This is a genomic window from Lysinibacillus sp. UGB7 (genome assembly GCF_049058285.1).
Classification (GTDB): domain Bacteria; phylum Bacillota; class Bacilli; order Bacillales_A; family Planococcaceae; genus Lysinibacillus; species Lysinibacillus sphaericus_B.
This window is the reverse complement of the sequence record NZ_JBMGUV010000010.1, coordinates 1-57,671: the sequence shown is the minus strand read 5'-3', so window position 1 is coordinate 57,671 and position 57,671 is coordinate 1. Positions and strand designations below refer to the sequence as shown.

Sequence of the window (57,671 nt, the reverse complement as noted above, 5' to 3'; positions counted from 1 at the left end):
ATCTTCGTAGCTAATATTTAGTTCATCTAATAGTTGCATAATCTCTCGACGTAAGTTATTGCCTCCGTGATCAGAAGAAATTGCTATTCTCACTGGGTTCCCTCATTTCGAATTATAGTCAACACTAGTTTACCACTTCTCTCTCAATAATAACACGATTTTTCTTGCATTTTTATGCTGATTTTTCCTGAAAGACGAACATTTCTTGTACACCAACAGAAAAACGTTCATTTTTAAGTGTATTTAAATGTGGATAATGTGAATATCCTGTTAATAAATTCGGTTTATGGTCTTTTGTTGTAATATTCCATCTTCTGAAGTTTTTCTACTTTTTCTATTACCACGGACATACTATTTCAATATTTTTTACAAAAGACTATAAAATACTGCGTGAACTTCGTAACGACAGCAAAAAACATCGAATTCACTAGTTAATCTAATGAATTCGATGCTGAGCTATGCCTGTCTATCAAATTGTTGGATCATTTTATGAAGCTCTTCGGATTGCTTTTTCAACCCCTGTGCAAGTTGCTCAACCTGTTCCATAGCATAAGCTTGTTCCTCTGCTGCGCTGTAAACTTCCTGAGCACCTGCGGATGTTTCTTGAGCGATTGCCGCTACTTCCTGCGATTGTCTAGCAGTCGTTTCAATATTGTGCATTTGTTGTTCGATTAATGAAGAAATCTCCACAATTGACGTTGCCATCTCGTGTACACTTGAGGACATCCCCTCAACAGCGGTCGTTGTTTCAGAGACGCGAGCAGCCTCTTTTGTTGCAAAGGTTACCTGTTGGTTCATTTGTTTTACGACAACTTCAACATTTTGTTGCATTGTTTGAATCAATGACGTTATTCCCTGCACAGCTTTTGCGCTTTCATCAGCCAACCCACGAACTTCTTCAGCGACAACTGCAAAGCCTTTCCCATGCTCCCCAGCACGCGCTGCTTCAATGGAGGCATTTAACGCTAGTAAATTTGTTTGAGAAGCAATGTCGCCAACTAAGCTAATAATACGTTCCACTTGCACTGCATTATCTTCTAGCGCACGAATGCTTACTAATGCCTCATTATTACCGGCTGCAATTTGTTGAATACTATTGACCAATGTTTCAATCGCATTTGTTGTTGTCGTTAAATTATGTAGAATCTCTTTTGTTTGCGTTGCTGACTGTACTGCTCTGCTATTCACTTCAGTCGCAAGTGCTCGGACATCTTCAATTGCCTCGGCTGTATCTTGTACCGCCGTAGCTGATGCCTCTGCTCCAGAGGAAATATGCTTCACTGTAGATGCAATTCCTTCCGCTTTTTTTGTGGCAATCCCAGCTTCGTCGGATAACTGGATAATCGATTGGTTCGTTTGTTGGAAGTTTTGATCGATACTTTCCACCATTTGTCGTAAATTTAACACCATCTGTTGGAAAGCCTCTGCCACTGAGTGAATCTCGTCATTCGTTTTTGGCATTTTTACATCCTGTCCAATTTTTCCTTGTGCTACGCGAGAAGCCGAATATTCAAGTTGTTGTAATGGTTTGATTAAGATAACACTGAATATTGCTGCTAGGATTCCTGACCAAGTAATCCCTAATATATAAGTAAATACTTCAAACAGTCTACGATTGATTTCTGGGAAGAAGGTAGGTTGTACAAATTCAATGAATATAAAACTGATACTATATGTGATTAGGGCAAGAATGCTGACAAATAATACTAGTTTAAGTCGTAAACCAAACTGTTTTTTCATAGCGCTCCTCAATTCTTTTCAAGTTTTTTTACTAAAAAATCTACCAATTCCTTTAACTCTGTGAATGTTTCCTCATAGATTGCTTTACTGCCACCATAGGGATCTACAACATTTTCTAAACTATTTACACTCGTAAATTCTTTAAGTGTAAAGACCTTTCCTTCTGCATAAGGAAAATTAGCAATGATTGTATCTCTATGAGCTGTTGTCATTGTTAAAATTAAATCTGCCCAGTCCATTTCAGTTTCTGATAATTGTGTCGCTAAATGCTGATGGGGCATATTCGCTTCATCTAATATTTGTTGCGCATGTGCTGACATTTCTGCATTAGGCATGGCATAAATACCTGCCGAACGAACCTCAACATTATTAATTTGTTTATGCTTTAAAATTGCCTCTGCCATTGGACTGCGACAAGTATTGCCTGTACATACAAATAGTATATTCACACTTATCACCCTCCCACTAGTTAATTTATTGCTGGATAGCTAGAATACTCATCATAATAAAAATAACCCCCGCAATAATTTGAATATTCTTTCCAAAAAACACCTGACTCCTCTGTGCAATGACTAAAGCCCCATATGAACAAATAAGAGCACTCATTCCTGCACTAATGATAAAGATCGTTTTCTCTAAATTGAGCATACCAAAAGATACACTTACTGAAAAGGTGTCTAGGCTAGCCGTCACAGCTAAAAGGACCGGTGAAATCGTTATTTTTTCATTTTTATGTGAGGATAATAGTAAATGCAGGCCAATACAAAACAATAAAATACTTGAAATCCATTGCCCCCATTCTAACAAGAAACGTACTAAATAATTTCCTAATTCAAATCCTAACAACGGGAAAAGCATATGCAATGCAGCCGTCCACACAGACAATAATAATCGATATCTGATATTTGGTATCAATACATATAAACCAATTACATCAACAGACGTTAAAACACCTGCAAGAATTCCCTGCAAGAACGCACTCCCTCGCTACCTAATATTTTATCATTTTATGCTAGAAAATACAGTATTATCATTAGTTTTTCTCATACATTTATAAAATCTATTAGTAACGAAAAAACCCACCTATTTTATTATTGTAAAATAGATGAGTTAATTATTTTATGTTGTATACCATTTTCCACCAGCAGCTTTTTCAAGTCTATTCATAATGGCTGCACCAACACCTTCAGTAGATGTTGTCGTTGCTAATATCACTGTGGCTTGGGTTTTGTCACAAGCACGTAAAGCGTGGTACAACGCCGCACCCATTTCTTCTTTAATAGCAGCTTCACCAGTCGAGAAATAATAATCTGCTTTGCTATCCACAAAACTTGCTGGCGCTAGTAACGCAACTTTATGCCCTTGTAATTGAAGGTGCTGTATGGCCTGTTCCACTTTCTTGTTATCACACTGAATTAAATATACAGGTGCATTTGGAGCATAATGAGTATATTTCATGCCTGGAGCTTTCGGTGTAGACTCCATCTTTTGTTCTATTGTTGTCGGCTGAATAACCGGACCAATTGCTTCCTCAAGCATTTCCTTTGTAATACCACCAGGACGTAGAATGACTGGTGGCTCATGCGTAACATCAAGAACAGTTGATTCGAGACCAATACCTGTAGAACCTCCGTCTAAGATATAAGGTATACAGCCCTGTAAATCGTCATTCACATGAATGGCTTCAGTTGGACTTGGCTTTCCACTACGATTTGCACTTGGCGCAGCGAGTGGTTTTTTAATATGTTGGAGCAATGCTAATGCAACGGGATGATTTGGCATGCGAATGCCAACTGTGTTCAATCCTGCAGTCACGCTTTTCGCCAGTACATTTGGCTTTACTGGCATAACAAGTGTAAGAGGACCCGGCCAAAATAAATCCATGCATTTTATTGCAACTTCTGTAATATCTTCTATATAAAGCTCAACTTCTTCTTTTGTACCAATGTGGACAATGAGTGGGTTATCTGAAGGGCGACCTTTTGCCTCAAATATTTTTTTTACTGCACAATCATTTGTAGCAACAGCGCCTAAACCATAAACCGTTTCAGTGGGAAATGCTACAACCTCACCTGCATTTAAGATATCCACAGCCTGTGCATAATTTGACTGACTATTCACATTAATGTCCACAATCTTACAAACGGTTTTCATCACGAATACCTTCTTTCAATTGTTCGTATTTACTGAATTTATCCACATTTTGTTTATAACTTACTAATAATTGTGTATAAGTTGTCTGAATTTGTGCACAATTTATTCGAATAAGCCTTTAATCCATTCCCAAATAAAGAATGTTGTCTGTTCCTGTTCTTCTTCCACTACATCCTCTTTTTCGGGTTCACAAATGGATGGAAATATGCTACACCACCAGTTATCGCCACGTCCATCACCTATTTTCACGACGATGGAATGGTACACATTCTGTGGATAAAACCTAGCATCTTGTCTCTTTGGTGGAAATAAGTTATCCCCAAGTACAACCTGTGTACGCACTTGTGGATAATTTTCTTTTAATTCTTCTTCGATCTGCTGTTTTAATGTTACAAATTGCTCGCTATCCACAGCATTAGTAGCAGCTACTTGCTTAAAATAAGGTTTCAACTCTTTGACAAGTTGTTCTTTTGCTAATTGATCACTAGCTGTATTACTATTGGCAATCACTCTTATACGAAAATCGTTTTCTTGCTCACTATTCGTAGTTTCCTGTGCAGCACCTATTAATGATGGAATATATAAAATACATAATTCTAAAACTATTGCTATTAATACTAGTCTCCCAAGAGCTAGTAAGATATTCTGTTTAGGTAATCTAATAATCTTGTATTCGTTTAACATAAAAATCCCTCCTTGCTCAACATTGTTGTCAAGAAGGAGATTCTTTATACATGAATTTCACAAAAAATCATTCTAGGTTTTCCATTAATATCTTTTTCCACAGTCACAGTAGCCTGTGGAAAACTATCCTTAAAAAACTTCGCCACTTGTTCCCCTTGTGTATAACCAATTTCAAGTCCAATCAGGGATGGCTTGTTCATAAGTGCTGGTAATTGCTCAGCCAATTTACGGTACAATATCAGCCCATCTTCTTCAGCAAAGAGTGCACTATGCGGTTCATGCTCCAACACTACAGTAGACATTTCCTGTGCTTCGTCAAATGCTATATATGGAGGATTCGATAGCACAATATCAAATTTCTCCTCTGCAAGTGGTGCCGTTAAATCTCCAAGTCTAAAATCAACATCTGCCGCTAGTAAGCGCGCATTTTTTTTTGCTGTTAATAGTGCTTCCTCCGATAAATCTGTTGCTACTACTACTAGCCCAGGACATTCTAGCTTCATAGTAATAGCTATTGCACCACTACCAGTACCGATATCCGCGAGTTTCAACGCTTTATCATGAAATAATTTACCAATACGATTGACAGTGCCAAGTACTAACTCTTCTGTTTCAGGTCTAGGAATAAGCACCGATTCATCCACTAAAAACGTACGGCCATAAAATTCTTCACTACCGACACAATATTGCACAGGACGCCCATTGGCATGCTCCTCAATTAGTGCTACAAACTGTTCACTTTGTTCAGCACTTATCATATCCTGCAAGTGTAGCATGACACCTGCATATGTAGTGCCTAAAATGTGCTGCATGACAATGCGTGCTGCCGTCTCTTCACGACCGTTATCCACTAAAAAAGAAGAAGCCCAATCAAGGGCCTCCATCACATTTTTATAGATCATCGTTTAAGCGCTCAAGCTTTGATGCCTGCTCTTCTAAAATAAGCGCATCAATGATTTCGTCCAATCTACCCTCGACGATTTGATCAAGCTTTTGAATCGTTAAACCAATGCGGTGGTCTGTCACGCGGTTTTGTGGATAATTGTATGTGCGTATACGCTCGGAGCGGTCTCCAGAACCAACTGCTGATTTACGTGTTGCATCGATTTCTTTTTGTGCTTCTTGCAAATACATATCAGCTACACGTGCACGAAGAATTTTCATTGCTTTTTCACGGTTTTTAATTTGAGAACGTTCATCCTGCATCGATACGACAACACCTGTTGGTAAGTGCGTCATACGAACAGCTGACATCGTCGTATTTACTGACTGCCCACCCGCACCAGAAGATGCAAATGTATCAACACGGATATCTTTTTCATGAATTTCAACGTCTACTTCTTCTACCTCAGGTAAGCACGCAACTGTCGCTGTTGACGTATGAATACGACCTTGTGATTCAGTTGCTGGCACACGTTGTACGCGGTGTGCACCATTTTCAAATTTGAATTTTGAATACGCACCTTGTCCGTTAATCATAAAAATAACTTCTTTATAGCCACCCATTGGGTTTGGCGTCGCTTCCATAATGTCGATTTTCCAGCCCTGTGTCTCTGCATAACGAGAATACATGCGGAATAAATCCCCTGCGAAAATATTAGCCTCGTCACCACCAGCTGCTCCTCGAATTTCCATAATAACGTTTTTGTTGTCATTCGGATCTTTCGGGATTAATAACACACGCAAGCGTTCTTCTAGTTCTTCTTGCTGTTCTTTTAATGCATTGAACTCTTCTTTTACCATCTCGTGCATGTCAGGATCTTTTTCGCTGTCTAACATTTCACGTGCATCTGCTAATTGCTCTTTTACCTCTTTATATTCACGATAAGCATCTACTGTTTCCTGAATATCCGACTGTTCTTTAGAATATTCACGTAATTTTTTACTGTCATTGACGATATCGGGGTCACTTAAAAGCTCATTCAGTCTTTCATAGCGATCCTCTACGGCTTGCAGTCGATCAAACATGGATTTCACCTCTATTTAGTTATTTAACTTTATTTAGCAGTAGTCTTCCAACTCTGGTGACATGAATACTGCATTTCAAACTCTATTTAGTGGACAGCCAAACATTACCTGAATCCAGGAGACTCAGACTATATGTCCACGTCTTGTGACATGACCGAAGTGACTAACACCCCTAAGCACTGTCATAATAGGAGACAACTACAGCCTAACATGTTCATTAATTCCACTACTTAGTATAAGGAAAATTTCACATGGATGCTACTTTTTCTTATACGGCTAAAGCGTTACTCCTGTTAAGTCGCTGCAACAAATAAATATGAATTTAGCCCGCTACGCTTTGCGATAGGCAACTGTTACTATAGGGACGCGACGTACGAAAGAATTGGCATTTTAGCACTTTCTTTATAGTGGTGGATGCGCGTGACATTTGCGACATACAGGAAAGTAGGAATCATTACCGCCAATTTGAATTTGGTCCCCTGTATAGACAGGATATCCATTTTCATCAACCCGTAAATTCATTGTCGCTTTTTTATGACAGAACCAACAAATTGTTTTCATTTCTTCAATTTTATCTGCATATGTAAGCATATACTGACTGCCTTCAAAAAGCTCATTTTGAAAATCATTTTTTAAGCCAAAGCCCATTACTGGAATACCAAGCATGTCCACAATATTCGCTAATTGCAGCACGTGTGCTTTTTTTAAAAATTGTACTTCATCGACGAGTACACAGTAAGGCTTCACGTCATTATTTTCCACAAGTTCGTAAATATTTGTATCTTCGTATACAGGGATGGCTTGTTGTCGCAAACCCACTCGACTTGAGACATATCCAACCTCATCTCGCGTATCAAGCCCTGATGTAAATATCATCACTGGCTTTTGTTGTTCCTCATAGTTATGCGCAACTTTTAATATTTCGATTGATTTACCACTATTCATCGCGCCATGCTTAAAGTATAACTGTGCCATTTTGTCTTCTCCCTTTCCTCTATCCATCATGAATTGTCACTTTTTCAGTAGCGTTATCCCATGATGGTGAGCGGCTATGCTTCATTGACCTACATCGGTAAAATGCAACGTCCTTTGACATTATTAAAAAGACCGACATAGTGTCGTCTCTCATAGATGCCTAAGCACGCTTCAAAATCCGAACGCCAAATGTTTTGTGTGAAAGCGAAGCGTCAGCGCTAATTACGCTGAGACGTAATTGACCAAGCTGACCGTACACAATCACTATATACTGAAAAAAATACCTGCCAAGCACATGCTTGGCAGGTATTAAACTAACATTAGTTTTTAAGACCGTATTTTTTGTTGAAACGATCCACGCGACCATCAGCAGACGCGAATTTTTGACGGCCAGTGTAGAATGGGTGACAGTCGTTGCAGAACTCGACAACGATGTTTTCTTTCACTGAACCAGTTTTGAAAGTGTTACCACAAGAGCAAGTTACTGTTGCTTCTTTGTAGTCTGGATGAATTCCTTGTTTCATATTCGTTTTCTCCTCTCGCCCTGAACCATCTGGAACAGAGTATTATCGAACTGTACCTTACATAGCCCGAATATGTCGGCTACATATGTACACGTTACATACTTTAGAATTATAACATAAATAATTTATTTTTATCAAGAAAGAAAATTGCTAAGTTTTAATCTCAATCTAGTACTTACCCGCGAACTTCGCGATAATCATGATCTTCTAAACCAATTTTTTTATTACGGTCCTTAAAACGAATATTGTGCGACGAAACATACGCTACTTTCGGTGCATCCGGCTCTAGATAAAGTTTTGCACTATTTAATGCTAATACACCATCAGTAAATGCCCCAGCTATTAATCTTACTTTACTAGGATGATCTATAAAGTCGCCCGCTCCGTATAGGCCTTCAATATTCGTTTCACGCTTTTCGTTTACAATGGCAACTCCGTCCTGTATGTTTATGCCCCATTTTTCTAGTGCTCCATAATCACATTTTAATCCATGATTAACAATAACTGCATCGATTTTAATACGTTCCGTTTCGCCCGTTTCTTTATGCTGTATCGAGACGTATTTGATTAAATCTTCATCACCATGTAACTGGACCACTTCATATGGTGTTCTTACATTTACTGTAGATTCACGCATTCTTAGAACATTCTTTTCATGACCACCAAATTCATCACGACGATGGACAATTGTTACACTCGCCGCTATTTGCTCTAGCTCGTTTGCCCAATCAACAGCTGAATTGCCACCACCAGAAATGAGGACATGTTTGTTACGGAAAACCTCTAACTCCTGCACAGTATAATGTAAATTCGTGACTTCATAACGATCTGCGCCTTCAATCTCTAATTTTTGCATAGCAAGAACGCCATAACCAACTGCTAGAATGACTGTCTTTGAATAATGTTTTTCTCCTGTCGATGACGTCAAGATAAATGTACCATTCGCTTGCTTTTCTAAGTTTTCAACCTTTTGGTTCAACACAATTGTTGGATCAAATGTTTTGGCCTGTTGCACTAATTGCTCGATTAATTGTCCACCTAATATAGGCGTTACACCACCTACATCCCAAATCATTTTTTCGGGATATATTAACATTCGGCCACCTAATTGTGAGCTATATTCAATAATTTTTGTTTTCAGATCACGCATGCCACTATAAAAAGCAGTATAAAGCCCCGCTGGCCCACCGCCGACAATTGTTACATCATACAGTTCTTCTGACATACTAAATACCTCATTTCATTTATGTTATTTATTAGCAGATTTTTGTGCTTACCTCCGCTTCTTATTTTTCACTTGTTTTCTTTTCGATCAACATATTTGCCACTTCTTCTACTTGTGCAAGAACAGCAATCGGATCATATGGCCAAAATCTATCTGGAGCTAAATAGAAGACATTGTTATTTTTCATCGCATCTATCGATAACCATAAAGAATCTTTTTTGTTTAACTCGGCACCTTTTGATTCATCTAGGAAAATATAGTCTCCTGCATACTCAGGTAACACTTCATATGACACTTGTTTATACGTTTCACCTGCATCAATTAATTCCTTTTTAATTCGTTCTGGTGCTTGCAATTGCAATTTTTTATAAATTGCTTGCCCACCACGATAAATACCGTCACCGTATAAGTAAAAGTCTTTGCCGAATGCTCCAAAAATAGAAACTGTTTCGTTTTCATCCATAACAGATGCTAATCTCTCTTTATGCTCATTTACTTTTTCTTCAAACATTTTTAACCAAGCTTCTCCCTCAGCTTGTTTTCCAAAAATCTCAGCAAGCCCCGCCACTTCTTCTTCAACCGAGCGATATGTTTCGTATGGAATCACAATCGTTGGAGCAATTTTCGAAAATTTTTCGTAATCTTCTGGTTCACCAGATGCTGTTAGTATTAAATCTGGTTTCAACGCTAAAATTGCTTCAACACTATTTTCTCCTATACTTGCAATGCCCCCTATCTGATTTTGAATATGGACATTTTCTAAGTCTCGTTGTGTTGCACCAACTGGCTTAACTCCTAGTAACAATGATGTTGGTAAATACGCATCTACAACTAGACGCTCAACTTTAGTAGGGATTTCAATTTCTCCGTTAATTGTTTGTACCTTTTTTGTTGTAGCTGCGATTTCTTCTTTAGCATTGCTATCTCCATTGCTTTCCTTAGTAGTGTTATCTTTGCTGCCACAACCTACAAGCATAAGTGCAAATATAAGTAGAAATCCTAGGAAAAATATATTTCGTTTTTTCATTTTCAACTTCCCCTTCGTATGATAATAATATTCATTCTCAATGAAAAATTGCTAAAAAATACTGCTTCCTTATTCCTTTATACGTGCCAACAAATATAAGAAGTATGGTGCTCCTAGGACAGCAACTACGATACCTGCTGGAATTTCAGAGGGTTCTAAAATCGAACGACCAATTGTATCAGCTAATAAGACGAGTAATCCCCCCACTAATGCTGATACTGGCAGTAAGAATTGATGTTTAGCCCCAACAAGCTGACGTGCCAAATGGGGTGCAATTAAACCAACGAAGCCAATACCGCCACTTACTGAAACGCTTGCACCAGCTAAACCAACTGATGCCGCTAATAGCCAACGTCTTTCCTTTTCAATGGAAGCACCTAAACCAACGGCCGTTAAATCCCCTAAATTCAAGATATTTAATACCCGTGATTTAGCATAAACGAATGGGAATAATATCAATATCCACGGCAGCAAAGATAAAACGAATTTCCAATTCGAACCCCAAATACTACCCGCTAACCAAGTAGCAACAAATTGATAATTTTCAGGTGTCAAACGAAGCGTCAACACAATCATTGCTGAACTTATACCTGCTGCTACAGCAATTCCTGTTAATAACAGGCGCATTGGAGTAATCCCTTCATGACGTTTATAGGAAAGTGTATATATAACTATGGCTGTCAATCCTGCCCCTATAAAAGCTAACACAGGAAGTAAGTATACTGGAGCCGCTGTTGTTGCTGGAAAGAATGAGATAAACAACATTACCGCTAAACCAGCACCTGCATTTATCCCTAAAATACCAGGATCAGCTAATGCATTTTTCGAAATACCTTGTAAAATGGCGCCTGAAATAGCTAAACCCATCCCAACCAATACAGCGATAATAATACGTGGAAGTCTAAATTCATATAAAATTAGTTGCTGCTGTGCATCCCCCTGACCAAATAGAGTACGTATGACCTCCATTGGTGTCAGTTTAATAACACCTGTATTCATACTAATCACAAACGTAATAACAATTAACACTGCTAATATGCTTAAAATGAAGATATTTTTCTTTCTAGCCTTTTGTTGACTGGCTGTTAAAAAACTATTATTACTCACAATTCTTTTCCTCCTTTACGCGCTAGGTATAGGAAGAATGGAACACCGATAAAGGCAATAATTGCTCCAATCGGTGCTTCGTAAGGAGGATTTATGGTGCGAGCAGTAAGATCCGCTAACACAACAAGTAAAGCTCCATACACTAACGAACAAGAAATAATCCAACGGTAATCATGACCTACTATGTATCTCGTTAAATGTGGAATAATTAATCCAACAAAGCCAACTGCTCCTACTACAGATACAGCTGCTCCTGCTAAAATTAGCACTACAATCATACCCCAAACTTTAATAACGCCTGTGCGCTGTCCTAGCCCAATTGCAATTTCCTCACCTAGGCTAAGGAGCGTAATGGAACGTGACAATATAAGCGCACCAATCATAGCGACAAGTATCCAAGGTGACAATATTTGAAGGTGATACCATTTCGTCCCAGACACACCACCGGCATACCAAAATGCTAAATCTTGTCCAATACGATAATAGAGTGCAATACCTTCTCCCAATGCGCCTAGAAGCGCACTAACAGCTGCCCCCGCAAGTACTAATCGCATAGGAGTTAGACCACCTTTTGCCAACGAACCTATACCATAAACGATGGCTACACCTAACCCTGCTCCAACAAATGACCATAAAATTAAAAACATGTATGGTAAACCAGGGAAAAAAGCAAAACAAACTGCAAGCATAAATGCCGCTCCCGAGTTTAAACCTAATAAACCTGAGTCTGCTAACGGGTTACGTGTCATTCCTTGCATAATAGCGCCTGCCACCGCAAAGCATCCACCTACCAACGCTGCACCAAGTACACGTGGTAATCGAATTTCTCGTATAATTTGATGTGCCGTTAAATCTGGTGAAAAATGAAAAACGGCTGTCCAAACAGTGCCTAATGAAATATCAGCCGCTCCAAATGAAATGGACAAACCAATAGCAAATACTAATCCAATAAGACCTATAATTAGTGCCACGACAGCACGTACTGGATGAGAACGTCTTTGTAGCTCTTCTAATTTTCCGAGCCCTTCTACTGCTTCTGCTGACGTAGTCATGCTTTTCCTCCTTTATATCTATCCGATTAAAAATTCATCCCACATTTGACGGGCTATAAAACTACCACCACAGCATTTGAGTGAAATCAACATTTTTGAAGAGCGTTTCACTTCCTGTAAAAGCTCGATTTGTTAAGGTCAACCTGGTATGGCGGTCTTAGCTTAGTTGCTCTTTCTTCTTAAGAGAATTAAGAGCTCTCCAATGGTGGGAAATTTACTTTAACTACTCAGCATTACTTATTTTTTTCATATAATTGGTAAGATAAGCAAATTGGATTATTGCTATACGGACAAAGGGCCATCGTCGCATCAATATTAAATACTTCTTGTAAGTTTTCCTTTGTCATTACTTCATCTGGTTTACCACTTACTTTCAATTGCCCGCTTCTCATCGCAATCATAAATTGAGAAAAACGAGAGGCATGATTTAAATCGTGCAATACCATAACAATCGTGCGGCCCTCTTCTTCATTTAACTTTTGCAATAATAAAAGAATATCTAGCTGATGCGCTAAATCCAAATAGGTTGTTGGTTCATCCAGTATAAGAATATCTGTACCTTGAGCTAACGCCATAGCAATCCATACTCGTTGACGCTGACCGCCCGATAATGCCTCAATTGGACGATCACTAAATTCCCTTAGTCCTGTGACATCAATAGCCCAATGAATATATTCAAAATCCTCCTTACGCAACGTACCAAAGCCTGTTTGATGTGGAAATCGACCGTAGGATACTAATTCAAAAACTGTCAATCCACCTGGAGCTGTTGCTGTTTGTGGCAGAATTGCCATTCTCTTAGCAACCTCTTTTGTTTTCAACTGATGAATTGCTTTTCCATCCAAGTATACAGCACCATCTTGTGTTCTAAGTACACGTGCCACAGCCTTTAATAATGTAGATTTCCCACATCCATTGGGACCGATAATTGTAGAAATTTGCCCTTTTGGAATCGCTACACTTAAATCTTCCACAATTAATGTAGATGAGTAGCCTATGGCAACATGTTCTATTTCAAGGACTGACATATTAAACTTCCTTTCCCTTTTAGGAATAAATTTATTGTTAGATAAAGGTGTAGAAATGATAAAGCAAAACTACCATTTCTACACTATGATTGAACGCTCTTTATAAGGATAATTTAAATTTGCAAACCAAATTGCGCTGTATAAAGGCCATAATAAGCATTTTGGATATTCATTAATTCATCATGTGTGCCTTCCTCAATAATGCCTTTTTTTGACACAACAACGATGCGATCAGCGTCTTTAATGGTTGCTAAACGGTGAGCAATAACTAATGTAGTACGTCCAATGGATAGTTCATTTAATGCCTGTTGGATTGCCTTCTCTGTTTCTGTATCTAATGCAGAGGTTGCCTCATCCAAAATTAATATTCTTGGGTTTTTCAGGAAAATACGTGCTATGGACAATCGTTGTTTTTGCCCTCCTGATAGCTTGACTCCACGTTCACCAATTAAGGTATCCATGCCCTCTGGCAAGGCATTAATAACTTCCTCTAACTGTGCACGCTTTGCAGCATGCCAAATATCCTCTTCACTGGCGTCTAAATCACCGTAAGCAATATTTTCTCGAATTGTGCCATCAAATAAGAACACATCTTGCTGTACAATCCCGATATGTGCACGAAGAGATTGTAACTTGAAATCTCGTATATCGATTCCGTCAATCTTAATAGCCCCTTCACTTACCTCGTAAAAACGTGGTAACAGACTACAGATGGTTGATTTACCTGCCCCTGAAGGTCCAACAAGTGCAACCGTTTCACCCGGACGAACATTAAGATTAATATTATTTAAGGCGCGTTCATTATCTGTGTAACCAAAAGATACATTGCTAAATGCGATGTCTCCCTCTATGACTTCAATACTCTTCGCCTCTGGGCGATCAGCAATTTCTGGTGCTGTTTCAAGGAAATCAATATAACGTTTAAAACCAGCCATCCCTCTTGGGTAAGTCTCTATAAACATATTAATTTTGTTAATAGGTCCTAAAAGAATACCTGATAATAGGATGAAAGCGATAAACTCACCATTGGTTAGCTGCCCTTGTAAAACAAAGTACGCACCTACAAAAAGTGTGAATAATGATAAAATTTTTGTTAAAATACCTGAAATTGCTTCATTCCACGCCATTACTTTATAAGAAAATAGTTTGGTCGTTCTGAATCGATTATTATTGACCTTGAAGCGTTTAATTTCATGTTCCTCATTGGTAAATGCTTGTACAACTCGAATACCACTTACATTGTTTTCTACACGTGCGTTAAAATCGGCGATATCTCCAAACATTTGACGGAACGCTTTTGACATAAGCTTGCCAAAAAATATCGTAAGCAAAAGAATGATTGGTACCAGAATAAATATAAGCAGTGTGAAGGTTGGATCAATGTAAAACATCACGCCGAAAGAGCCAATAATCGTCATGGCAGCAATAAACATATCCTCTGGACCATGATGTGCAAGCTCACCAATATCCATTAGATCATTTGTTAAGCGTGAGACAAGATGCCCTGTTTTGTTATTATCGAAATAACGAAAAGAAAGTTTTTGCACATGACTGAACGATTCCCTACGCATATCTGTTTCAATATTAATCCCTAACATATGTCCCCAATAAGAAACTATAAAATCTAAAATCGAATTGAATATGTATAACAAGAGCAACAGCAAACTCGCCATTACAATCCACTTTAGTTCACCATCAGGAAGGATGTCGTCAATCACCTTATTTAATACCAATGGAAAAGCTAACTCGATGAGGGCTGCCAAAATAGCACAAGAAAAATCTAGTATAAATAATCCCTTATATGGCCTGTAATAAGAAAAAAAACGTTGTAATAACATTGGTGAGACCTCCCATTTCTTTAATACTATTTCTGTATTTTTACTATAGATTTATTACACTAATAATTGATAATGATTATCATTATTGATTAAAATATACAATACTTCCAATTAAGATTGCAATCTTTTTGACTAACACTGAAAACCTCTTACCTATTTAATAATCTAGTAAATGAGCTACCCGACTATATATCAGGTAGCTCATCCCACACAATATTTGTTTATTGCTTTGAAATCGCTTTTCTACAATTTAGTCAGCCATGCTTGTCAATCGATTGCAGTTAATAATCAAACTGATTAAAGAATATTTAATTTCGTTATCACATTATGTAGTCACTACTATATCCGCTTTATAAACTGTTGTTCACAGTTATAATTAGCTATTTAGTTTTTTGTGACTCTGTAAATTCTACAATTTTATTGGCCATGTCCTCTGCTTGATGTAAACCCGATAGCGGATCAGAAGCAAAATAATGCTCTGGTGATAAATCAATTATTTTATTATTTTTTACAATATCTAAATTGGTCCAAGTTGATGGAAGTTCGCCACCCTTATTAAAGAAATTTATGAGAAATACATAATCACCAACGTAGTCACCTACTACTTCATAGGAGATATCATAGCGCCCACCACCAGATTCTTTCGTATCAAAGAGTTCTTGTACTTTCTCTTGTGGCTTCATGTTCAGTATTTGGTATAATGCTCGACCGCCTGACACGCTATTATTCGCTACGATTGTTGCATTTTTTTCAAATAGATCAAAAATAGTAAAAGTAGCCCCTTCTGGTATGGCAGCATTGATTCTGTTCTGTGCATCAGCTATACGCTTATCGAAATCTTTTACAAATGCAGTTGCCTCTGCTTGTCTGCCAAGATATTCACCCATTGCCTTGATTTCGTCAGTTGCCGTTTTATGGACTGTTTCAGAGAACACGATAGTTGGTGCTATTTTTTCATATTTCTCTACATCTTCTTTATTCCACGTAATAATTAAATCCGGTTTTAATTCTAAAATTTTCTCCAAAGATGTATTTCCGTCTGTTCCAATATTATTAATTTCTCCATCTTTATAATATGGTTTTAAAAACGCAGCAAAATCTAAATTAGCTGTGACGGCTCCTACTGGCACAATATCTAATGCTAGAATCTGACCAAGATACCAATCTGTTACTATTCGTTTTGCCTTTACTGGAATTTCCACTTCTCGCCCACTATCATCTGTTATCATTCGAGTTGTAGCTTCTTCAGTCTTAGGTGTCTCTTCTTTGTTGTCCGCTTGATGAGCTGTATCTTCACCACATGCTGCAAGTAATACCAACAGACTCAACAAAAAAGGCATCTTTATATGTTTCATCATGAAATCATTTTCCCTACTCTCAAATCGTATTGCTTGCGCGAGCTGATTCTCATTGTATTGAAAATGATTCTCATTTGTAATAGCAAATTCGGACATACCAGATGTATATTTCCGCCTAAAAATACTTGGAGCCATATTTGTTTCCTTTTTAAAGGCTCTGCTAAAATAATATTCATCTTCATAACCAAGCGATATTGCTATTTCTCTGATACCATAATGATTAGACAATAGGTAATGCTTCGCTTTTTCAATTCGAAGCTGCTGTAAATAGATTTGTGGGCCAATACCATAACGATCCTTGAAAGTACGTAGAAGATGTCTTGTACTGATTTTGAGCGAATCTGCAAGTGTCTGTATAGATATTGGCTCATGAACATGTTGTTCTAAATAGAGACGTGCCGCTTCTACTTTATCCATTTCATGTGGCTTACCCAGCCCCTCATTCAGCTCTTGAAAAATACGATAGATGAGTTCATAAAAAGATGCCTTGACTGATAGATGTTCCTGGATAACACTTGTCTGCCATTTATCGTACATGTCTTGCAGTAACATATGTATACCAAGAGCATTAGCGGGTACACAGGTAAAATCCGTTTGAAAAGGTTGATACTGCATGTGTAAATGTTGTAAAAAAGCATCTGCATAAATAACATCACCTCTATAGTGAATCATGTAGTAGCTAATACTTTCCTTTACTTTTATATGTAGTGATTGCGATTTTCCAATATGGAAAATACTAAAGCGTTGTACTTGATAAGGCTGATCGCCAATTAAAACCTCTGCCTCGCCCTCTGTGATGACAAGTAGCGTGCTAAGATTTACGCGCCTATCTATTTGTAAATCAGTTTTATCTACATAATCAAACTGTTTCAGCTTGATATAAGTGTTTTCCCAAAGCAGCATATACGCATCATAGTTCATATCTTTCTCCTTTTGAAATGAAATAGTTCTATGTCAATTATATTGATAACGATTATCAATTTCAATTGGACTTTCAAGACAAAAAAATCACCACTAACTAAACCTAGTCAATGGTGATTTTATATAGTTATAGTAAACCTTTACCTTTTGTTGCTTTCTTCATATCTTCATTTAGCTTCTCGAAAAATTCTTCGTTTGATTTTGTAGTGCGTAACTTCTTCAAGAAACGCTCTGAAAAATCTTGCGCATCTGAAAATGTTTTTCGAATTGCCCATAGTTTTTCCAGTTGTTCAGGTGCAAGAAGCAGCTCTTCCTTACGTGTACCTGAACGACGAATATCAAGCGCAGGGAAAATACGACGCTCTGCTAATTGGCGATCTAGGTGAAGTTCTAGATTCCCTGTTCCTTTAAATTCTTCATAGATGACTTCGTCCATTCGTGAGCCAGTGTCGACTAAAGCCGTAGCTAGAATTGTTAAGCTACCACCTTCTTCTATATTACGGGCAGAACCGAAGAAACGTTTAGGTCTATGGAATGCAGCAGGGTCAATACCACCTGATAGTGTACGACCACTTGGTGGAATAACTAAGTTATAAGCACGTGCTAAACGGGTAATGGAGTCCATTAATATAATTACGTCACGTTTATGCTCGACTAAACGACGTGCACGCTCTAAAACGATTTCTGCAACCTTCACGTGATTTTCTGGTACCTCATCGAAAGTAGAACTAACTACATCTGCATTCACAGAACGTTCGATATCCGTTACTTCCTCAGGACGTTCATCAATAAGTAATACAATCAGCTCTGCTTCCGGATAATTCGTAGTAATTGAATTTGCAATTTCTTTTAATAATGATGTTTTCCCTGCTTTTGGAGGCGCTACAATTAAACCACGTTGGCCAAAACCTACAGGTGCCACTAAATCCATAATACGAGTCGATAAATTTTGCTGCGTTGTTTCAAGCTTGATTTGTCGATCAGGATATAACGGTGTTAATGCCGGGAAATGCACACGTTCTTTTGCAACTTCCGGGTCTTCGCCATTTACAGCGTCTACTTGTAGCAGACCGTAGTAGCGTTCATTTTCTTTAGGTGGACGTACTTTACCCGATACCTTGTCCCCATTACGGAGGTCAAAGCGTCGAATCTGAGAAGCAGAAATATAAATATCCTCTTTACTTGGCGAGTAGTTAATTGGGCGAAGGAAGCCAAAGCCCTCCTGCGAAACAATTTCAAGTACTCCCTCCATGAAAAAATAACCCTCTTGTTCTGAACGCGTTTTCAAAATAGCAAATATTAATTCTTTTTTTGTTAGCTTGCTATAATATGAAATTTTATATTGGCGTGCGAGGGCGTAAAGCTCTTTTAACGTCATGTTTTCTAATTGAGCGATTGTCAATGCAGACATATGCACAACTCCAGTCTTTTTCAAAATATATTGCTTTTGTGGGGTTATCATTGAAGTTTTTACGAAAGGCTCTGTTAAAACGGTTGATATCTGTACCTGTAATACACTCTATTTCCTAGGGGTAGTGGCTAAGCCGCATCTTTGCTTTGCCACTACGTATAAAGGTCTTAGCTTCACTGCTAATCCCTTAAGAGTAGAGCTACAGCTACTCTCCAATCAACCATACAAACATTGGAGTATAACATTGCCTTATAAACTATGGGATGGTTTAAATTAAGAAGAAGGTACCTAGCACAAAAAAAGATGCGCTAGGTATATTTTAGAAGAAATTATTATTAATAGCTAGGTTTTTTCTCAAGAGCGTGACGACCTTCTACAAAACGGACAGTACCTGATTTTGCTCGCATAACTACTGAATGTGTTAATGCGTAGGCACCTTTATACTGAACTCCTTTTAATAGCTCGCAATCTGTTACAGCTGTTGCTGCAAAAATTGCATCGTCCCCTTTTACTAGGTCATCTAAGTAAAGAACTTTTTCAACATCTACGCCCATTTTTTTGCAACGCTCTAGCTGTTCCTCATCTTCTGGCACTAGTTTCGCTTGGAAGTCTCCACCTAGGCATTTTAATGCAACAGCAGAAATTACACCTTCTGGTGCACCGCCCATTCCGAACATAATATCGATGCCTGTTTCATCGAAAGCGGTGTTAATGGCTGCTCCAACATCACCATCTTGAATAAATTTAATTCGAGCTCCAGCTTCACGAATTTCATCTACAATTGCTTGATGGCGTGGACGATCTAATAAAGTAGCTACCACGTCTGAAATATCTTTATTTTTTGCTTTTGCTACTTGTAATAAGTTATAAGTAACTGAAGCATTAATATCAACTTTCCCTGCCGCTTCTGGTCCTACTGCAATTTTCTCCATGTACATATCAGGTGCATTTAATAGATTACCTTTATCTGCAATAGCAAGTACTGTCATTGCACCATTTGTACCTTTAGCCACAATATTCGTACCTTCTAAAGGGTCAACTGCAATATCTACTTGAGGACCACCATTACGAAGGCCAAGCTCTTCTCCAATATAAAGCATTGGCGCTTCGTCCATTTCACCTTCACCAATTACTACTGTAGCATGCATTGGAATTGTATCGAACATTGAGCGCATTGCTGTCGTTGCTGCATCATCTGCCTCAATTTTCAAACCGCGACCCATCCATTTCCCGGATGCGATTGCTGCTGCCTCTGTTACTCGTACTACTTCCATCGATAAACTACGTTCCATTGTTGTTTTTCCTCCCGTTAACGGCATATTTCATTCGCCGAAACATTCAAATTACCTCTATTGTAACATAATTGGCTCAAAACTTTTACCACACATTATTCCTTTAGCTCAGCTACACCGACCATTATTGTCTCACGTCGAATATCTGCGCCTAAATCACGTAATTTTTCAATAAGTGAGCTATAGCCTCGTTCAATGTGATAGATATCGTGAATTTCAGTTTCACCTTCAGCTAATAATCCAGCTAATACTAAAGCTGCACCAGCGCGAAGGTCTGTCGCTGTCACATTTGAGCCATGTAATTTATTTGGGCCAGAGATAATCGCTGTATTTCCTTCGACACGTGCATTTGCATTCATACGACGAAGTTCATCTATATGCTTAAAACGGGCTGTATATATTGTGTCTGTTACCTTTGAGGAACCTAGTGCCTGGGACATCAACACAGAAAGTGGCTGCTGAATATCCGTAGGGAATCCAGGATACACTAACGTTTTGACATCAACTGCTTGCAATGTCGTAAGGTCCGTTTTCGGAACAAAAATACTTTCCTCACCTATTTCAATTTTCACACCCATTTCACGAAGCTTTGCTGTAATTGCCTCTAAATGTAGTGGAATGACGTTATCAATGGTAATGCCATCGCCAACTGCAGCCGCCATAATCATAAAAGTTGCTGCTTCAATTCGGTCAGGGATAATCGTATGCTCTGTGCCGTGTAGCTCCTCAACACCGTCAATACGTATTACACTCGTACCTGCCCCTTTAATATTGGCTCCCATGTTGGTAAGAAGTGTTGCAACATCGATAATTTCAGGCTCTTTCGCCGCATTTTCAATAACTGTACGCCCTTTTGCACGTACAGCGGCCAACATAATATTAATTGTTGCTCCAACACTGGCAACGTCTAAATAAATTTTTGCGCCAATTAATTCATCCGCACGTAAATAGATCGCTCCATGCTCATTTGTAATTTTAGCGCCAAGTGCCTCAAAACCTTTTATATGCTGATCAATTGGACGCGGTCCTAGGAAACAGCCTCCCGGTAAACCAATCACAGCTTTTTTAAAACGACCAAGCATTGCCCCCATTAAATAATAGGAAGCACGGAGTTTTTTCACGTTACCATTCGGCAATGGAAGTGCAATCATATCAGACGGATCAATAGTCATTTTACCGTCCTCAAAAGTCACTTCTCCGCCAATTTCTTCTAATAGCGCCTTCAAAGTCCAAGCATCTGAAATTTCTGGTATCCCTCCAATAGTCACTGGAGAGTTCGCCAAAATTGATGCTGGAATTAAGGCGACTGCACTATTTTTTGCACCACTAACTTTAATTGTACCTCTTAGACGATTTTCGCCTGTAATTTTGTATACATCCATTTTGCGTTCTCCCTCATGATTGGAAAGTAATTTTTGCGTCTGGCCCACTTTATAATCTTATTATTCGCCTTTTCTCTTATTCCAATCCGCTAAAAATCCTTCAATTCCTTTTTCCGTTAATGGATGATGGAAAAGCTGCTTTAATACTTTATATGGAGTTGTTGAAATATGCGCACCTGCAAGTGCTGCTGCCGTTACGTGTTGCGGGTGACGAATAGAAGCTGCGATAATTTGCGTGTCGATATTATGGATTGTGAAAATATCTGCGATAGTTTCAATAAGCTCTACACCATTTAGTCCAATATCATCTAAACGACCGATAAATGGTGATACATATGTAGCACCTGCACGAGCGGCCATTAACGCTTGGTTTGCACTGAAAATTAATGTTACGTTGGTTTTGATGCCTTTGTTCGCAAAGAAACGACATGCTTCTAAGCCAGCTGGTGTCATAGGTAATTTAACAGTAATATTTGGTGCTATGGCAGCCAGTTCCAGTCCTTCTTTAATCATACCTTCAGCATCTAGTGCAATGACTTCCCCACTTACTGAACCATCTACTAGCTCTGCAATCTCACGTAGTCGATCGTGGAATGATACGTTTTCTTCTTTAGCAACTAATGAAGGGTTTGTTGTAACACCCGATAAAATACCCCATGCATGTGCTTCTTTAATCTCGTCAAAGTTAGCTGTATCAATAAAAAATTTCATATAATTTCCTCCCAAACCCTATTTTCTTAAATTATTAAATATCTGTTAAAAAGTTGTTATTTCAAAAACAAGAGAAGGTCGACTACAAGCATCAACACTTCTCTTATTATGTGTATTCATCTATGCTTTTGTACCATATTAGATGCAAAAATTATGCTTTTTGTGAACTGCCGAATTCGCGAATTTTACCAGTAACGGTTGCTTTAATCGCCTCACGTGCTGGTGCTAAGAATTTACGAGGGTCGTAAACAGCCTTATCATTGTCAAGGATTTCACGGATAACTTTTGTAGCAGCGATTTGATTTTCAGTATTGACGTTTATTTTTGCTGTACCTAATGAAATCGAGCGTTGAATATCTTTTGTTGGGATACCTGTACCACCATGTAATACTAACGGAAGATCTGCTAATTTTGAGATTTCTTCCATTTCTTTAAAGCCTAGATTAGGTTCACCTTTGTAAGGACCATGCACAGAACCAAGTGCTGGAGCTAAGCAGTCAATATCTGTTAACTCAACCATCTTACGGCATTCTTCAGGATCAGCATACATGATACCACCGATTACACCGTCTTCATCGCCACCAACTGTTCCAAGTTCTGCTTCCACAGATACTCCTTTAGCGTGAGCGTATTCAACCACTTTTGAAGTGATGTCGATGTTTTCTTCAAATGAGTGATGTGAAGCATCAATCATAACAGAAGTGAAACCTGCATCAATCGCTTCTTTACATTTATCAAAACTTGAGCCGTGATCAAGATGAATAGCTACTGGAACAGTTATACCGTATGATTCCATTAAGCCTTTTACCATTTGAACTACGGCGATAAAGCCGCCCATATATTTACCCGCGCCTTCAGATACGCCTAGGATTACCGGTGATTTCTCTTCTTCTGCTGCTTGTAAAATTGCTTGCGTCCATTCAAGGTTGTTGATGTTGAATTGACCAACTGCATAACCTTCTGCCTTCGCCTTAATTAACATCTCTTTCATAGATACCAATGCCATAGTAAAAATCCTCCTTATAGGACTATTCTTTATACATAAATGTGCTATTCAATCATAGCAAAAATAGAGAACGCTGAAAAGTATTTTCAGCGTTCTCTATTTTCTGCGCAAAAGCGAAGTGACAACGTAGCGACAGCGCCCATGTTTTCTGGACCGAAAGCGAAGTGCACACGAAGCAGCAGGTGCAATTTTTTTCAACAAGAAAGTGAAGTGATATTCGCAGCGGTAACATCGAAGTTTACTATGTCTATGCTATTTAACAGCAGTGAAAAACAGGCAATGTTTATCACTGCCTGTTGGTTTGACCTTTTAATGTTTTATTGACCTCATCACGTACTTCAAAAATATCAAAAGGTTTTGTAAAGTAACGAATAGCCCCTAATTCCAGAGCCTCCTGAACAACGTCTAGTTCACCATAAGCAGTCATCATAAAGACCGGGGTTTTTGGCCATTTTTCTTTTAAATGCTTTAATATTTCAATGCCATCCATTCCAGGGATCTTCATGTCTAGTAATACACAATCTATTTCTTCTTCTTCTGCATAACGTAGTGCTTCCACACCATTCGCTGCTAAATATGTAATGTAACCTTCCTTCTTTAACACTTCATTTAAAAGCAAACGAATGCCTTGCTGATCATCGACAATTAGTAATCGTTTCACATTTCATTCCGCCCTTTTTGAATTATTATGCTTGTACAAAAGCATCCTATAATATGTATAATTCTCCTTTAAAATCTTAATACCTTCTAGTATTATAAATTATCTGCTATTGCTTTTGCTTTATACTTATTTCAAACATATAATATTGAATGAGGTGGAACCATGTCAAAAATTCTAACGACTCAACTAAGTGGACTTCTTCAAAGAATAACACAAAGCGAAGAAGAAGCTATCGAAGAAACAGCAAGATTACTTGCACAAGCAGGTATCGGGGTAGGCCATGTTTATTTTGCTTGCTTTGGTGAAATGCAAGTTGTCGAATTAAATGCACGCCAAGGTGTGGAACAATTTTCTAAGCTGTTACCATGGACTGATAATACTGTAGTGAATGAAGTTGATCGTGTGTGTATCTTTACGCGTAGTGCACAGGATCGGGATGCCTTAGCATTAGCACAAAAATTAAATAATAGTTTTATTCCATTTGCAGCAGTCGCTAGTGAAGTAGCTAATTCTGATAATCCGTTAGCGGATTTAGCGTATACATATATCTCTACCCGTATGCGTGGTGGCTTACTACCTAACGACTTGGGTGAACGCATTGTTGTTCCACATGCAATTGCCGCTCTTTTTATCTATGAGGCTGTAAAGATCGCATATGATGAAATGCTCGGACTCAATGAAGAAGAACTATAAGTGCTTAGTACAAGGGTGATGAATATTCGCAAATTAAGTTTACTGCCCACTATGGGAGGACAAATCACACTAAAGCTCTAAACGTGAAAAGCTCCCTTCACATGGGATTTTCAGACTGGAGACAAACTCAAAAATTGAGTTTGTCTCCAGTCTTTTTTCTTTTAAATATTTTTTTAATCCCTCGTAAGGTTGTCCAACGCATACCATGCTCTTCTTTCCCATCCGTAAATACATGTACAATCGTTTCATTTCGACGTGCATAGATTTGTTTCGTGTCACTGTGCTGACGTAAATGATCGGCTTCTTCCACATGAAGCGCCCAAATAGGACGTTCAAGGATTTTTCGATGATCCTTACTTGTCGTACATGGAGCCAATAACGAACAACTTGCGCATTGAAGTGGCTTGGATTTATACTGTCTTCTACCTTCTTTCGTTGTCATTGAATAGGATACACTAGTTGATTGGAGCGCAGGCGGTGACTTCTGAAAAAATAGCATGAGCGAAAAGGCCCCACAGGAGCATAGCGTCGAGGAGACTGTAGAAATGCCCCGAAAAGCGTCCGACGTAGCGGAAATCAACGGGTTCATATAGAGACTTCTGTTATTTTACACTGTACTTCGTTTTGATAAAGAAAAGAGTTGACTCAAAAATTATTTGAGTCAACTCCTTGCGGTTTTTATTTAAATGTTGCACCGATAAAATCACGGAATAATGGTTGTGGTCTGTTTGGACGCGATACTAATTCTGGATGGAATTGACAAGCTACAAAGAAATTGTTCTCTGGTAATTCGATAATTTCCACTAGTTTGCCGTCTGGACTTGTACCTGAGAATACTAGACCTGCTGCTTCCATCGCTTCACGGTATTCATTGTTAAATTCATAGCGGTGACGGTGGCGTTCATACACAAGTTCTTTTCCATAGGCAATGCTTGCCTTTGAACCAGCTTGTAATTTACATGGATACAAGCCTAAACGTAATGTACCACCAAGGTCTACGTTATCGTTTTGATCCGGTAAGAAGTCAATTATCGGATACTGTGTTGCTGCATCAAGCTCTGTAGAGTGCGCACCTTGTAAACCAAGTACGTTACGTGCAAATTCTACTGTTGCTAGTTGCATCCCTAAGCAAATCCCTAAGAATGGAACATTATTTTCACGTGCATATTGCGTTGCTAAAATTTTACCTTCTACCCCGCGATCACCAAAGCCACCTGGTACTAATATAGCATCTGCTTCTTTTAATAGTGTCGCTACATTATCAGCTTCTACATGTTCTGCATTGATCCAATCAATATCGATATCTGAATTAAATGCATAGCCTGCATGCTTTAATGCTTCTACAACAGAAATGTAAGCATCTTGTAGTTCTACATACTTACCTACTAATGCGATTCTTCTTCTGTTTGGTAAGCTTTTCACTTTCGCTACAAGATCACGCCATTCTTCCATATCCGCTTCTGGCGCTTCAATTCCAAAATGATCAAGCACGATATCATCGATGTCTTGCGCATGAAGATTTAAAGGAACTTCATATAAATGTTCCGCATCACGAGATTCAATTATTTCATGTGGCTGTACGTCACAGAATAATGCTAATTTTTCTTTCATGTCTTGTGGTACTTCTTGCTCTGTACGCACAACAATAATATTTGGTTGGATTCCTAAAGAGCGCAATTCTTTTACAGAGTGCTGAGTTGGCTTAGTTTTCAATTCACCAGCTGCTTTAATGTAAGGAATAAGCGTACAGTGAACATACATGACATTGTTATGTCCTAGATTCGTTTTCATTTGGCGAATTGCTTCAAGGAATGGTAGAGACTCAATATCACCTACTGTACCACCTACTTCTGTAATAACAACATCAGCATTTGTTTCGCGGCCTGCACGTTGAATGCGTTCTTTAATTTCATTCGTAATATGAGGAATTACTTGTACTGTTCCACCATTGTAATCACCACGACGTTCTTTTTGTAAAACAGATTGATAGACACGACCTGAAGTTACTGTTGAATGTTTCCCCAAATTAATGTCGATGAAACGTTCATAGTGACCTAAGTCTAAGTCAGCTTCAGCACCATCATCTGTTACAAATACCTCGCCGTGTTGATAAGGACTCATCGTACCTGGATCAATATTGATATATGGGTCGAATTTTTGTATTGTTACTTCCAACCCACGGTTTTTAAGTAAACGTCCTAAAGATGCTGCAACAATTCCTTTACCAAGCGAAGACACTACCCCACCTGTTACAAAAATATACTTAGTCATGAAAAAATTCCTCCTTATATTGTTCTAGAAATTGCTAATAAGACAAGTGCATTCACGCCCTTTTGTACCTAACTCTATAGTACAGGGAGAGATGTGCCGCTGATGCTTCACTTTTTGGAGGGCTTGATGCGACCTCTAACGATTAGCGTGAATGCCTTAACATCGATTAAATAATTTATATTTGCTTATACCTTAAAATAAGAAAAGCCGAGAATGCCTACATAAAAATATAATGTAGTCGATTCGAAGCTATAATCGTTTCTATCTCTTTTTATACTTTCCTTTACCCAAACTCACCTGGGGGCAATAACCATCAAAATTAAATTCAAAAGGCTTTCACCAGGGAATTAAGCTCTATTCAGTTACCGATTATTATACATAATGAATAGTTAACAACAATTATATTCATCTATTGCCTATATTCATCAAAGAAATAACTGAAAAAGGTAAAAACAAAAAAACGCTCCTCCTGCATAGGTTTGCAGGGGGAGCGTATTGCATACACGGTCTTTCTCCTCTTTTAAGGAGCCCAAGTAAAAGATTAAACGGAACCGTGAAAGAAGTCAAGATTTTTTACTACTTGTACAAAAGTAAGAAAATTCAAAGAGAAAATTACGAATTACGCTTCTTCCTCTTCCTCTTCATCTACTTCGTCTTCGTCGATGAAGTCTTCGTCGATTTCTTCATCGATTTCTTCGATTTCTTCTTCATCCTCAAATTCAATTTCTTCTTTTTCTTCATCGATTTCTTCTTCAACAAATTCTTCATAATCTTCATCGAAGTCGATGTCTTCTTCATCTAAATCTTCTTCAATGTCATCGTCTTCATCAAGAGTAGCCTTTGATTTTTTCTTATGAGTTTTAACAGATGGAGCTGTTTCTTCTTCAATTTGTTCGACCTTAAACCATTCACGTAAACCCCAACCTGATTCTTGGTTGTATAAGAAGCGACCATCCACATTCATATCAGTGTAAAATTGTAGCAAGCGTGATTTAATATCAGCATCACTAAAGCCAGTAAGCTCTTTAATAATTGTTAGCAGGTCATTAAATGACACTGAGGCACGCTTTTCAGTTAAAATTGCATAAGTTAAGTTAATTAACGATTCTTCTGCTAATTGTTCTTTTGTCATTTCACGAAAATTCAATTCGCGCACGTCCTTTCCCTCATCACATACGGATGTATTAAAAATTAAATGGTGCTCTATCTTCATTCATCAGAAAACGCTCACCTCTATAGGCGGTGAGGTGAATGCAAGTTTTTTCCTACCATTAGCTAAATGTAGATAAAGCCTCCGGCGGATGTCACAGATTTTGAAAGGAGTCTATGTTGGCCTAACTTCGTCGCATTTTGCGCAAATGGCTAACTGACCTGCATCGCGTAGGCCTAAGTACAATTCAAAATCCGGACGCAATTACGCCAAGGCGAAATTGATTTTCCGAGCGCACCTAAAAAAGGCCGCACAAAAGTAACTTTCTATATCATAAGCATAATACCCATTATATACAAAGTTTTAGTCTCTTTGCTAGCTTCAATTACTGTTTTTTATATCACGTATTATTTTAAAACCAAAGTAAAACAAATAAACAGACAATAATAGTAAAGGAATAGCGCCAATTTGCTTATTATACAGGAAAATGACTCCTAACACTAAAGCTAAAATGATAATGTAGTGAATAACTGATTTCATCCTCTACTGCGCCCCCTTTGTCATTCTATTATAGCGAAAATAAAAAGAAGTGCCTAATCGAAAGACTAGACACTTAAAACTACAGCAGCATTTCGCATAAAATAGAATAATTTGTAAATAGAAAGCGATTATCGCACGCTTACTTTCTACATATTACGACGGAACTGTCCGCCTACTTCATATAATGCTTTTGTAATTTGTCCTAAGCTTGCTACTTGTACAGTTTCCATTAGTTCTTCAAAAATATTACCGTTGTTCACAGCAACTTCTTGTAAACGAGCAATAGCCGCCTCTGCGTCTCCTGTATGCTGCTGCCAGAAGGCTTGTAGGTTTCGTATTTGTGTTTCTTTTTCTTCCGTTGAAGCACGCGCAATTTCCATATTGTCAATGGCGTCATCTGCCGGTGGGTTTGGATTTAAGTATGTGTTTACGCCGATAATTGGTAATTCACCCGAATGTTTTAGCATTTCATAGTGCATGGATTCTTCTTGAATCTTACCACGTTGATATTGCGTTTCCATTGCACCTAACACACCACCACGATCATTAATACGATCAAATTCTTCTAACACAGATTCTTCTACCAAATCAGTTAATTCTTCAACGATAAATGCACCTTGTAATGGGTTTTCATTCTTCGCTAATCCATGCTCTTTGGTAATGATCATTTGAATTGCCATTGCACGACGTACTGATTCTTCTGTTGGTGTTGTAATCGCTTCATCGTAAGCATTTGTATGGAGTGAATTACAGTTATCTTGTAGTGCCATTAATGCTTGCAATGTAGTACGAATATCATTAAAGTCAATCTCCTGTGCATGCAAGCTTCGACCAGATGTTTGAACATGGTATTTCAGCTTTTGCGCACGCTCGTTAGCACCATATTTATCACGCATAACGACTGCCCAAATACGACGAGCAACACGGCCAATCACTGTATATTCTGGATCTAGCCCATTGGAGAAAAAGAACGATAGATTTGGCGCAAAATCATCAATATTCATACCACGGCTTAAATAGTATTCAACATACGTAAAGCCATTTGCTAGTGTAAATGCTAGCTGTGAGATTGGATTCGCTCCAGCTTCTGCAATGTGATAGCCCGAGATAGATACTGAGTAATAATTACGCACTTTTTGGTCGATAAAGTATTGCTGGATATCCCCCATCATGCGCAGTGCAAATTCAGTTGAGAAAATACAAGTATTTTGCCCTTGGTCTTCTTTTAAAATATCTGCCTGCACTGTCCCTCGTACGACCTGCAATGTTTTTTCACGTGTCTCCGTGAACTCTTCGACTGTTAATGTACGATTTAATGCTTCCTCACGCAGCCTCACCTGCTGATCAATTGCTGTATTCATAAACATTGCTAAAATAATTGGGGCAGGTCCATTAATTGTCATCGATACTGAAGTTGATGGCGCGCAAAGGTCAAAGCCTGCATAGAGCTTCTTCATATCTTCTAACGTACAAATTGACACACCTGACTCTCCGACCTTACCGTAAATATCCGGACGATAATCAGGATCCTCACCGTATAATGTTACGGAGTCAAAGGCCGTGGATAAACGTTTTGCGTCATCGTCTTTCGATAAATAGTGAAAGCGTTTATTTGTCCGTTCCGGTGTGCCCTCTCCAGCAAATTGTCGTTTCGGATCTTCACCTTCACGTTTAAATTGGAACACTCCTGCAGTATACGGGAATTCACCTGGTACATTTTCTCTATAGACCCAGCGTAAAATTTCACCGTAATCAACGAACTTCGGTAGAACGACCTTTGGTATTTTTGTACCAGAAAGACTTGTTGTCGTTAAAATCGTCCGAATTTCTTTATCACGAACTTTGGTTACAAATACATCACCAGCATACGCTTCTTTTAAAGTCTGCCAATTTTCTAGAATACGCTTGGATTCAGCTGATAATTCATCACGGACACCTTCCGCTAAAGACGTAAGTGATGCAACTAGTGCGTCATCTGGCGCCTTTTCCTTGACTGTAGCAATGGCACCCTCAAGTTGGAATAAACGACGTGCAAATGCTACCTGTTGCTCTGTTTTTTTATGATAACCTCGCACTGTATCAGTAATTTCACGTAAATAATAACGACGATCGTTTGGAATAATGACATCCTGCTTTTGCGTTTTCGCAAATTGTTCATAACTTGTTTCCCAATTGCTACCTGTTTTATTATTAATAATGTTCACTAATACTGCAAATAAAGTATTTGTTCCTTTATCATTAAACTGACTGGCAATTGTACCATATACAGGCATGCTATCAATTGGTTCTTCCCAAAGCTCACGAGATCGTTGAAGCTGTTTTTGCACTTGACGTAACGCATCTTCTGAGCCTTTACGTTCAAATTTATTGATAGCAATTACATCCGCAAAATCAATCATGTCAATCTTTTCAAGCTGTGTTGGTGCCCCAAACTCACTTGTCATAACATACATGGATAGATCCGTGTACTTTGTAATTTCCGCATCACCCTGACCAATCCCACTCGTTTCCACGATGATTAAATCATAACCTGCAACACGTACAACATCTAAGACATCACCAATGGAAGCGGTCAATTCTGTACGTGAGCCTCGTGTCGCCAAGCTTCGCATATACACACGATTATTGAAAATGGCATTCATACGAATACGGTCTCCAAGTAATGCCCCACCTGTTTTTTGCTTTGTCGGATCAACGGAAAGAATAGCCACACGTTTATCTGGGAATTCCTTCAGGAAGCGGCGAATAAGCTCATCCGTTAATGAAGATTTCCCTGCACCACCCGTTCCTGTAATCCCTAAAATTGGCGTCCCTTTCGAACGTTTGCGCGCTTCTACTAACATAGCTTTCGTTTCGGCATCATCGTTCGATTCTGCCGCAGTAATTAAATTTGCCAGCAATTCTGGTGTTTCTGTTGTTAAGATTTCTAGCTTTTCATCGTAGTCTCCTGTCGCCGTTGAGAAATCTGTCCCTTTAATTTGCTCGTTGATCATCCCTTGTAGACCAAGCACTCGCCCATCTTCTGGCGAGAAAATGCCAGAAATACCATATGAATGTAGCTCTTTAATTTCACGTGGTAAAATAACACCACCACCGCCACCATAAATTTTAATATGAGGCGCTCCTTTTTCACGCAGTAAATCATACATATATTTAAAGTATTCCATATGGCCGCCTTGATATGAGGATACAGCAATGCCTTGTGCATCCTCTTGAATAGCCGCATTCACGACTTCTTCAACAGAGCGGTTATGTCCTAAGTGAATTACTTCCACACCACTAGATTGCAAAATACGTCGCATAATATTGACTGAAGCATCATGCCCATCAAAAAGACTGGATGCTGTTACAAAACGCACGTGATTTTTTGGACGGTATACTTCTACCTTTGCCATATATGAAACCCCCACTTTCTCCCCTTAGTAAATCTCTTTCTTAACGTATGAACCGCATTATAAGCTAGCGGCGAAGTTGAGTTTTGTGGCAAACACTCACCTCTTTATACGAAACATATAAACGAACCATCATACTGCCTCAAATAAAAATCGGTAATTGCAATATCCATCTATGCAATTACCGATTACCCCTTAAACTGATTAGAACCCCTTAATGCCTGATATGAATAATGTTGTCTGCATATCAATATACTCATCAAGTGTATGTTGACGATGGAGCGCCCATTTACGAAACGCCCAACTTTGGCCTTGAACGACTAAGTTATTCGCAGCCAAATGAATTTGCTTGTCAGTCATTGAAATTTCACCTGTCTCTACACAGCGTTTTAATAGTCGCTCAAAAGTGGCAACCATTTCGAATTCCTTACTGAATACATAGCGCTGCGCTTCCCTCGACAAGGATTTCGTTTCTTGATACATAATCGTCAATTCATCGACCATACTATCAATTTGCAAGAAATACTCACGAATCATTTCTCTTAATTCTTCGATAGTACCTGCCTTAATTTCGAAACTTGCTAGTCGCTCCATTGCGTGATGATAAATACTGTCACATACAAGGTATAGTACATCTTCTTTCGTACGAATATATTCATATAATGTACCGATACTAAAGCCCGCAGCTTTCGCAATTTCTCTCGTCGTGGCACGATGAAAACCTTTTTCTTTAAATAATTTAATAGCACCTTGAATCATTTGCTCTCGGCGAATAGCGATCAGATTTTCATCTTTCACAGTTGACTGTACTTGGGGCCTTTTACTTTTTTCTGTCATAAATTACTTTGTCAACATACGCGAAATCACCAGACGTTGGATCTCCTGCGTACCTTCGTAAATTTGTGTAATTTTCGCATCACGCATGAAACGTTCTACCGGATAATCTTTTGTATAACCGTAGCCACCGAAAACCTGCACTGCCTCAGTTGTTACACTCATTGCTGTGTCACCAGCCATTAATTTCGCCATTGCAGAAGCCTTACCATATGGTAGACTATTTGACTCTAACCAAGCAGCTTGGTATGTAAGAAGTCTTGATGCTTCAATTTGTGTAGCCATATCCGCTAATTTAAAAGACACACCTTGATTTGCAGTAATTGGCTTGCCAAATTGCACACGCTCTTTTGCATATTCTACAGCTGCATCTAACGCACCTTGAGCAATTCCTACAGCTTGAGCCGCAATACCGTTACGTCCCCCATCCAGTGTAGTCATCGCAATTTTAAAGCCTTCCCCCTCTGCACCAAGCAAATTTTCTTTTGGTACACGGCAGTTGTCAAAAATAATTTCAGTCGTTGGCGATGAACGAATTCCTAGCTTTTTCTCTTTTTTACCAACTGAGAAGCCCTCAAAACCTGCTTCAACAATAAAAGCAGATGTGCTGTTTTTCGCTTCTGGGTCTGTTACAGCAAATACAATATAGGTATCTGCTACACCACCATTCGTGATGAAAATCTTCGAACCATTTAAAATATAATCATCGCCGTCACGTTTGGCATATGTTTTCATACCGCCTGCATCTGAACCTGAAGCTGGCTCTGTTAAGCCATATGCACCAATATGTTTACCTTCTGCCATAGGACGAAGATACTTTTGTTTCTGTTCTTCCGTTCCGAATTTGTATAATGGCCATCCTGCAAGTGAAGTATGTGCCGATAATGTTACCCCTGTTGAAGCACATACACGTGATAGTTCTTCTACAGCAATTACATAGGCAAGATAATCAAAGCCTGCACCACCATACTCTTCTGGCCAAGGAATACCTGTTAATCCTAGTTCAGCCATTTTTTCGAAAATTGTACGGTCAAAAGCTTCATTTTCGTCGCGCTCCGCTGCAGTTGGTGCTACTTCGTTAATAGCAAAGTCTCGAATCATTTCACGTAATTGTTCGTGTTCTTCTGTTAATTGAAAGTTCATGGTCCATTTCCCCTTTTATATGAATGAATTTCACTTTGACGTCATTTGATTTCGTAGATACACCAATCTCTTCACTTATTGAGATGGAGACTTTTATTGCATCAAATTAACTGTTTACTAATCACCAACTTTTGGATTTCACTTGTACCCTCATAGATTTCTGTCACTTTGGCATCACGGAAATATCGCTCTACTGGATAATCCTCTGTGTAGCCATAACCACCGAAAATTTGTACAGCTTCAATCGCAGTTTGCACCGCTGTACGAGAAGCGAAAAGTTTAGCCATCGAGGCTTCCGCTCCGCACGGTAAGCCTTTGGCCCGTAAATCTGCCGCACGATAGACAAGCAATTTTGCCGCTTCAACCGCAGTCGCCATGTCTGCTAGCTTGAAGCCAACTCCTTGCTGTGCTGAAATTGGTTTACCAAATTGGACACGTTCTTTCGCATAAGCTGTTGCTGCTTCAAGTGCTGCTTCAGCAATACCTAAGGCTTGAGCTGCAATGCCAATTCGACCCACATCTAAATTTGCCATCGCAATTTTAAAGCCTTCTCCTTCTTCCCCAAGAAGATTTGTAGCTGGTATGCGACAGTTATCGAATGTCAGTTGTACTGTGCGTGAGCCATGTAAGCCCATTTTGTGCTCATCCTTACCTATCACTAAGCCCGGCGTTCCTTTTTCGACAATAAACGCTGAAATTCCTCGCGTCTTGTCGGCTTGATTGGTAGATGCAAAAACGATATAGACATCTGCCTCACCACCGTTTGTAATAAACACCTTTGATCCGTTAATAACATACTCATCACCATCACGCACCGCTTTTGATTGCAATGAACCTGCATCTGAACCTGCGCTTGGCTCTGTTAAACAAAATGCGCCTAAATATTCTCCCGAAGCTAGTTTTGGGACATAACGTTGCTTTTGTTCATCATTACCAAGATAAATTATAGGGTTTGTACCAACTGAGGTATGCACCGATAAAATAACACCCATCACTGCACTAACCTTAGATAATTCATTAATGGCTAGTATGTAAGATGTAAAATCCATCGCAGAGCCACCTAGTTCTTCTGGTGTTGTAATGCCCATTAAACCAAGCTCACCCATTTGCACAAGTAGCTCTCGTGGAAACTCCCCTGCCTCCATACGATCTACCCACGGTGCAATCTTTTCTTGCGCGAAATCTCGCACCATATCACGCATCATGATCTGTTCATCTGTAAATTGTAAATGCATCTATAATGTCACCCCTCTATGTTGTCACGTAGCATTACATTTTTGTTGAATAATCCCATCCCCATAGGATTATTCGTAAACGTAAAAGCCTCTTCCTGATTTCTTGCCCAGCCATCCTGCTGCCACATATTTACGTAACAATGGACAAGGTCTGTATTTACTATCCCCTAAGCCCTCATGTAAAATCTCCATGATTGACAAGCATGTATCCAGACCGATAAAGTCCGCTAATGTTAGTGGCCCCATTGGATGATTCATCCCAAGCTTCATGACATCATCAATAGCTTCTTTCGATGCAACACCTTCATACAATGCATAGATTGCCTCATTAATCATTGGGAGTAAAATACGATTCGAAATAAAACCTGGGAAGTCATTTACTTCCACTGGCATTTTTGCTAATTTCACTGTCATATCTTCAACAGCTTTGTAAACCTCATCAGTTGTTGCTAAACCTCTGATGATTTCAACAAGCTTCATAACAGGTACTGGATTCATAAAGTGCATACCAATGACTTGCTCTGGACGGTTAGTTACTGCTGCAATTTCGGTAATTGGTAGAGATGATGTATTCGTTGCTAAAATGGCATGTGCGGGTGCAATAGTATCTAATTGGCGGAAGATGGATTGCTTCACTTCCATGTTTTCCACAGCCGCCTCGATAATAATATCTACATCACTCGCATCCTGTAAATCTAGTGACATAGTAATACGACCTAGAATTGCTGTTTTCTCATCTTCTGTTTTACGATCTTTTTCCACATCACGCGCTAAATTTTTTGTAATTACCGCTAATCCACGCTCAAAAAATTCTTGCTTCATGTCATTTAGTTTGACTTCATAGCCAGCTTGAGCACAAACCTGTGCAATCCCTGAACCCATTTGACCAGCGCCAATGACCATAACCTTTTGAATTCCCATCATTCATGTCCCCCTGTAGTTGGTACCTCAATCATGATTGCATCGCCTTGCCCTCCCCCAGAGCAAATGGCAGCAATACCAATTCCGCCACCTCGGCGTTGTAATTCATGTGCGAGTGTTAAAATAATGCGTGCTCCGGAAGCTCCGATTGGATGTCCTAGTGCCACTGCCCCACCGTTGACATTGACCTTCTCTGCATCAAGTTCCGCAAGCAGAGTGCTGACAAGAGCTACAGCAGCGAAGGCTTCATTAATTTCGATTAGATCAATGTCAGCTATTGTTTTCCCCGTCTTTTTAAGAAGTTTATTGATAACAAGTCCTGGTGTTTGCGGGAAGTTTTCAGGCTCCATCGCGAGTTCCTCATGGCCGATGATAATGGCAAGTGGCTCTCTGCCTTCACGTACTGCTCGCTCCTCACTCATTACTACAAGTGCACATGCTCCATCATTTACTCCAGGTGCATTACCCGCTGTAATCGTGCCGTCCTTATCAAAGGCCAGCTTTAACTTAGCAAGCGCTTCCATCGATGTTCCAGCTCTTGGTGCCTCGTCTATACTCACTAGAAGCGGATCACCCTTACGCTGTGGTATTTCTACTGGTACAATTTCCTGTGCAAAGTAGCCTTTTTCTATTGCCCCTAGTGCACGTTCATGGCTGCGTAGGGACCAAGTATCCTGTTCCTCGCGACTTAACGAAAACGTAGTCGCTGTCGTATTGCCATAGCTTCCCATATGCGGTCTTGCCTGATTAAAGGCACATGTTAAACCATCATATAGCATGCCGTCTATCATGGTGGAATCGCCCATGCGTAAACCTGTGCGACCCTTCATTAAATAGTACGGTGCATTTGACATAGACTCCATACCGCCAGCGATAATGACTTCTTCGTCCCCTAACCGAATTAGCTGATCTGCTAACGTTACTGCGCGCATCCCTGACGCACAAACTTTATTAATCGTTTCTGTTTTCACCGAAGTTGGTAAACCTGCTTTTAGTGCAGCCTGTCTTGATGGTATTTGTCCCTGACCACCTTGTAGGACTGTGCCTAAAATTACTTCATCCACTTCATTTGGCATAATACTCGCCTTCTCTAGTGCCCCTTTAACTGCAATTGCTCCCAGATCACTTGCGTTGAGTGATGATAGTGCTCCTCCAAATTTACCAAATGCCGTTCTTGCTCCTGCTAAAATTACCGCTCTATTCAAGTAAAACACCCCTTTTGTTTTACGTTCTCGATGAAGGTATCGATTAGTGTCTTTTCCCAAACCCCGTTGTTGACTGAACGCTCGCTCGATTCTTCTCGATGAAAAATGGGAGTCCTTAACTAACTCCCATTTCCATAAATCTTATTCTACAAAACAATTAATTGTTGTGCAATTTATATTTTTCAGATAACCAAAATATTTCTGCAATAATCAGCTATTTTCTTAGCAAGTAGTTATTTCTCGTCAATTTCCATAGTATCCACTGAAGCGACTACCTCTTCTAACATCTCTTCTGATACTCCTTCAGTTGGCGCTTCAACAACTTTCACTTTCTCACCGAATACAGAACGCTCCAATAACTCTGCAACATCGAACGTACTAATTGTATCTTCAACTTCTTTTGCCTTTGTTCCATCCTCTAGCATTGTTAAACAGTACGGACAGCCAGAAGAAATCACCGATGCATTTGTTGCTAAAGCTTGCTCTGTTCTTGCTACATTAATACGATTTCCAACATGCTCTTCCATCCACATTAAACCGCCACCTGCACCACAGCACATTGCCGTTTCGCGATTACGTTCCATTTCCACAAGCTTAACGCCTGGAATACCTCGAAGAATCTCGCGTGGTGCATCATACACATCATTATAGCGACCCAAGTAACAAGAATCATGGAAGACAATTGTCTCATCGACTTCATAATTCATGGCTAGACGATTTTCTTCTATCAATTGATTTAGTAGCTCTGTATGGTGATAGACTTCACCTTTCCAGCCGAAATCTTGGTATTCATTTTTGAAGATATTGTATGCATGCGGGTCAATCGTAACAATTTTCTTCACATCATTTTTCTCGAACTCATCGATATTGGCTGTCGCTAACTCTTGGAATAAAAACTCATTCCCTAGACGACGTGGTGTATCTCCTGAGTTTTTCTCTTTATTTCCTAATATCGCAAACTTCACTCCAGCCTCATTTAATAGACGGCAGAAGGCTAAAGCAATTTTTTGTGAACGGTTATCAAATGCACCCATAGACCCTACCCACAATAGATACTCCATGTCCTCGCCCGATTTTTTCAGTTCTTTCACCGTCGGGATATTGATAGTTGAATCAAGGTCACGCCAATTTTCTTTTTCTTTACGGTTTAGCCCCCAAGGATTACCTTGACGTTCGATGTTTGTCATCGCGCGCTGTGCATCTGGATTTACTTTTCCTTCAGTCATCGTTAGATAACGACGAAGGTCAATAATTTTATCGACATGCTCGTTCATTACTGGACATTGGTCTTCACAGTTACGGCAAGTTGTACATGCCCAAATCTCTTCTTCAGTAATTACTTCACCTATTAAAGAAGGGCTATAAAAGTCTTCCATGATTGCGCCCTCAGCACCAGCAGCCGTTGCTAGCTGATTCCCCTTTGTATTAGCAAAGAATTGATATGGCACCCACGGTTTTTGCTTTGTGACAACCGCCCCTGTAAATGTTAAATGATCACGAAGCTTGACGATTAAGTCCATTGGTGACAGCATCTTTCCTGTTCCTGTTGCCGGACACATATTTGTACAACGACCACATTCTACACAAGAATATAAATCGAGCATCTGCTTTTGCGTAAAGTCTTGAATACGTCCAACACCTATGGCTGGAATATCATCTTCACTGTCCGCATTTTCACCCGCTTCTTCAAGTGCCTCGAAGTCAATTGGTGTTAACGTTCCCGTACGATCTAAACGGTTCATATACACATTAATTGGACTCACAATTAAGTGGAAGTGCTTCGATTGTGGTACATAAATTAAGAATGTTAATAGGATTAATAAATGTGCCCACCACATGACATAGAAAACACCTGCTGCTACAGATGCTGGTAAAAAGCCAAAGATAGCTGCGATTGCTGATGCTACAGGTTCCGTATAAGTTAAGCCTTCGCCATGCCAGATTAAGCCCATACCATTTGCAAATAATGTTGATACCATTAAACCACCAATGAAGATTAATACTAAACCATTTTTCCAACCGCGTTTTAGACGCACTAGCTTTTCAACGTAGCGACGGTAAAACGCCCACACTACCGCTACCAAAATCATTAACACTACTAACTCCTGGAAGAATGTAAATACACCATAGAAAATCCCTAGTGGTAAATGGGAATTTGGTGCTAATCCCTTCCAAATTAAATCAACAGCACCTAACTGTACCATCAAGAAACCATAAAAGAACATGACGTGAATTAAACCACTTTTCGGATCTTTTAATAGCTTATTTTGACCAAATACATTGACCATTAAATAACGAATACGTTCTTGAACACTTTCATCAAACTCAACCTTTTTCCCCAGTTGTACAAACTTGTAGCGTGTTTTTAACAGATAGAAAAATAATCCTACTGCATAAAGCACAACCACGACTGTTAAGACAATGTTTGCAATTAGTAATGGATTCATGGTTGGTCCCCCCTTAGCTTGTCGTAATTTCTCTCTTTGTGTTAAATTTGCTAGTTCATGCGTAAATGTACGCTATTTTGTTACTATACTCATATTCTAATAAATGAGTGAGCATTCAGTCAACACAAATCAAAAATATTTCTGATAATTTTATATTCTTACACTTCACAAGAAAAAAAGCCACCCTGAAATTTTCAAGGTGGCCCTGTAGCAAATATATAGAGTAGCGAAAGCACTCAGGCAAGCCTACGTACAAGTCAAAATTCTGAATCAATTATGCCTAGATGTAGGTATTCGCTATTTTTTAAATACTTTTCCACTTCGAATATACTCAATGTCTGCTACGTTTAAGCGTGCATTGACAACACGTGCAGCCGCAAATAAATAATCAGATAAGCGATTTAAATATTTTTGTACAATTGTTGGTACATCCTGGATTTCTTTCATCAGCGTTACCATTTGACGCTCTGCTCGGCGTGCAACTGTACGCGCAATGTGTAGTGTTGCTGCTGCTGGTGCTCCACCTGGCAAAATAAAGCGTTCTAGTGGCGGCGCTTCATCAGATAATGCATCAATACGCCCCTCCAATACTACAATCGGTTCTTCTGCAAGTTTATAATGACGTTCCTTCATGACATTTGCAAGATCACCACCTGCATCGAAAAGTTCATGCTGAATCGTTTCTAAATCCACTAAAATGTCTTTGAATAATTCGCGATCTAATTCACTTACTGCCTTACCGATAAATGAATTTAGTTCATCAATTGCACCATATGTTTCTACACGTAAGCTATCTTTATCGACACGTCCACCGATCAGACTTGTTTTACCTGTATCGCCTGTTTTTGTGTAAAGTTTCATTCAACTCAGCTCCTATACTTCATATTATAATTTTGAATTGCCTGCACCGTCGTCTCAAAAACACCTTTACCTATAATCTTGCCTACCTTTGTAATCGGACCACCATAAGACATTTCCTCACCATTTTGTGTTGCGGCAATCAGTAAGCTATCTGTCGCGGTGCCGGTCGCAACTGTATTCGAGCGCTCATCACGAATATTTTCTGACTGTAATGCTTTTGTTTTCGCCTCATTGGCAGTCATCATCGCTTGGAAAAATGCCTCTTCCGATAAACACCCATTAATCACAACCCACGTGTTAATAGTACCAATATATGGTTCATCTTGTCTTTCATGCGTACGTGACACATCCACAGCATTGCCAACACCTGCAGTGACGACGACAAATACACTACCGAAGGAAGCCTTATATTCACGAAGTGCGACGAGCTCTGTTGAAACGGCTGTTAGCATTACCACCGTACTTGTCGACGAAAAGTGTTCTCTTTGTAAAAATTCAGCGACCTCCTGCTTCACATCATGAATGTCATAATTACCCTGAACGGAACGATTTAACAGGCAGTCATACCACCCAATACCCGGATTATGTACTGCTGAGGACACTGTTTTTAAAGGAATATTTGATTTTAATTGAATATAAGCTGTTGTTACCTTGAAATCTTCTTTTACGATAACAGCTCGTTGCTGATGCTCGCTCGCTGCTGGCATCATCGTAATTTGGGGTTTCGGAATTTCAGGATGTGCGTAAGTCGTGACTCTCGCTTGATATACTTCTTCGATTTGTGAGGCAATCAATACTTCATGTGGCGCACCAAATGCACGCATACGCCCACTCTCCATGAGCAATAATTCATCACAATAAAGCGAGGCTAAATTCATGTCATGCAATACCATAATAACCGTTAAACCACATTCAAGTGCTTCTTTTCGTACCATATCTAAAATTTGTCGTTGATGGGCGATATCTAAATGATTCGTCGGCTCATCCAGCAGTAAAATTTCCGCTGTTTGTGCTAAAGCCTGTGCTACAAATACACGTTGTTGCTCACCACCCGATAAAATTTCCATCGGGGTATGTTCGTAACGTGTGACACCTGTTTGCTCCATCGCGTATTGAACAGCTTGCTCATCTACCACTGACCAGCTCGAAAAGAATCCTGTTTGATGGGGATAACGTCCAAGTGACACTGCCTCACGCACTGTATTTGAAAATGCATTGGCATGTAGCTGTGGTAGTACTGCCATCTTCTTCGCCAATGCTCGGGCGTTATATGAATTCATATCTTTTCCGTCTATCTGAATAGTGCCTGAAGTTGCTGGTAAGATGCCACTGATTACCTTCAGCAACGTCGATTTGCCACTACCATTTGGTCCTAAAATGCCGAGTATCTTCCCCTTTTCAACTGTAAAGCTTACATCTTTGACAATCGGTACGCTTTCATAGCCACCTGATAAATGTTCAACAATAATCATACGCGTACCCCCTTGCTTCTTCGTTGCTTATAGAAAATATACGAAAAAACAGGTGCGCCAATAAACGCAGTAATAACACCAATTGGCAACTCACGTGGCACGATAATCGTACGTGACACTAAATCACAAATAATAAGCAATGTAGCTCCATTTAAAAAAGATAATGGCAATAGATGACGGTGATCTGAACCCCAAATCATCCGTGTCATATGCGGTACCACTAAACCAACAAACCCAATTGTTCCAGAAACCGCAACCGCTGCTCCTGTCAGCATAGAGCCGCCAGCTAAAATCAAATATTTACTACGTTTCACATTAACCCCTAAATGCTTCGCGCGCTCTTCTCCATACAAAAGAACATTTAACTCTCTTCTTTGCGTCCAAAGCATCGTCGAGCCAATCACAACAAACGGTGCAATCATTTGCACATATGGCCATCCACGCATGGATACCGAACCAAGTAGCCAGCCGATAATTTGTCGTAACTCCTCACCAGTTAAAGCAATCATTAACGAAATAAGAGAACCTAAAAACGAACTAAAAATAACGCCCGTTAAAATGAGTGTTTCCATTTTTAGTGACCGGTCAACTAACCTAGCAAAGCTCATAACAGCTACCATTGTTAACACCGCACCAATCATACTAAAAGTTGGCAATGTGTATAGGCCAACAACTGGAATAGAAATACCAAAAAACAACGTCATAACTGCCCCTACAGACGCTCCAGACGAAACACCCAATGTATATGGATCTGCTAGAGGATTTTTCAATAAACCTTGAAATGCTGCCCCTGCAATCGCAAGGGACGCCCCTACAAGTCCTGCCAACATGACACGTGGCATGCGAATTTTCCACAAAATATTGGCAGCTGTTTCATTTGCCGCCTTATTCCACAATACTTCTAGTGGAATGTGAACCGAGCCTATCGATACGCCACACCAAATGCTAATGATTAGAAGCGTAATCGCTGTGACATAGGCAAAAATTATTCTACTCACTCGAAAGCCTCTGGGTAGATGGCTTTAGCTAATTCTTCAAGACCATCAGCTAAACGTGGACCCTGACGACTTGTCATATTTTCATCTACTTGCACAATCGCATTATTTTTCACGGCAGTAATTGTATCAAATCCAGCACGTTGGGGAATTTTCGTTAAAATATCTGGTACATAATTATATGTCACCACAATGACATCTGGATTTTTTGCAATGATTTGTTCAGCATCAATTTTGTACCAGTCACTCGTATCAGCCGCTATATTTTCTGCATGGATCATGTCTAGCATTTCCTGCATAAATGTATTCTTACCAGGTGTATAAATTTCTGGTTCATCAGATGTCTCTACAAAGACTTTCTTTGACTCCACGTCCTTCAATTTCGCTTGCACTTCTTCAGTTTTTGTTTTCATATTTGCTATCATTTTTTCAGCTTCTGATGATTTCCCAGTTGCACGCCCTAATTGCTCAATTGTGGTATATGTCTCATTAAAGTTATCTGCGTTTGCTACAACATATACCTTGACATCAGCTGCTTCTAGTTGCTCTATTGCACCTTTTAGAGACGCAATCCCTGACTCATGCGCAAAAACGATATCTGGTGAAAGTGCAATAATTTGTTCAATATTAAACTCCGTACTGCCTACTTTCTCTTTGTCAGCCGCCTCTGCTGGAAAATCATCATAATCATTGACACCAACAATTTCATCATTTAAACCAAGTCCAAATAAAATTTCCGTATTACTTGGTATCAGCGATATAATTCTCTCTGGTGGTGCTTCTAGTGTAATATCATTACCAGTAACATCTGTCATCGTAAGCGGGAATGTTGCTTCTTCTACTTGCGGGGTTGCCTGTTGCTCTGATGCAGGATTGTCGTTTTTCGTGTCCTTGCTATTACATGCCGCAAGTAAGCCCATTGCTAGAAATGCTGACAATCCTATTTTCCAATACTTTTTCACTGTAAATCCTCCCTAATTAACCTGTCTGTGCGCATATTTTATCGCTCTGTTTTTTTGATTTATCGATAAACTTTTGCATTTTATCGCCCCACTTTGAGAATTTATCGCCCACAATCTTTAATTTATCGAAACAACCTTATAAAACTGAAAACACCCCTCATCACAAAAGATGAGGGGCGTGTTTGCACATAAATACATACGCAAAATTCCACCACCCTATCCTCGTAGGCTGTATCGTGTTGCTCTATAAAGGCAGGTCTCCTGGCTCGTGTGCTATTCGTTTTTTCATGCCTTCCCGAAAGATGTTCAGTGGCGTAGATTGAAAAAACTCACACTTACAGTGGCGGGACCGCGTCGGAATTACACCGATTTCCCTTTTCACTTTACTTAGTAAAGAACCTTTATAATATTCAGTTGTTTTCATTATACATGAAAATAGAATGATATAACGATAAACCTTACACAGATAAAGCCGTCTCAATGACTTTGAGACGGCTCACTATAGCTAGATGATTTCCGCAAAATACTGCACAGTTTTCATAGGGGCACCGATTTCACGCAATGCCCATGTGTCCTCTAAATAGATGTCTGCGAGCATTTCATATTTGCCACCAAATTTTTCTGCCCATTCTACTGCTACGACGCTTTCATATAAATGTGCCATTTTCTCTGCCACTTTTTTTGCCTCAAATGTTTTCATTGCTGTATCTAAGTGGCTGAAGGTTTGTAATGTCACTACTAACTTTTCAAGTTGCTCAGCTACAATTTGAAGCAATGGACTAGCAGTTAACTTCGCCAATCGCTCTTGCATGGCTTGAACAAACAATTCATGTGCCTGAAACTTATCCACTAAGCGAATAAGCTCTAATGCTAAAATATTGGCTGTCCCTTCCCACACTGTGAGTACTTGCGCATCTCTCAGTAAACGAGGCGTTACAAAATCTTCAATATAGCCATTTCCACCATGTAGTTCAATCGCTTCACTTGCATAATGCACGGCTTGCTCAGCTGTTTCTTTTTTCATGATTGCGATGTTCAAACGATTCATAATAATGTCCTGCTCATTGCCCTGACCACTTGTTACCTTATCGTACAATTGAATGACATCAAAGACAGTTGCAACCTCTACATGTAACTTTGCTGCAAATTTCCCTAATGTATCTTTAATCATAGGATATTGTGTTAACGGCTGCCCGAATGCATGGCGATTTGTTACATAATGCTTCGCTTCTAAATACCCTCGGCGCATAATACCAATCGAGGCAACAGCATTGCAAATTCTAGACAAATTAAGCGCTTCCAACATATAATAAATCCCTTTATTTGGCTCACCAACGACATATGCAAGTGCTCCATCGAACTCAACTTCCCCTGATGGTACCGCCTTGACACCTAGCTTATCCTTCAAACGTCGAATCCGAAGATTATTGATGGAACCATCCTCTTGATGCCAAGGTACGGCAAAGAGCGTTAAACCTTTGGATCCTTTTGGTGCATCCTCCATACGTGCTAATACCATTGCAACGCCACACATCCCTGCATTCGATGCAAAGTATTTCTCACCGTATAATCGATATTCATTCCCATCCAGTACTGCATTGACAACGTTTGCTCCAACATCAGAGCCCCCCTGTCGCTCAGTTAAAAATGTGGCTCCCTCATAAAGCGGCGTATTACCTGTCGCGCAAACATGTGGTAAAAAACGTGACTTCACTTCATCGCTCGCATAATGGTCGAGTAAATACGCTGTAGCCATCGTTAAAGTTACTGGACAATAGAAACCGGGCTCTGCATGAGACAGTAAATAACCCTGCGCAAAGCTATACACATAATTACCTTTCCTACCTAGTTGTGGAATCTCCTTATGCACATACCCTACTATACCTGTGTTATACGTTTCTTCGATTGTTCTTTTATAGCCGTCATTAACCCATATTTCTGATACTTCGTCACCATATGCGTTATATCTTTGTAGTCGAGGTTCGCCTGCTCTGTCGGTATGCTTTGCTCTTACATCAATTTCACCAGCACAAAGCTCACCAAAATCTGTTAGTTCACGCTTTGCAAACTCTAAGAACTCTTCATCTAGCATCATCTCTAATACCTTTTGCAACGTATCATTTTCTGTGAAAAAATTTGAAGTCTTAGTCTCTTCCTGTTGTAAAACCTTCATCATTATCTCACCTCTTGTCCCTTCAAAGATTGCTTTAATATCTTACCTGATGCATTTCGTGGGAGTGCTTCCACACGTTCGAAAAGACGTGGAATTTTATATTTTGCTAGATGTTCTTCCAAATAAGCAATGAGTGTTTCCTCATTAATTTCTACCTTCGAGGCATAAATCGCCTTTGCAGTTTCGCCCCACTGCGGATGGGGAACACCGATAACAGCAACCTCAAAGATACCTTCGTAGCTTAAGCAACAATCCTCAATTTCTTTCGGGTAGATATTCACACCACCGGATATGATAACGTCCTTCTTGCGATCAACTACCCAAATATAGCCATCCTCATCAAAACGAGCTAAATCTCCTGTTTTCAGCCAGCCGTCTATGAATGTAGCCTGTGTGGCCACTTCATCCTTGTAATAACCCATCATATTTCCCTCACCCAATAATACAATTTCGCCTACTTCCCCAACAGCCACATCCTCGCCTTTGTCGTTAATAATGCGTAATTCTGTACCGAGTGGCGCACGCTGACCAATACTCCCTGCCTTCAACACATGTTCCTTTCCGAACAATAATGAACCACTTGGTCCAGCCTCTGTTAAGCCGTAAACACAAGTTAAATTATCTGTTCGGAATGCTTTTTCTATGAAACTTACTTCTTGTTGAGATAGCGGAGCACCCCCATAAACCCACCACTTCATCGAAGATAAATCGGCTGATTTCAATCTTGGTAGTTGTGCTGTTAATAAATAGGCCACTGGCGCTCCAAAAAAGTGCGTCGCTTTTTCCTGTTCAATCGCATCGATAAATAAATCTGGCGTAAAAATTGGTGTCAGAACATTTGTTGACCCTACAAGCACACCAGCCATTAAAAATAAGTGTAGTGGCGCTGAATGGGTTAATGGCATCATCAGTAGTATGCGGCTTTCCGGCTTTACTTCCATTTCCACAGCAATCATTTGCGCTACTGTTAAAATATTTCGGTAGCTAAAGAGCACGCCTTTAGGTTTACCTGTTGTACCGGAAGTATATAAAATTGTCGATGCATCGTCTTCATTGAGCTGGCAATCAATGGTTTGTTTACTTGCATTTTGGATAAGTGCTTCATAGTTCAACCAGCCAGCCATTACTTGACCTGTTTTAATTTTAATAGGAATCCGTGTCATGTTTTCGACGGATGTAAAAATTGCGTCATGGACAATTATCGCCTTTGCTTCCGCATGTTGCGCGACATATTCGACCTCAGGCAAGGTAAATTTCGCATTGACAGGTACAACAATTGCTCCAATACGTTGAATGGCAAAATAACTGACGACAAACTCTACTACATTCGGCATGAAAATTATTACTTTATCGCCTTGTCTTACGCCTTGTTGCAATAAAACATGACCAAGTTGTGTCGCTTGCTCATCTAATTCACGATATGTCACTCTTCGTCCGTGACAAATAACCGCTTCATTTTTTGCATACTTTCGGGCATTCCGTGCTAACAAAGTCGAACTATTCATCGTGCATCTCTCCCTTTAGAGTAGTTAATTTTTCATTAAACATGCCATGCAATTGCTGTAATTCCCTTTTCATTTGCTGAAGCTCAGCTATTTTATCATCAATCTCTTGCATTTTTTGTTCTCCATATACGACTGTTCGTTGTAATTGCTGAATACCTGTCCGGTCAAAATCAAAAAGCAACACCATCTCCTTTATTTCTTCCAATGAAAAGCCATAACGCTTTCCACGGAAAATGAGCTTTAGTTTTGCCATTTCCTTTTTTGAAAAGGTTCGCTGATTGGTATTGGAACGATCCGGATTTAGCAATCCAAGCTCTTCATAATAACGAATGGTGCGTGTTGAAACGTGAAACTCCTTTGCCACCTCTTGTATCGTCTTCACATCCAATCCCCCCCTTCACAATTACCCTCAGTATATCATTGACGTTAACGTAAACTTCAACAACATTTTTGTAATATTTAGAAAAAATATTACTCTAAGCAGACGAATAAGTCATTTCGGACATTCCGGCCGTTCTATCCATCACTTTCACTGTTTTATCCGTCACTTCCGCTGTTTTATCCATCACTTTCACTGTTTTATCCGTCACTTCCGCTGTTTTATCCATCACTTTCACAGTTCTATCCGTCACTTCCGCAACTTTATCCGTATCGACCATCCACTTATATGCAAAAAGCCCCCGACACACTAATGTGCCGAGGGCTAAAAATTATAGTTACATTTTTTCTGGCGCTGATACACCAATTAGACGTAGAGCATTTGCAATTGTCGTACGCACTGCTGTTATAAGCGCTAAACGAGCTTCTGTTAGTTGTTTATTTGAAGCATCTAGTACTTTTTCAGCATTATAGAAACTGTGGAACGCTGCTGCTGTTTCTTGAATATAGTTTGCGACGCGGTGTGGGGTACGGTGCTTAGCCGCATCAGCCACTACTTTCGGGAAGTCACCCACTTTTTTCAATAAATCAATTTCTTTTTCAGCAGTTAACAAGTTAAGATTGTCTGTTGAAGCAGCAAAGCCTTGTTCACTTGCAGAACGTAAAATGGAAGAAATACGTGCATGTGCGTATTGCGCATAGTACACTGGATTTTCGTTAGATTGTGATACAGCAAGGTCAAGGTCAAAGTCCATATGAGAATCCCCTGCAGTTTTCACGAAGAAGTAACGCACTGCATCCAAACCGACTTCTTCTACAAGCTCACGCATTGTCACTGCATTCCCTGTACGTTTTGACATTTTGAATTTCTCACCGTTTTTGTAAAGCTGAACCATTTGAATAACTTCTACTTCCAGTGTATCGCGATCATAGCCTAGTGCTTGAATAGCCGCTATCATACGTGGAATATACCCATGATGGTCTGCTCCCCAAATGTTAATTAGCTTATCGAAACCACGCACAATCTTATCTTCATGGTATGCGATATCAGGTGTCAGGTATGTGAAAGAACCATCGTTTTTAATCAATACTCGATCTTTGTCATCGCCAAATGTTGTCGAACGGAACCAAGTAGCACCCTCTTCTTCAAAAACATGACCATTTCCTTTTAATTTATCTAACGCTACTTCAATTTTGCCGTTTTCATATAATGAAGTTTCAGAATACCATACGTCAAAGTTTACACGGAAATTCGCAAGGTCCGTTTTTAATTTGTCTAACTCTAATGCTAAACCGTGTTGACGGAAGAAAGCAAAACGTTGTTCATCAGGATTTGCTAAAATCGTGTCGCCATGCTCCTTCGCCAGTTTACCAGCGATGTCAATGATATCTTGACCGTGGTAGCCATCCTCTGGCATGTCAGCATCCATACCTAAAGCTTGTTTATAACGTGCTTCTAATGAGTAAGCTAAGTTATTAATTTGATTCCCGGCATCATTAATGTAATATTCACGAGATACCGCGTAGCCTGCCATATCTAGTACATTACATAATGAATCCCCAACAGATGCACCACGCGCATGACCTAAGTGAAGATCACCCGTCGGATTTGCTGATACGAATTCTACTTGAACTTTCTCGCCTGCACCAGCATTCGAACGACCATAGTTAGCCCCTTGCTCTAGTACCGCCGTTACGACACCTGCTAAGAAATCTTTACGAACAGTAATGTTCATGAAACCAGGACCTGCAATTTCTATTTTCTCGATATCCGTCCCTGCTATTTCAAGGTTTTCCAAAATCGCTTCTGCAATTGCACGAGGTGGTTTTTTTGCTAGTTTTGTTAATTGCATCGCGATGTTTGTTGCATAGTCACCGTTTGCCTTATCCTTTGGTGTTTCAAGGTGAATATTTAATTCTGTGCCAGCTTCGACTAAGCCTGCTTTTTCAACAGCCTGTGCAATCGCCGCTTTAATGGCTTGTTGTACTTGTTCTACTGCGTTCATCATTTTACCTCCGTAAATGTAATGTCTAATGTATAATTGCCGACGGATTGCCCACCCATTAGTAAGTCGTACTGCACATAGAAATCTCCGCTTACTGCTTGTCTTGTAAACGCCATGTTTTTCGTTCTAGTCATGAGTGGCATCGAACCGAATTCACTTTCATAATGTCCTGTTTGTTGTTCAACAGTATTGAGTGGTAAGCGCATTTTTACTGCTCCAGCACGCATAATAAGTGCCCGTTCCTTACCTAGCTTCATCGTCGTGCGGATTGTTTTCTCTTCCTGCACTTCTTCATATTTCAAATACAGACTATCTGCTTTTTCAAATAATTGCCCATTCAACCACATTTCAAATGTTTCGGACTCACCATCAATCGGACGAATCGTAGAAATGAGCTTAATGTTCACCTGCGATTTTGCTTCGTTCACCATCATGGACGCTCCCTTTTATTCTTTTTACTATAACCTTTTTATTATAGGATGAATGCCACCTTTTTTTCAAGATAGAAGTAAGGGATGTTTCATTGTTTGGCAGAAAAAGATAAAAGTTTTGTCATGCGCAATAAACATAGAAGCTACTTCATATGTGCATTTTTGCATTATGTGATTTCCAGCACACGCCTTCCCTTTGTTAACTTTGGACTGATCACCGATTTGTTACGTAGTTATCCACTAAAGTTATTGACAGGTATTCCCTTAAAGAATACATTTAAACTATTAATTCAGAACATTCAATCTACTAATGAGGCGAGGGTTGCTATATGTTAACACTTGAAAAGATTCAAGCTGCCCAAATAAAAATTGCACCTTATATTTTTGAAACACCAGTTGTACGTTTGTATGGACTCGACGATATTTTAGGTTGCAACGTTTATGTAAAAGCAGAGAATATGCAAAAAACTAATTCATTCAAAATACGTGGTGCCCTCCATAAAATGCTTTCGATGCCAATTGAACAATTACGACAAGGTGTCGTTGCCGCTTCCTCCGGTAACCACGGTAAAGGTGTTGCTTACGCAGCAAAGTTATTAAATATTCAAGCTACAATTGTTTTACCAGATACAGCACCAATCATTAAAGTTGAAGGTATACGTGCACTTGGAGCAGACGTTGTGCAATGTAAGCTTACCGAAAGACATGCAATAACAGAAAAACTAAGTTTGGAACATGGATACGCTGTCATTCACCCATATGATGACTATGATATTATGGCGGGACAAGGAACGTTAGGGTTAGAAATCTTAGCGCAGTTGCCTCATGTCAATACGATCGTTGTTCCAATTGGTGGTGGTGGACTAATTAGTGGCATTTTAACAGCTATAAAGTCTTTAGCACCACACATCAAAGTTATCGGGGTTGAACCTGCTGGCGTTTCACGCTACGCAAAGAGCTTAAAGGCCGGCGAAAGGTTACTTTTAGAAGAACAAAAATCGTTGGCAGATGCTCTCTTACCTTTACAACCTGGTGAGCGAAATTTCCCCATTGTTCAAAAACTTGTTGATAGCGTTGTTAGTGTAGATGAAGATTTTATATATAAAGGAATGAAAACCTTGCTATTAGAAGGAAAGTTTATGGCAGAACCATCCTCCTCCATAGGTATTGGGGCTGCTCTTCAGGGTATTTTGCCAATTGCCAAAAAAGACAATATTTGCTTCCTTATTACAGGTGGCAATGTCGGCTTAAATCAATTACAGACGTTTTAGGAGGTAGTTAAATGAAGCTCATATTTTTTAGATAAAAACCTACAGGGCATTATACGCCAGGAACCATTAGTAACGGTCATTTATATATTTCTGGTCAAACTTCAGCGGATCCAGTTACTGGCAAGTCTGCTACAGATGGTATTCAAGCTGAAACGATATTGGCTCTTCAAAAAATGGAGGCTGTGCTAAAGAGGCTGTAGCAGAACTATAAATATAAATAAAAGGGTGTTCCATTTTACTAAATATGGAATACCCTTTTATATTATCTGTTTGCGACTATTGCTTCGCTTTCGTCGCTGAATTTTATAGTCATTACTGCTACTTTATTTCACCCAACCTAGAATCATTTCTCTCAACAATTTCGAGGCTGTGTTCGCTGTCATTTCAGACGAATCATAGATTGGGGCAACTTCAACTAGGTCAAATCCTACTACATTCACACCACTTGCTGCAATGGCATGTATCGACGCTAGTAATTCTTTTGATGTAATACCGCCACAATCCACTGTCCCCGTACCTGGTGCATGCGCTGGATCTAGCACATCTATATCAATTGTAACGTATACATTACGGCCTGCTAGTGTTGGTAATACTTCTTTTAATGGCTCTAGCACTTCAAACTTCGAAATGTGCATTCCGTTTACTTTTGCCCAATCAAATTCTTCCTTCATGCCTGAACGAATACCAAATGAATACACATTTTTTGGCCCGATATGCTCTGCAATTTTGCGTATCGGTGTCGAGTGAGAAAGTGGTTCTCCCTCATATTCAACACGTAAATCTGTATGCGCATCAAAGTGAATGATCGCTAAATCTTGGTATTTTGCAGAAACGGCCTTCATCACCGGCCATGACACTAAATGCTCGCCACCCATGCCGACAGGAATTTTGCCATCTTCTAATAATTTCACTATGAATTTTTCAATTTCATCTAGTGAACGTTGTGCATTCCCAAATGGTAGTGGAATATCTCCTGCATCAAAATACTTGACTTCATCTAATTCCCGGTCTAAATATGGACTGTATTCTTCCAGACCAATGGATACTTCACGAATACGTTGTGGGCCAAAGCGAGAGCCCGGGCGATAACTAACTGTCCAATCCATCGGCATGCCATAAATAACCGCCTGCGCATCCTCATACGTCGGATGACTTTTTATAAAAACATTTCCAGAATAAGCTTCATCAAATCTCATTTCTAGCCCTCCATTAATATATGAACTTAACTTTTTGAAATTCACTACTATCGTAACTTCACTTATGGACTTACAGGTTTGTAATGAAACCTCAATACCCGCATCCTCGTATACTTTATTGGAACGACTAGCAAAATTCGAGTAAAATCTACAAAGTGTGATACTTTTGTCGAATGCTATCATTTCAAACAGTACAAAAAAAGTATAGATGTTTTTGAATAAAGTGCAATAGTTTTTGCTTATAATTTCGATTAAATAAGAATGTTCAGACACATACTAAAGCTAAGTTGTGAGAAAACGAGGTGAAGTCAGATGAAAAGAAAAAGTTATCAACGTAAGCAAAAGCGTGTGAAACGTACACGCAAAGCATTTACACTTTTTGTCGCCTTTGCATCTGCAATTGTAGTAGCATTCATAGCGTTACGCGTCTATGTGCAAGTGGCTGGTGCACCGCCATTAACCGTACCAAAAGCTTCAATATTTTTAGACGAAAACGACAACCAGATTGGGGATCACTTTAAAAATGAGCGTCGCTATTGGGTCGATCTTTATGAGATGTCACCCTATTTAGTAAAAGCAGCCGTTGCCGTTGAAGATAAAGATTTTTATAAGCATAACGGCTTTGACTTTTCCCGTATTGCTGGCGCGATTTTAGTTGATATTAAAGCAGGTAGTAAAGTACAGGGTGCAAGTACAATCACCCAACAGTACGCTCGAAATCTGTATTTATCCCATGAGAAGTCATGGACACGGAAAGCAAATGAGGCAATATATGCTTATAGATTAGAAGTTTTTTATGACAAGGATGAAATTTTAGAGGGCTATTTAAACACAGTGTACTATGGACATGGCATGTATGGTGTAGAAGCAGCTAGTAGGTATTACTACGGGAAGTCTGCTAGTGATTTGACGCTAGCTGAAGCCTCTATGTTAGCAGGTGTCCCCAAAGGACCAAGTATTTACTCGCCCATCGCCAATCTTGAAAAGGCGACCAATCGTCAACATGTTATTTTAAAACTTATGGCCGATCAAGGTGCCATTACCCAAGCCGAAAAGACACGTGCTGAAGATGAACAACTGGTCTTAAAAAATGAAATGTGGGTAGCTTCTAAGTCCATCGCGCCCTATTTCTTAGACGTTGCTTGGCAAGAAGCTAGTGAAATCCTGAAAACAAAAAATCTAGACATCAGTGAAGGTGGCTGGACCATTCAAACAACGCTCAACCAAGGACACCAAAAGGCAGCTGAAGAAGCAGTTGCTAGTAATATGCCTGCTAACGACTTACAAGCCGCATTCGTCAGTATGGAATCTAAAACAGGTGCTGTCACAGCGCTCGTCGGTGGTCGGGATTATGCAACAAGTTCCTTTAACCGGGTCACACAAGCAAAAAGGCAGCCAGGCTCAACTATTAAACCAATTTTGTATGCCGCTGCTTTAGAAAATGGTTATACACCACTGACTTTCTTAGATGTTGGACAAACAACTTTCACCTATGATAATGGCCGTGCAACCTACGCACCTAAAAACGTGAACGGTGAATTTGCAGAGCATGATATGACGATGGCACAAGCCATAGCGATTTCCGATAACATCTATGCGGTCAAGACACTAGAAGATATCGGATTCAAAAACTTCCATGATATGGCAAACCGTTTTAGTGTGAGTATTGGTGCTAAAGACAATTTATCGCTTGCTCTTGGGACCGTTGAAACAACGTTATATGAGATGGCTAATGCTTATAATATTCTAGCGTCTCAAGGTCAAAAAACGTTACCGACAACCATTATTTCCATTAAAAATGCTAATGGTGATATTATCTACGAAAATAAAGAAGTCGACAAAAAAGCAGAGACAGTAATTTCCAAAGAAGATGCCTATGTTCTAACTGAAATGATGACAGGTATTTTCGATCCAGTGTTTAGTGATTATTCGCCTGCTACAGGGATTGCGATCCGCTCTCGTATGACACATACGTATGCTGCAAAGTCAGGTTCTACCAATAGTGATCAGTGGCTAATCGGCTATACGCCGAATTTAACAGCTGGCGTTTGGAACGGCTATGATCAGGGCAAAAACCTATCTGCAAAAGAAGACATGGCTGCTACAAAGCAAATTTGGATAGACTTCATGGAAAATGTCAACAAAGGCACTAAAAATGTAGATTTCTCAAAACCAAAGGATGTTAAAGGTGTCGTAATCGATATTGAAACAGGTAAACTGGCAACAGATGCCTGTCCAAAACAACGTCTCGTTTATCTCAATACTCAAGATGTTCCGACAGAAAAGTGTACGAACTTCGATATTCTCGATAGCAATACATGGGGAGAGTTTTGGAATATGCTACCGTTCTCCATTTTTAAAGGACAAGGATAAAAATGCAAGGCACAAGGAACTTTTTATGGGTAAGACACGTTATAATTAGTGAACGCTCTCGACAAAAATTATAAATAAAAAAAAGCTTTCTCTTCCCCGGAGACGTGTCCGTGGGAACAGAAAGCTTTTCTTGTTTTATGGTCAGCGGAAAGGATGAGAATCATGGGGCATTCGGCTTGGGTTGTTCAAATGCCGCATAGCGCTCATCTCAATTCGCGAGACCAAGTGTCCTAGCTTACTAAAATGTAAGCTCTGCATCAAGTGTACTTTTTTTCACAACCACTTTCAACCTTATATCGAAAGCGATCGTAAAATGTCACAGATTGTTCAATCATTGCAGGTTGTTTATACAAATAAGTCTTGACGTAATTGCTCCTCACTACGTGTCCAAAGCTCTGGATTGAGCTCTTCAAGGAAAGAAGCAAGTATTTTTTTAGAAGGCGCATCCATATGTTCTACCAGTATATGACGCTTCATTGACTTATCCATTTTGTTAACGTGATCAGCTAAAATTTTATATCCACGACGTTTTTCTCGATTTACCACCATTTCACAGGCTGTCACTCCCGCATAGTAAGGTCCATCCTGTTTATGATCAATTGTCACCCATACTAACCAGTATGGCTTTCCACCCTCAGAATCGGCACGATCAGTCGTAAATTTAATACCTCGTTCTACATCACTACGTGCATGCATAGCACCAATTTCAACCGATGCTCTACCCTCTTCTATGTCAATAATGACTGGTGACACGTTTTCCAGTGAAAGCGAGCCGACACCAAAGCCTTTATGGCCATCCGTTGGGTCATTTTTTATAATAGTAAAACCCATTTTTGGTTTTGGTTTTTCTTCATTTGCCATACTTTAATTTCCTCCATTCTGCTATTATAAAGTAAAGCATATTCGCGCACTTTCCTGACGTCGCCACGCCATCCGAGGTATATCGGAAACCTTGATTAAAGCGACTTTTACTTGTCACGCGAATGCCTAAACACTAAGTAAGAAGTTTATATTTCCTTATAAACTAACTATACAACATAATTCCATAAAGGAGGCAATATTATGCCATACGTAACAGTGAAAATGATTGAAGGTCGTACAGACGAACAAAAACGCGCCCTAGTAAAGGAAGTAACAGAAGCCGTTTCTCGCACAGTCAACGCACCTGCTGAAACCGTGACAGTTTTCATCGAAGAAATGTCTAAAAACCATATTGGCGTTGCAGGCGTTCGCTTTAGCGATAAATAATAAGTGATACGGGTAGAGCAACTTAACGCTCTATCCTTTTTTAAAATCCACTGAAGACTGTCAGCGCAAAGTTAGGTTCTATCAGCGAAGTTATACTCTTATTGGCGCTTTCCTTAGACCTATCAGCGGTGTTTGCTCTTCATTACATAAAACACACTTGGAGGTGACCATAATGAAGAAACTTAAACTGACACTCCTGATTTGTATGCTAATCATCGGCCTTCTACTAATATTTATTAATCCTATACAAAATGCTATTATTGCTCATTTGAGCGAACAATTAACTACAACTGATTACAGCACTGAAGATATTGAAGAAAACAAAAATGCAACTGCAGATTTTGAATTTGAAGCGGTGCAATCTCTTTCCATTGGTGAGGTTTTAAAGGCTCAAACGAAGTTAGATAAAATGCCTGTCATTGGTAGTATTGCTGTACCAAGTGTTGGAATGCAACTGCCTATCGTCAAAGGTGTTGGTAATGTCTCACTTGCTGTTGGAGCAGGAACTATGAAGCCTAATCAAAAGTTCGGAAAAGGGAACTATGCGTTAGCAGGCCACTACTTTGAAGAAAAGGATATTTTATTCAGCCCATTGTACAATGCTAAAGTCGGCGATACGATTTATTTATCAGATTTAACGAATGTTTATGAATATAAATTAACTACAAAGGAAATCATCTCAGCTACAGATGTTTTCGTTATTGATGATATTCCTGATAAAACTATTTTGACTCTCATTACATGTGCTGATAATGGTACAAAACGACTTGCAGTTCAAGCCGACTATATAGAGCAATATCCTTTCGACGAAGCATCGTCAAAACTATCAGAGTCGTTCTAATGACAATAATCTGACAATACCTATAGAAAAAACCCCAAGACTATAATGAACTGCACCCCAATTA

Annotated in this window: 49 protein-coding genes, 2 pseudogenes and 1 riboswitch (1 of these 52 running past the window's edge); of the genes and pseudogenes, 6 read left to right on the top strand and 45 right to left on the bottom strand. The window is 39.5% G+C overall.

Annotation, left to right across the window (positions count from 1 at the left end; genetic code table 11):
- From rpiB to ACOMCU_RS10980, 23 genes are all read right to left on the bottom strand, one after another.
- Nucleotides 1–93, bottom strand: the 5' portion of a protein-coding gene (gene rpiB / locus ACOMCU_RS11090; RefSeq protein WP_010857985.1) for a ribose 5-phosphate isomerase B. The gene continues 345 nt to the left of window position 1, outside the view; only the first 93 of its 438 coding nucleotides appear in the window; the start codon lies at nt 91–93; the stop codon falls past the left edge of the window.
- A 363-nt stretch (nt 94–456) separates the two neighbouring features.
- The gene (locus tag ACOMCU_RS11085; protein WP_010857984.1) at nt 457–1,740 is read right to left on the bottom strand and encodes a methyl-accepting chemotaxis protein; all 1,284 of its coding nucleotides are present in this window, start codon (nt 1,738–1,740) and stop codon (nt 457–459) included.
- A gap of 8 nt (nt 1,741–1,748) precedes the next feature.
- Nucleotides 1,749–2,189, bottom strand: coding sequence for a low molecular weight protein arginine phosphatase (locus ACOMCU_RS11080; RefSeq protein ID WP_421050187.1), 441 nt, complete (start codon nt 2,187–2,189; stop codon nt 1,749–1,751).
- 25 nt (nt 2,190–2,214) lie between these two features.
- Nucleotides 2,215–2,712, bottom strand: a complete 498-nt coding sequence (locus tag ACOMCU_RS11075) for a manganese efflux pump MntP family protein (RefSeq protein ID WP_421050186.1) — start codon at nt 2,710–2,712, stop codon at nt 2,215–2,217.
- A gap of 147 nt (nt 2,713–2,859) precedes the next feature.
- Nucleotides 2,860–3,894, bottom strand: coding sequence for an L-threonylcarbamoyladenylate synthase (locus ACOMCU_RS11070; RefSeq protein ID WP_421050185.1), 1,035 nt, complete (start codon nt 3,892–3,894; stop codon nt 2,860–2,862).
- Between the two features lie 102 nt (nt 3,895–3,996).
- Nucleotides 3,997–4,578, bottom strand: coding sequence for a stage II sporulation protein R (locus ACOMCU_RS11065; protein WP_421050184.1), 582 nt, complete (start codon nt 4,576–4,578; stop codon nt 3,997–3,999).
- Nucleotides 4,579–4,622: 44 nt separating this feature from the next.
- Nucleotides 4,623–5,480 (bottom strand): peptide chain release factor N(5)-glutamine methyltransferase, encoded by an 858-nt coding sequence (gene prmC, locus ACOMCU_RS11060; RefSeq protein WP_421050183.1) that lies wholly within the window; start codon nt 5,478–5,480, stop codon nt 4,623–4,625.
- Entirely contained in the window at nt 5,470–6,546 is a 1,077-nt protein-coding gene (prfA, locus tag ACOMCU_RS11055; RefSeq protein ID WP_010857978.1) for a peptide chain release factor 1, read from the bottom strand. Before prfA ends, prmC begins: the two co-directional genes overlap by 11 nt.
- A 402-nt stretch (nt 6,547–6,948) precedes the next feature.
- Nucleotides 6,949–7,521: a thymidine kinase gene (locus ACOMCU_RS11050; RefSeq protein ID WP_010857977.1), complete on the bottom strand. Its 573-nt coding sequence runs from the start codon at nt 7,519–7,521 to the stop codon at nt 6,949–6,951.
- Between the two features lie 320 nt (nt 7,522–7,841).
- Complete coding sequence (gene rpmE / locus ACOMCU_RS11045; RefSeq protein WP_010857976.1) at nt 7,842–8,045, bottom strand: 50S ribosomal protein L31; 204 nt, start codon at nt 8,043–8,045, stop codon at nt 7,842–7,844.
- Between the two features lie 175 nt (nt 8,046–8,220).
- Complete coding sequence (locus tag ACOMCU_RS11040) at nt 8,221–9,270, bottom strand: NAD(P)/FAD-dependent oxidoreductase (RefSeq protein WP_421050182.1); 1,050 nt, start codon at nt 9,268–9,270, stop codon at nt 8,221–8,223.
- Nucleotides 9,271–9,331: 61 nt separating this feature from the next.
- Nucleotides 9,332–10,297 (bottom strand): ABC transporter substrate-binding protein, encoded by a 966-nt coding sequence (locus ACOMCU_RS11035; RefSeq protein ID WP_421050181.1) that lies wholly within the window; start codon nt 10,295–10,297, stop codon nt 9,332–9,334.
- A 69-nt stretch (nt 10,298–10,366) separates the two neighbouring features.
- A complete protein-coding gene (locus ACOMCU_RS11030; protein ID WP_010857973.1) occupies nt 10,367–11,404 on the bottom strand; it encodes a FecCD family ABC transporter permease in 1,038 nt (345 codons plus the stop codon).
- The gene (locus ACOMCU_RS11025) at nt 11,401–12,456 is read right to left on the bottom strand and encodes a FecCD family ABC transporter permease (protein WP_010857972.1); all 1,056 of its coding nucleotides are present in this window, start codon (nt 12,454–12,456) and stop codon (nt 11,401–11,403) included. Before ACOMCU_RS11025 ends, ACOMCU_RS11030 begins: the two co-directional genes overlap by 4 nt.
- 233 nt (nt 12,457–12,689) lie before the next feature.
- Nucleotides 12,690–13,484, bottom strand: a complete 795-nt coding sequence (locus ACOMCU_RS11020; RefSeq protein ID WP_010857971.1) for an ABC transporter ATP-binding protein — start codon at nt 13,482–13,484, stop codon at nt 12,690–12,692.
- A gap of 113 nt (nt 13,485–13,597) precedes the next feature.
- Nucleotides 13,598–15,322: an ABC transporter ATP-binding protein gene (locus tag ACOMCU_RS11015; RefSeq protein ID WP_010857970.1), complete on the bottom strand. Its 1,725-nt coding sequence runs from the start codon at nt 15,320–15,322 to the stop codon at nt 13,598–13,600.
- A gap of 380 nt (nt 15,323–15,702) precedes the next feature.
- Nucleotides 15,703–17,601, bottom strand: coding sequence for a helix-turn-helix domain-containing protein (locus ACOMCU_RS11010; RefSeq protein ID WP_421050180.1), 1,899 nt, complete (start codon nt 17,599–17,601; stop codon nt 15,703–15,705).
- Between the two features lie 127 nt (nt 17,602–17,728).
- A complete protein-coding gene (gene rho / locus ACOMCU_RS11005; protein WP_219361260.1) occupies nt 17,729–19,012 on the bottom strand; it encodes a transcription termination factor Rho in 1,284 nt (427 codons plus the stop codon).
- Nucleotides 19,013–19,347: 335 nt separating this feature from the next.
- A complete protein-coding gene (glpX, locus tag ACOMCU_RS11000; protein ID WP_010857967.1) occupies nt 19,348–20,304 on the bottom strand; it encodes a class II fructose-bisphosphatase in 957 nt (318 codons plus the stop codon).
- Between the two features lie 95 nt (nt 20,305–20,399).
- Complete coding sequence (locus ACOMCU_RS10995) at nt 20,400–21,686, bottom strand: UDP-N-acetylglucosamine 1-carboxyvinyltransferase (protein ID WP_219361261.1); 1,287 nt, start codon at nt 21,684–21,686, stop codon at nt 20,400–20,402.
- A 60-nt stretch (nt 21,687–21,746) separates the two neighbouring features.
- Nucleotides 21,747–22,397 carry a fructose-6-phosphate aldolase gene (fsa, locus tag ACOMCU_RS10990; protein WP_010857965.1) on the bottom strand — a complete coding sequence of 217 codons (651 nt, stop codon included), beginning with the start codon at nt 22,395–22,397 and terminating at the stop codon, nt 21,747–21,749.
- Nucleotides 22,398–22,548: 151 nt separating this feature from the next.
- Nucleotides 22,549–23,403 carry a class II fructose-bisphosphate aldolase gene (locus tag ACOMCU_RS10985; protein ID WP_219361262.1) on the bottom strand — a complete coding sequence of 285 codons (855 nt, stop codon included), beginning with the start codon at nt 23,401–23,403 and terminating at the stop codon, nt 22,549–22,551.
- 286 nt (nt 23,404–23,689) lie between these two features.
- Nucleotides 23,690–24,064, bottom strand: coding sequence for a response regulator (locus ACOMCU_RS10980; protein ID WP_421050179.1), 375 nt, complete (start codon nt 24,062–24,064; stop codon nt 23,690–23,692).
- A gap of 162 nt (nt 24,065–24,226) precedes the next feature.
- On the opposite strand from ACOMCU_RS10980, the gene ACOMCU_RS10975 reads away from it, so the two are divergent.
- The gene (locus tag ACOMCU_RS10975) at nt 24,227–24,757 is read left to right on the top strand and encodes a DUF2529 family protein (protein ID WP_421050178.1); all 531 of its coding nucleotides are present in this window, start codon (nt 24,227–24,229) and stop codon (nt 24,755–24,757) included.
- Between the two features lie 166 nt (nt 24,758–24,923).
- Here ACOMCU_RS10975 and ACOMCU_RS10970 read toward each other — a convergent pair.
- The 20 genes and pseudogenes from ACOMCU_RS10970 to ACOMCU_RS10875 form a co-directional block, all read right to left on the bottom strand.
- Nucleotides 24,924–25,223: pseudogene (locus ACOMCU_RS10970) on the bottom strand (transposase); the annotation flags it as partial.
- 212 nt (nt 25,224–25,435) lie between these two features.
- Nucleotides 25,436–27,028 carry a CTP synthase gene (locus ACOMCU_RS10965; protein ID WP_421050177.1) on the bottom strand — a complete coding sequence of 531 codons (1,593 nt, stop codon included), beginning with the start codon at nt 27,026–27,028 and terminating at the stop codon, nt 25,436–25,438.
- A 619-nt stretch (nt 27,029–27,647) separates the two neighbouring features.
- Nucleotides 27,648–28,175, bottom strand: a complete 528-nt coding sequence (gene rpoE, locus ACOMCU_RS10960) for a DNA-directed RNA polymerase subunit delta (protein WP_051112178.1) — start codon at nt 28,173–28,175, stop codon at nt 27,648–27,650.
- A gap of 689 nt (nt 28,176–28,864) precedes the next feature.
- Nucleotides 28,865–32,113, bottom strand: a complete 3,249-nt coding sequence (icmF, locus tag ACOMCU_RS10955) for a fused isobutyryl-CoA mutase/GTPase IcmF (RefSeq protein ID WP_421050176.1) — start codon at nt 32,111–32,113, stop codon at nt 28,865–28,867.
- A gap of 201 nt (nt 32,114–32,314) precedes the next feature.
- Entirely contained in the window at nt 32,315–32,947 is a 633-nt protein-coding gene (locus tag ACOMCU_RS10950; protein ID WP_010857955.1) for a TetR/AcrR family transcriptional regulator, read from the bottom strand.
- Nucleotides 32,948–32,950: 3 nt separating this feature from the next.
- A complete protein-coding gene (locus ACOMCU_RS10945) occupies nt 32,951–34,087 on the bottom strand; it encodes an acyl-CoA dehydrogenase (protein WP_010857954.1) in 1,137 nt (378 codons plus the stop codon).
- Between the two features lie 101 nt (nt 34,088–34,188).
- A complete protein-coding gene (locus ACOMCU_RS10940; protein ID WP_421050175.1) occupies nt 34,189–35,322 on the bottom strand; it encodes an acyl-CoA dehydrogenase in 1,134 nt (377 codons plus the stop codon).
- Nucleotides 35,323–35,391: 69 nt separating this feature from the next.
- Nucleotides 35,392–36,243 (bottom strand): 3-hydroxybutyryl-CoA dehydrogenase, encoded by an 852-nt coding sequence (locus ACOMCU_RS10935; protein WP_421050250.1) that lies wholly within the window; start codon nt 36,241–36,243, stop codon nt 35,392–35,394.
- Complete coding sequence (locus ACOMCU_RS10930) at nt 36,243–37,448, bottom strand: acetyl-CoA C-acetyltransferase (RefSeq protein WP_421050174.1); 1,206 nt, start codon at nt 37,446–37,448, stop codon at nt 36,243–36,245. The genes ACOMCU_RS10935 and ACOMCU_RS10930 overlap by 1 nt, the downstream gene beginning before the upstream one ends.
- A gap of 233 nt (nt 37,449–37,681) precedes the next feature.
- Nucleotides 37,682–39,895, bottom strand: a complete 2,214-nt coding sequence (locus ACOMCU_RS10925) for a heterodisulfide reductase-related iron-sulfur binding cluster (protein WP_421050173.1) — start codon at nt 39,893–39,895, stop codon at nt 37,682–37,684.
- A gap of 297 nt (nt 39,896–40,192) precedes the next feature.
- The gene (locus ACOMCU_RS10920; protein ID WP_219361274.1) at nt 40,193–40,756 is read right to left on the bottom strand and encodes a cob(I)yrinic acid a,c-diamide adenosyltransferase; all 564 of its coding nucleotides are present in this window, start codon (nt 40,754–40,756) and stop codon (nt 40,193–40,195) included.
- Nucleotides 40,757–40,761: 5 nt separating this feature from the next.
- Nucleotides 40,762–42,228: an adenosylcobinamide amidohydrolase gene (locus tag ACOMCU_RS10915; protein ID WP_421050172.1), complete on the bottom strand. Its 1,467-nt coding sequence runs from the start codon at nt 42,226–42,228 to the stop codon at nt 40,762–40,764.
- Nucleotides 42,225–43,226 (bottom strand): FecCD family ABC transporter permease, encoded by a 1,002-nt coding sequence (locus tag ACOMCU_RS10910; protein ID WP_010857947.1) that lies wholly within the window; start codon nt 43,224–43,226, stop codon nt 42,225–42,227. Before ACOMCU_RS10910 ends, ACOMCU_RS10915 begins: the two co-directional genes overlap by 4 nt.
- Nucleotides 43,223–44,185 (bottom strand): helical backbone metal receptor, encoded by a 963-nt coding sequence (locus tag ACOMCU_RS10905; protein WP_010857946.1) that lies wholly within the window; start codon nt 44,183–44,185, stop codon nt 43,223–43,225. The genes ACOMCU_RS10910 and ACOMCU_RS10905 overlap by 4 nt, the downstream gene beginning before the upstream one ends.
- A 233-nt stretch (nt 44,186–44,418) precedes the next feature.
- Nucleotides 44,419–44,603: riboswitch (cobalamin riboswitch) on the bottom strand.
- A gap of 87 nt (nt 44,604–44,690) precedes the next feature.
- Entirely contained in the window at nt 44,691–46,358 is a 1,668-nt protein-coding gene (locus tag ACOMCU_RS10900) for an acyl-CoA dehydrogenase family protein (RefSeq protein WP_421050249.1), read from the bottom strand.
- A 2-nt stretch (nt 46,359–46,360) separates the two neighbouring features.
- Entirely contained in the window at nt 46,361–47,863 is a 1,503-nt protein-coding gene (locus ACOMCU_RS10895) for a class I adenylate-forming enzyme family protein (protein ID WP_010857944.1), read from the bottom strand.
- A complete protein-coding gene (locus tag ACOMCU_RS10890) occupies nt 47,856–48,245 on the bottom strand; it encodes a MerR family transcriptional regulator (RefSeq protein WP_010857943.1) in 390 nt (129 codons plus the stop codon). Before ACOMCU_RS10890 ends, ACOMCU_RS10895 begins: the two co-directional genes overlap by 8 nt.
- 94 nt (nt 48,246–48,339) lie before the next feature.
- The gene (locus ACOMCU_RS10885; RefSeq protein ID WP_421050171.1) at nt 48,340–48,522 is read right to left on the bottom strand and encodes a hypothetical protein; all 183 of its coding nucleotides are present in this window, start codon (nt 48,520–48,522) and stop codon (nt 48,340–48,342) included.
- A 57-nt stretch (nt 48,523–48,579) separates the two neighbouring features.
- Nucleotides 48,580–50,247 carry an arginine--tRNA ligase gene (gene argS / locus ACOMCU_RS10880; protein ID WP_421050248.1) on the bottom strand — a complete coding sequence of 556 codons (1,668 nt, stop codon included), beginning with the start codon at nt 50,245–50,247 and terminating at the stop codon, nt 48,580–48,582.
- A complete protein-coding gene (locus ACOMCU_RS10875; protein ID WP_421050170.1) occupies nt 50,247–50,678 on the bottom strand; it encodes a DUF1934 domain-containing protein in 432 nt (143 codons plus the stop codon). The genes argS and ACOMCU_RS10875 overlap by 1 nt, the downstream gene beginning before the upstream one ends.
- A 329-nt stretch (nt 50,679–51,007) precedes the next feature.
- Between ACOMCU_RS10875 and ACOMCU_RS10870 the strand changes: the two genes are divergently transcribed.
- Complete coding sequence (locus tag ACOMCU_RS10870; protein ID WP_421050169.1) at nt 51,008–51,949, top strand: threonine ammonia-lyase; 942 nt, start codon at nt 51,008–51,010, stop codon at nt 51,947–51,949.
- Between the two features lie 50 nt (nt 51,950–51,999).
- Nucleotides 52,000–52,149, top strand: a pseudogene (locus tag ACOMCU_RS10865) (RidA family protein); the annotation flags it as partial.
- A gap of 123 nt (nt 52,150–52,272) precedes the next feature.
- Here ACOMCU_RS10865 and speB read toward each other — a convergent pair.
- Nucleotides 52,273–53,145, bottom strand: coding sequence for an agmatinase (gene speB, locus ACOMCU_RS10860; protein WP_010857920.1), 873 nt, complete (start codon nt 53,143–53,145; stop codon nt 52,273–52,275).
- A 312-nt stretch (nt 53,146–53,457) separates the two neighbouring features.
- Here speB and ACOMCU_RS10855 point away from each other — a divergent pair, with 312 nt between their 5' ends.
- Nucleotides 53,458–55,518 (top strand): transglycosylase domain-containing protein, encoded by a 2,061-nt coding sequence (locus ACOMCU_RS10855; RefSeq protein WP_421050168.1) that lies wholly within the window; start codon nt 53,458–53,460, stop codon nt 55,516–55,518.
- A 345-nt stretch (nt 55,519–55,863) separates the two neighbouring features.
- Here the strand turns inward: ACOMCU_RS10855 and ACOMCU_RS10850 are convergent, their stop codons facing one another.
- Nucleotides 55,864–56,379, bottom strand: a complete 516-nt coding sequence (locus ACOMCU_RS10850) for a YwhD family protein (RefSeq protein ID WP_010857918.1) — start codon at nt 56,377–56,379, stop codon at nt 55,864–55,866.
- A 201-nt stretch (nt 56,380–56,580) separates the two neighbouring features.
- On the opposite strand from ACOMCU_RS10850, the gene ACOMCU_RS10845 reads away from it, so the two are divergent.
- Entirely contained in the window at nt 56,581–56,766 is a 186-nt protein-coding gene (locus ACOMCU_RS10845) for a 2-hydroxymuconate tautomerase (protein WP_010857917.1), read from the top strand.
- Nucleotides 56,767–56,938: 172 nt separating this feature from the next.
- Nucleotides 56,939–57,607, top strand: coding sequence for a class A sortase (locus ACOMCU_RS10840; RefSeq protein WP_421050167.1), 669 nt, complete (start codon nt 56,939–56,941; stop codon nt 57,605–57,607).
- The last annotated feature ends 64 nt before the right edge of the window (nt 57,608–57,671 follow it).

Bases quoted from the DNA above. Each gene is read 5' to 3' on its own strand.
- ACOMCU_RS11085 (WP_010857984.1), bottom strand. From the start codon at position 1,740: ATGAAAAAACAGTTTGGTTTACGACTTAAACTAGTATTATTTGTCAGC.
- ACOMCU_RS11070 (WP_421050185.1), bottom strand. From the start codon at position 3,894: ATGAAAACCGTTTGTAAGATTGTGGACATTAATGTGAATAGTCAGTCA.
- ACOMCU_RS11065 (WP_421050184.1), bottom strand. From the start codon at position 4,578: ATGTTAAACGAATACAAGATTATTAGATTACCTAAACAGAATATCTTA.
- prmC (WP_421050183.1), bottom strand. From the start codon at position 5,480: ATGATCTATAAAAATGTGATGGAGGCCCTTGATTGGGCTTCTTCTTTT.
- prfA (WP_010857978.1), bottom strand. From the start codon at position 6,546: ATGTTTGATCGACTGCAAGCCGTAGAGGATCGCTATGAAAGACTGAAT.
- ACOMCU_RS11050 (WP_010857977.1), bottom strand. From the start codon at position 7,521: ATGGCACAGTTATACTTTAAGCATGGCGCGATGAATAGTGGTAAATCA.
- rpmE (WP_010857976.1), bottom strand. From the start codon at position 8,045: ATGAAACAAGGAATTCATCCAGACTACAAAGAAGCAACAGTAACTTGC.
- ACOMCU_RS11040 (WP_421050182.1), bottom strand. From the start codon at position 9,270: ATGTCAGAAGAACTGTATGATGTAACAATTGTCGGCGGTGGGCCAGCG.
- ACOMCU_RS11035 (WP_421050181.1), bottom strand. From the start codon at position 10,297: ATGAAAAAACGAAATATATTTTTCCTAGGATTTCTACTTATATTTGCA.
- ACOMCU_RS11025 (WP_010857972.1), bottom strand. From the start codon at position 12,456: ATGACTACGTCAGCAGAAGCAGTAGAAGGGCTCGGAAAATTAGAAGAG.
- ACOMCU_RS11020 (WP_010857971.1), bottom strand. From the start codon at position 13,484: ATGTCAGTCCTTGAAATAGAACATGTTGCCATAGGCTACTCATCTACA.
- ACOMCU_RS11015 (WP_010857970.1), bottom strand. From the start codon at position 15,322: ATGTTATTACAACGTTTTTTTTCTTATTACAGGCCATATAAGGGATTA.
- ACOMCU_RS11010 (WP_421050180.1), bottom strand. From the start codon at position 17,601: ATGAACTATGATGCGTATATGCTGCTTTGGGAAAACACTTATATCAAG.
- rho (WP_219361260.1), bottom strand. From the start codon at position 19,012: ATGTCTGCATTGACAATCGCTCAATTAGAAAACATGACGTTAAAAGAG.
- glpX (WP_010857967.1), bottom strand. From the start codon at position 20,304: ATGGAACGTAGTTTATCGATGGAAGTAGTACGAGTAACAGAGGCAGCA.
- ACOMCU_RS10995 (WP_219361261.1), bottom strand. From the start codon at position 21,686: ATGGATGTATACAAAATTACAGGCGAAAATCGTCTAAGAGGTACAATT.
- fsa (WP_010857965.1), bottom strand. From the start codon at position 22,397: ATGAAATTTTTTATTGATACAGCTAACTTTGACGAGATTAAAGAAGCA.
- ACOMCU_RS10985 (WP_219361262.1), bottom strand. From the start codon at position 23,403: ATGGCATTGGTATCTATGAAAGAGATGTTAATTAAGGCGAAGGCAGAA.
- ACOMCU_RS10975 (WP_421050178.1), top strand. From the start codon at position 24,227: ATGTCAAAAATTCTAACGACTCAACTAAGTGGACTTCTTCAAAGAATA.
- ACOMCU_RS10965 (WP_421050177.1), bottom strand. From the start codon at position 27,028: ATGACTAAGTATATTTTTGTAACAGGTGGGGTAGTGTCTTCGCTTGGT.
- icmF (WP_421050176.1), bottom strand. From the start codon at position 32,113: ATGGCAAAGGTAGAAGTATACCGTCCAAAAAATCACGTGCGTTTTGTA.
- ACOMCU_RS10950 (WP_010857955.1), bottom strand. From the start codon at position 32,947: ATGACAGAAAAAAGTAAAAGGCCCCAAGTACAGTCAACTGTGAAAGAT.
- ACOMCU_RS10945 (WP_010857954.1), bottom strand. From the start codon at position 34,087: ATGAACTTTCAATTAACAGAAGAACACGAACAATTACGTGAAATGATT.
- ACOMCU_RS10940 (WP_421050175.1), bottom strand. From the start codon at position 35,322: ATGCATTTACAATTTACAGATGAACAGATCATGATGCGTGATATGGTG.
- ACOMCU_RS10935 (WP_421050250.1), bottom strand. From the start codon at position 36,243: ATGGGAATTCAAAAGGTTATGGTCATTGGCGCTGGTCAAATGGGTTCA.
- ACOMCU_RS10925 (WP_421050173.1), bottom strand. From the start codon at position 39,895: ATGAATCCATTACTAATTGCAAACATTGTCTTAACAGTCGTGGTTGTG.
- ACOMCU_RS10920 (WP_219361274.1), bottom strand. From the start codon at position 40,756: ATGAAACTTTACACAAAAACAGGCGATACAGGTAAAACAAGTCTGATC.
- ACOMCU_RS10915 (WP_421050172.1), bottom strand. From the start codon at position 42,228: ATGATTATTGTTGAACATTTATCAGGTGGCTATGAAAGCGTACCGATT.
- ACOMCU_RS10900 (WP_421050249.1), bottom strand. From the start codon at position 46,358: ATGAAGGTTTTACAACAGGAAGAGACTAAGACTTCAAATTTTTTCACA.
- ACOMCU_RS10895 (WP_010857944.1), bottom strand. From the start codon at position 47,863: ATGAATAGTTCGACTTTGTTAGCACGGAATGCCCGAAAGTATGCAAAA.
- ACOMCU_RS10885 (WP_421050171.1), bottom strand. From the start codon at position 48,522: ATGGTCGATACGGATAAAGTTGCGGAAGTGACGGATAGAACTGTGAAA.
- argS (WP_421050248.1), bottom strand. From the start codon at position 50,247: ATGAACGCAGTAGAACAAGTACAACAAGCCATTAAAGCGGCGATTGCA.
- ACOMCU_RS10875 (WP_421050170.1), bottom strand. From the start codon at position 50,678: ATGGTGAACGAAGCAAAATCGCAGGTGAACATTAAGCTCATTTCTACG.
- ACOMCU_RS10870 (WP_421050169.1), top strand. From the start codon at position 51,008: ATGTTAACACTTGAAAAGATTCAAGCTGCCCAAATAAAAATTGCACCT.
- speB (WP_010857920.1), bottom strand. From the start codon at position 53,145: ATGAGATTTGATGAAGCTTATTCTGGAAATGTTTTTATAAAAAGTCAT.
- ACOMCU_RS10855 (WP_421050168.1), top strand. From the start codon at position 53,458: ATGAAAAGAAAAAGTTATCAACGTAAGCAAAAGCGTGTGAAACGTACA.
- ACOMCU_RS10850 (WP_010857918.1), bottom strand. From the start codon at position 56,379: ATGGCAAATGAAGAAAAACCAAAACCAAAAATGGGTTTTACTATTATA.
- ACOMCU_RS10845 (WP_010857917.1), top strand. From the start codon at position 56,581: ATGCCATACGTAACAGTGAAAATGATTGAAGGTCGTACAGACGAACAA.
- ACOMCU_RS10840 (WP_421050167.1), top strand. From the start codon at position 56,939: ATGAAGAAACTTAAACTGACACTCCTGATTTGTATGCTAATCATCGGC.